Source organism: Thermanaeromonas toyohensis ToBE (genome assembly GCF_900176005.1).
Lineage (GTDB): Bacteria > Bacillota > DSM-521 > Neomoorellales > Neomoorellaceae > Thermanaeromonas > Thermanaeromonas toyohensis.
On sequence record NZ_LT838272.1, the window covers coordinates 1,651,779 to 1,706,436 of the forward strand.

A 54,658-nucleotide genomic window follows, 5' to 3' on the forward strand; every position below is an offset into this window, starting at 1 on the left:
GGAAGCTGCTTGCCGTAGCGTCGCTGCCGAGCCTCACCAGCGCCATTGAGCTGGAACCCTACAACGAAGACGTAAAGCCGGAGCTCCTGTACGTTGAAGAGGAGGCTGACGTTCCCGCGGAGCCTGCGGAAGTGCCGAAAGCCCAACCCGCCGTTCAGGTCCCGGCACAGGAGGAGAAACCCGAACCCGCCGTACAGCAGGCGGAGCCTGAACAGGAAGCGGTGGGGGAACCCGCAGGCATGTTTCCTGAGAAAACTGTAGAACAACCCGCAAGCCGGGAAGAAAGGAAAATAGAGAGCGGCCAGAACATGGTAGTGACCGTCCAGTCAGGCCCCAGGGAGGCGAGGACGCAGAGGGGTGTCTGGGTCTACTGTTCGGTGACCCTGGAAGACGGCAGGAACACCGAGGTGTGGGCGGTACCCGGGACGCCTGCGGTGGACGGTCTGAAGCTGGCAAAGAAGGGAGACAAACTCTTTATTACCGTCCAGCAGGCGAAGAACGGGAAGTACGCTATTACGGCAGCGGTACCGGCAACGGAAGTCGAGGGCCCTGAGACCGAAGAGGACTTTGGCTTTGAGGATATATTTAACAACGAACCCTTTTAACACGTGGGGGCGGCATCCCAAATTACGGGATGCCGCCGCCAGTACATAAAAAGTAATTCTTGGGTTTGGGGTGAAGTTGATGTACATGAAGATAACCATCCACGACTTCATACCCGGCGGCAGTGTGCTGGAGTACGTGACCCGTCCGGACCGCCCTTACACTCCGGGCCTTAAGATTGCCGACGTTGAAGGGGAATACATCGACCTGAGCCTGGAGTTGGTCGGGGAGCTGGAGGTAGAGTTCGGTGGAAGGAAATATACGGGTTACCTGCCTCCCCCGGTAGCGGACGCCGTGCGCAAGGGGGAAGTCAAGCCGCTGGCTTTTCCCCGGTTCGCGCTGAGGCTCGTGGTGGACGACGCGGTAATGGAGGAAGTGTGGGCTGGCGACACCCTCCCAAAAAGGAAGGAAAGTCTGGTGCAGTGGCTCAGGAGGAAGGCAGAAAAGAGCTATGACCCGTTCGAGGGCCCTTACAAACTTTGAATCTAAGGATCCTGCCGGAACGTTCTAGGCCTGGAAGGGGGGAATCGGTTTGTCAGGCTTGTCCTGGAGGGTCCGCTTATTGGTGGGTTTACCGGAAGAGGTTGAGCGGCAGGCCAACGAGTGGCTGGCAGGGCTGGAGGGGGCCGAGCAGGTTTGGGTGAAGCACTGGGGCGCCAACCCGGTGTCGTTGCTGTTGCTGGTGAGACTGAAGGTGGCCGACACAAAAACGGCAGGGTTAGAGGTTCGGAGACAGCCTGCAGAGGAAGATGACGAAATAGCGAAGTTGTTTCCTTTCTGATGGGTCGCCTTCGACGAATTATTCAGAGGGCACCAGTCTAACGAACGCTGACCCGGCGAAATTTGGAACAGGGGGGTTGGGGAGGAGCTACCATGGTAGCCCCTCCCCGGACAAATGGAAAACCGTTTGCTAGGGCTTACAGTATGGGCGAAGGACTGCCGGGAAGCGGAGGACATCCGCTGCTTTCTGTCTGAAAAAACGTTAGGGGACTATACCTGGAGGGGAGGAGTTAAAGTCAGAGCGTATTTTGGTGACCGGGAGGGCTTGGAGGAAGCCGTGAGGCTTCTCAAGTGCGCTTTTCCGGGCTTGAAATCATACCCTGGGACAACGGATGGAGAGGACATTTTTTTGACTTACGATGATTAGGGAACAAGATTAGATTGGCTGGTCTGCGTGAACGAAGTCTGGGGTAGTCTGAGCAGGAGGGCAGGACGGCCCTCCCCGGGTGTTCCAGGAGAAGTATGGAGTACCGGGGGAAGGTCGTCAATCCGCGTGCGCCTGGCGGCATGACCGCTGGAGTGCTGACAAAGCTCTTACAGCCCTACCGTCGAGCAGGGGTGCTAAAAATATCAAACGAAAGGGGTGATGAATTTTATTTGCCGGGTGGGGTCGTTGGGTGCATCCTACCAACCGGGAAGGAGGGGTTGGAGAAGCGGGTTGTAGCGGCCCGCTTTTCTGTTAGACATGTTTGAGATGGTATCGGCGGTGTCGGCCGCGGCGGTTGATCTGGTACTGGAGGAGCTGCGCAGGATGTTGCAACCCCCTAGACTGGAGACAATCGCAGACGTGGCCGACTACCTGGACAGGGCAGCCAACGGCGGATGCCGGACAGTTGGGGAGCTTAAGAGGGTCATCCGGACGGCACGGGACGCCCTGCGCACGATTGCAGAGCAAGGTAGAGAGCGAAAGTGAAGGACAGCCGGGCCTTCCTGCAGGCCCGCGAAATTTCCAATGATACAATGGAAGGGGTGATTTTGGAAAGCGGGCCCTCAGCGGGCCGCTTTCTCATAAGTATGGGTTGGACGTTTGTCCACAAGCCCCACAACGTTACCACAAAAGACTTTCTTAAGAAGGAGTTCACGTGGGAGAGGGAGGACGGCCTTTACTGCCGCGTCCTCGACTGCGCGATAGTCCGCCTCTGCGAGGCGTACTTGGCTGTCGAGAGTGGCGACGCCTCCGGTCCGAAAGAAGTGTTCGCGGTGGTCTGCCTTCTGCAGTACCGCCCGAACGACTACTACAACTTCGGGTATAAGGACATGAGCGAAGATATGCACCCATACTATTACAGCTGTCCGGAACGCATCCTCAGGCTCCTCACTCCGACCGACAACGCGTCGGCGAGAGAGTGGAGGGAAAGGTGCTGGGAGCAGCTCCGGGAGAGGAAGGAAAGGCCCCGCCTGCAGAAGGGGAAGGTCATCCAGTTTGAAGAGCCGATCACCTTCTCCAGCGGGCTAAGGGAGAGCACCTTCCGCATAGACGACCCCCGGCGGCTCTGGGTGTCGGACCGCCACGGGTGGCGGTACAAGTTGAGCCGCTGGGTGATTGAAAGGATTCCGTACCGGATCTTGGAGAACTTTCCGGCTTAAGTTAAGGCATGGGCCATCCGGTAGGCCCAGAAAACCCAATTCCAAACTGGGAGGAGGGTTGGGGAAAGCGGGCCGCCGGGGGCCCGCGAGTACCCGGACAAAGATGGGTCAGTACCACATTGTGGTGAACTTAGACAAGAAAGAGTTTATCAGCCCGCATAAACTCGGGGACGGCCTTAAACTTCTGGAGCAGATGAACAGCCACGGCGGGACGATGGCCGCTCTCTGGGTGCTGCTGGCGTGCTCAAACGGCCGCGGTGGGGGAGATATTCCTGATGGCGTAGATTACAAGTTTGACGAAAGGAAGAACAAAGTAGTTGAGGTAGTTCCGGACCGGGAGTACCGGCGTTTGGCGAAGGAATACATTGGCCGGTGGGCCGGCGACCGGATAGCGATTATTGGAGACTATGCAGACGATAGCGACTTACCTGCGGAATTTGCTGCTAGCACGATATACCGAGACTGCATGGAAGGCAAAAACGGGTGGCGTGATATATCAGACGGAGTCGTCCCCATTGTTGAGGTTGCATGCGGGGTTAGGATAGAGCGTACGGAAGGCTGGCGGGAGAAGCATTTGATTGGAGAGGAGAAAAGGGCTGTGTACCTGTGTCCGGACTTTGTAATCGGCATACAAAGGAGTTAGTGCGATAAGGCAGGACTGGCGTAGCGGGCCATTAGACCTGCTACGCTGTTGGGCAAATGGTGTTGCCCATCACTGGCCTCACGGCTGAGGGGGCTGGTAGAAAAACATTTTGACTAAACGGGTCCAGAGAAATTCATGAAGAGAAGGAGGTGATTGGGGCGGGCTCTGATGGCCCGTCCCCATTTAGATGCCGAGCAAGTACCGCAGGATAGCTAAAAAAGCTGTAGAGCAGTATATGCGTGAGAACCGCCGCCAGGCGGTATTTTCGCTTTACGAGCTTTCGCTGGTGGCGGACAGGGCGGCATTTGAAGCAGGAAAGAAGTACGAACTTTTTCCCGACCTCGATTCGTATGCAACACTTTTGCCTCCTGGCGCACGGGTATTCTGGAACGCGCAGAACGGACTTCTTTCCGTGGCTAACCCGTATTGTCCCGGCGCCCAGAAACAGATACGGGAGGCAGAGCGTGTTCCGGGTCCCTTTGACGCTGCCGTCGATATGGGGCCGGACGCCTGGTCCGCGGCAGGGCGGAGGGGCGCCGTGTAACATGGTATCATCAGGAGGGTACTTGAAATGTATTGGACCAGGCCCCAGATGACGCGGTGGTTCGAAGCTCTGGCAGCCGGATTGATAGACGGCGACCAGCGGCTTGCGAGAAGCGACGGCCGTCCAAGAAAGCTGCCGGTCAGTGCTGTTTGGGAATACCTGGACAGTGCTGGCCTTGTGAGTAACGATGAATTCGATGCGTTTGCGGGTTCTCCGGCTGCCAGGGCGGGCATTGTCTGCCTGTGGCATTCGGCCAGTGAGGAGTACGAGTGCTGGCTCAGTGGGAGCCCGCTGGTGGTAGAAGTTGAAACACCCTTCGGCCCTGGGGTGCTCTCTTTGCACGACTTTCGCCCCGGGGCCGACGTTTACGACTACTACGAAGAGGGGTCTGAAAAGAGCGATGTCTGGGGAACCGATATTGTTGCAGTGTTTGAGCTCCCGGAGGCCAGTTTCCGCTATGAGGTTGCCGGCGGGTTCCGGGTTGAATGGCGTGGTAAGATTTATGAAAACGAACTCATCCCGCGGCCTCTGGTGCGGCTCCTCAAACAGAGCAAGGTGAAACCGGTGCTGAATCCGTGGTTTGCCCTTCGCTTAGAAAAGGACAATTATGCTGACGATGTATTCGTTAGCCATACTCTTCCAGAGTCTTACTATGGTCTCAAGCGACTGTTTTTGGATGCTGCGGAAGAAGTACTGGGCAGGCAGGGAAGGCCTGTTGCCATCTAGGGCCGGAGAACGTCTGCCGGGGTGGCGCTCATGGAGTACCGGAATGCTGAGCGGTGCAGCGCCTGCGGCGGCAGGTGCTGCGCTATCTACCTTCCTGTGGAGGATGGCGGCATGTTTCCCGCCGGATGGTACGGATTTGACGAGTGGGCCGAGGGCTGGTTCGACTACTTCGAGGAGTCCGGGGCACTCAACTGTGGTGTCCAGCTCCTTCATGACCCACTCGTTCTGCATATGGCCGACCATTGTCAGCGACCCCACGGCTAAAGCCGGGCGCTTGTCGGTAATAACCTGGCAGCTTCCGCTTTAAGCGTGGGGTGGGATGGCGGTACTCCCAGCAACAGCTGACTAGACGGCGCCTCCATCTTAGGGGGCGCAGCCGCGCCGGGGAACTGAGAAGCGGTCCGGGGTATTTCGCAAGCCTCGGGGTGCCGCGGCAGAACCGCCTAATGCCTGAAACGTTACCCTGCGGCAGGAAACCGCAGGGGAGTTCTCCGGGCAGCGTCGATGCGACCGCAACCCTTTGGGGGCCGCAATCGGCACCCCGGAAGGGGGGAAAACGAAATGGAGTACGGAGTGTCAAGGAACGAAATAAGCAAAGCCTGTGCCTTGTATTTTTCGGAACGCATTCCGGTGGTGTCGAAGGACGGCAGGCCGCTGATGCCGTGCCGTCCGGCCAAGGCACGGAAATTGCTTTCTTCCGGGAAGGCAGAGCCCCGCTGGTCCAAGTTGGGGCTGTTTTACATTCAGCTCAGAATAGACGTCAAATCAGAGTACAATGGCGGCGGCCAGAGCTTCGTACTGGCACACGACCCTGGTTCCAGGTTCGACGGGATGGCCCTGGGGTGCAAGTTCGTCCAGCTGCGGTTTATGGTCATCCTGCCGCAAAAGGTACCGGGTAAGATGAAGAACCGCCGGGAGCTGCGGCGGGGGAGGAGGTACCGCAACTGCCGCAGGCGTCCCTACCGGCCGAGGAGCCCCGGACCGTACTGGATAGGTCCTACGCAGCTGGCTAAGGTCCTCTTCCGGTTGGCGGTAGTAAGGGAACTGTGCTGCCTGTTTCCAATCTCTCATTTTATCGTGGAGGACGTACGGTTCAACCACTTCCGGTTCCGGCACGGGAAGCATTTTTCCACAGCAGAAATTGGTAAGACGCGGTATTATTCAGAACTCCGCGGGCTGGGGGTTTTGGTCCGGGTGGAAGGTTGGCAGACAAAGTTGTGGCGTGAGGGTGTCGGGTTGGAGAAGGTTACCCGGAAGGATGCGTTAATTCTCGGTTCTCATGCGAACGACGCCGTGGCCATGCTCTGGGGGCTGGCTGGCTGCGGGGTGAACGAGGGTGCTCCGTTTTACGTGCTGCGCCGGCCGGAATTCGCAAGGCGGAGCCTTCACCGGCAGAACTTCCAGAAAGGCGGCGTGCGACCCCTGTTTGGTGGGACGAGCAACGGTGATTTTCTGAGGAAGGGGGACTACGTAGAAGTGGAGAGAGCGGGAAAAGTTAACCGCGGTTGGGTGTGCGGGCTACCCACGGAGACGACCCCGCTTGTGGGGGTCATGGACGCCAGGGGTGTACGTATTGGCCAGTTTGCGCCTAGGAAGGTGCGCCTGCTGCAACGGGGGCACAACATTCTTTGGGAGAGGGTAATTTAAGTGTGGCACTTTTTTCCCACAGCTGAAGCCAGGGGACTCCGGTGCCGAAGTTTTGTTGAACGGGCGGGGCGCGTACCCTGCCCAGACCGCAGGTGGAACGCATCTGCGGTGCGGGGAGGGTACGATGCCCGGGTGTCCGACCACGCGATGGGCGGGCACAAAAAAATAGTTATGGTAGAAGGGGGTAACACCAAATGAAATGCGAAACCATGGAGGAACTAATGTGTTGGGCAAGGGAATGCGGCATAAAGCCGGAGGACCTTGATGAACTAGTGCATGAGTTCAAGGCTGCGGAGGCGGCGGAAATAAACAACGGAGGGCTTGAGGCCCAGCTTGAATATCTGGTGCAGTGCTGCGGGAGCGTCCGGGACCTTCAGGAGGCGCTGGAGAGGGAACTTGGCATTTGATCGGAACGTTGTGGGAAGGGGATAACCTTGCGCATAGGCACTAAAAGGTTTTCCATCTGGATTGTCCTTCACAGGGGGAAAACCCGCTGGCACAGCGGGAAGTACACGGTCGTACTTGCGAAAGGGCATTACGTTGAAGGTGCAGGCTGGGGATGGACCAGATGGAGGTTCATTCCTCTGGGCCGCAGAGCCGCAGTTTCCCAGGAATAAAGAATTAACGGAGGGATATTTGATGCCGTACAAAGAAATATGGATGCCGCCTGAGGTATTTTTGAAACACAAAGGAGTGAAGGCGTACCACGTGTACAAGAACGACGACCTGGATCAAGGGGTAAGACTTTTTTGGTACGGTCTATCTCCCCAGTGTTCGGACACTGAAAATTCGTTCGACGTACGAGATGTTGCTAGCGCTCTCGGGATGCCGCAGCCCAGTAGTCTCGAAAACATAGCAGCTGTTATCCGGGCTGCTATTGACCGGGCACTGGAAGGGCGACCAGAGGAGTGCGGTTCGGACTTTGCGAGGTGTTGGGAGGGCAGGAATGAAGATCCCGGCCCTGAAACTGTTGATATTCTGGCGGAACTGATTACTCCCGAGGTCCGCAGTGCTCTGGTAGGAGTATTGGAGTTCTGCAATTTCGCAAAGGACTTTGGATTTGCCGGGGAGATTCTGGATGAAATGGACCTAAGCGACGATGCGTTCGAGGAAATACTGTCCTTGCTGGAGCGCCTGGTTAACTAGCGGGCCAGGAGGGAACGAATATGTACCGCAAGAAGAAGAAAAAGCTGGACCCAGTACCACTGCTGCACGTTTACGGCCAGCGCTACTGGCATGATGAAGCAGTTATTCTGGGCAACAAGGAGGCACTGGAAGCTCTGGCCAGAGCTGTAGAAAAAGCGATAAAGAGCGGCCACGGGGAGGCGGAGCTGTACACTGCCGACGGAGAGGGCTATACGATAGTGGTCCTGCGAAAGGGCGAACCGTGGCCGGAGGGCTGGGAGCATTTGGCCCTTCCCTATACGGACGACTGTGCTCGCGAGCGGCGGGAGGACGCTGTCTGGCCGTGGGAACTGCCAGGCTTCCGAAAATAACATGAAGGGGGTGGAGAAGGTGCGGGCGGGATATTAACCCGCCCGGCCTGATATTTATGGACAAAAGGCTTGCGGAATTATGTCGGCTTCTTATGAAAGCGGGAGCGAGCATTGAAGAAGACTTTATGCACGTGTACATTACAATCGACGGCAACGGGATAAGACTAACCAAAAACCTGTTTAGCCCACGTCTAGTAGTGGATGAAAGCAATCGACTTAAGTATAGAATTGACAGCAACGGTTTTCTAGGAGCCGACGTTCTCATTGGCGGGCACACTAGCATAAGCTTTGATTTCTACTATGACTTTTCGAAAGATCGTGAGACCAATCCGCTGTTTTGGGACCGTGCTTTCGATATGGCTTGCAGAGTACGAGACAAGATACTGTTGAGCCCCGAATGGCCGCTCGTGTTCACAGCCCAAAGCTTACAAAAGGCACTAGAAGAGCATGCCAAAAGGCCGCGGCGGGAAACGTACCTCTTAATCCGCAGTATCGAATCTATTTACAATCAGGAGCACGAGCGGTGGCGACAACTGCGCAGAGAAAAAAGGAGGGCACGGCAGGAAATAGTAGACCGACTGATGCGGCTCATATATAATGCCCCGCATTCCCTCAACTTTCTAAGAAGGCTGGGCAGGACTATAGTAACCAAGGTCAATTGCAATTACTGGCGCGTGGAGGTAAAAGTCAAAGGCAGAACGCTAGCCGCCCGGGGACCGTGTCCGGTGGCAGCGGCTTCGGGGCTGGTATGGGTGTACAAAAACGAACTGCGGCGGTTAGCCGCTTAGCTTACTTAATTAAGTTTGCGAGGCCGGGAAATAACGCCCGGCCTTAGCGTTTAAACATAGATTGGCTTCCCGAGGAGGGATGACAGCAGTGGCTGACCGGATAAAGCCTATAGAAATTTACAAATATGAACCCGACCCGGAGAACCCGCCATACCTGCGCTATCTGGGCAACCGCACTGTGGGCGAAGTCTACCGGGAACTGGTGGAGCGGCTGGAGGCAGACGGTTTGCTGCCCGAGGAGTATTTTGATGTCGTGTACGAAAGCCCCGTGAGGCCCAGGCTGGACGCGGAGTTTCCCCGGTACCTCGTGCTGGCCTGTTATCCGGTCACCGGTAGGTCCGAAGGTCACTACGTCCACGTAGATGCATTTGTCGAAGGCGATTCCGGTGTAATCAGACCGGTGCCAGTATTTCTGGGCAAGACCTTCCGGGGTTTTGAATTCGCGGCGGCGGCCGCGAACGCCTGTGCCAGGCATCTCGGGGCTTAAAGTATTCGATCGAAGAAGGGGGGAGGGGAGCGGCTTTAAAAGCCGCTCCAGCGCTTATGACTATAGCGGCGCTGCACACAAAACGCATAGAATGCATTCCCACGGAGGAGCGGTACCCGGTGAGCGTCTATGGCGGTAGTAGTTAACTGCGATGGGTTATGCGAACCAACCAATCCGGGAGGAACAGCCTGCTACGGGTGGGTCGCCTACCGGGGCAGAGAGAAGATAGGAGAGGGCTATGGTGTTGTCTGCTCAGGTCCTGAGGCGACCAACAACGTGGCGGAATACACGGCAGTAATCAGAGCGCTGGAATGGCTGTTGGAGAACGGCTTTGCCGGGGAAGAAATAGAAGTCCGCTCCGACAGCCAGCTGTGCATGTATCAGCTGCAGGGCTTTTATGCTGTCCGTTCGCCGCGGATACTGCCGCTGTACGAAAGAGCGGTCTCCCTGGTGCTGAAGTTTAAGAAAGTGAGGTTCCGGTGGGTGCCGCGGGAGCTGAACGAGGAAGCGGACGCACTTTCGCGCAGGGCGTATGCCCTGGCGGCGCCGCCTGACCCTGCAAGGCTGGAGCGGGCGCGGGAACTCGTGCCGCTGGTGAAGCATACTGGTGGGAGTATATACAGTGTGCCCTCCCAGAGCGGAGAGGGTGAGTACACAGTGGACATTCTAGCGGGGACGTGCACCTGCGCTGACCATGCGGTGCGCGGGAACCGCTGCAAGCACATCCTTGCGGCGGAAATGGCCGCCGAGAGAATAAGAGAGGGAGGGGAGAAACATGAGTTTTGATTTTTGGCCAATACTTGGCTATGGCCTTGTGGTTGAGCCAGAACTTCTTGACCTTAAGAAAGCAGCCCATCTGCTGCGCAGTTACGATTTAGAGCCTGACGAAACAGGAATATACGAGTTCATGCAAATTTTGTTTGATGATGTGGTTCCCGGACTCCCTCCAGGGCCCGTGCACTACCTCATGTACACCAGCCAGGGCGAAATGGACGACGAAGTCTACCTTTACCTGCCGCCTTACTTGCCGTGGGAGGTGTCAGAAGAGTATGTGCGCCTCACGCCGGAAGCGGTGGCTCAGGCAATCGCTGGCCTGCTTGAACCCTACCTGGCGGACGGCGTAAGGAAGGAGGACATTGTTGCCAGGGTAGGTGAGATAGCTTCTGTAGGCGGGGCATAGACAACTACGCCGGAGAACAGGGAAAAGAAAGGCGGGCTTTGAGAAGCCCGCCTTTCTGATCAACTTTCTGTAACTCCCGCAAAGGCCTGTCAAAACCTTATCGGCTCTATAGAGGAAATTAAGGTTTCGATTGGGGAGGAGATAACATTATGACGCATGCAATGGTAAAGAAGCTGGCGGATGAGATAGCAAAAATAACCAGACTGTTGCCGGGGTGGGAGGTGGTGCACAGTGGCGGCGGAATCATCATGGCTGTGAGGGATTTCGAACTGAGTTGCGACGGTCAGAAGTGCCTGGCCGGGGTTAGCGTGGACGATGATGCTGCTGTAGCGTACAGGGCGGGCAGCACCTGGCTCAGGGCCGGCGACATTATCCCGTCTTTGGGCTGCCTGGGGGAAGACGTAGATGAAGTGGTGCTGGTGGCGAGCAACGGGAAGAGGCGCCAGTATCCCGGGGCTGACCTGCTGTCTTTTGGTGACGTCCTGGAAATAGAGAAGGCGATGGACGTCCTTGGCGGCGTCAGTTTTAACGGTGCAAAACTGGAGACCCGGTGCCCCGCATGCGGGGTGGAGGGTGTGAGAGTGCTGTTGGTCGATGGGTACCTTGAGGGGTATAACGGCAATGTATATTTCTGCTGTCCTGGCGAAGGGCGGTCGGTACCGCTGTTTGATGCGGGGCTCGACGTACGCGTTCCCGGCCGCTGCGGCAGCTGCGGGCACCAGGGGAACATAGGAGACTTCGTAATCATAGTGCGGGAAAGGGAACGGGAAGAGGAAACGGCGTAATGGTGGGGCGGCACGCCCCGCCCGGAGCCCCTCTATGAGGGGGGGGCTGCGGGGAGGGTGTGAAAGCCTGAGTACTGGGACCGCATGACGGCCCCAGTATAAGCAAAGAGCGGGCTCCCGGCAGGGAGCCAAAATTTTTGCCAAAAGGGGGTTGGGAGCATGGCGTGCTCCCCTGCAGCATTTAAGGTACTAAAGGCGATACCCGTGCTTGAAAAGGAACACCCTGCCGAGCGACTCGGGGAGTTCTACCGCAAGCTCGGGTGGGACGGGAAGAAGGTGGTAGACCCAACGAAGGTTAAGATGCACCGGGACGATTTTACCCGGCTCGTGCAGGCGGAGATGGAGCGGGCGTACCACTACTGGCCGCAGGTTCCCCGGTCGAGGATAGCGCTGGAAGTGGGGTTCCTGTGGATGAACCAGGGACCTTCCAGCGACGGGGAAGTGCCGGGAATGGTTGAACTGCTGCCGGGGTGGCTGCAGAAGGACCTGAAATAAATCCACGAAGGAGCGGGTTTTATGAATGAAGGGCTTTTGCTGAAGGCTTTCGTGGAATACCTGCGCTCCGACAGGAACTATGAGGAGGAGGCCAGGAGGGCCGGCGTATCTCTGGGGTTCCTGGCTGCGGTGATGGCAGCCAACATAGACGAGTACATCGCGGAAATGGTAGACTGGGCCGCCCAATGCCGTGAGTTTTACTGTCCTGAGTGCAATGACGGGGAATACTACAACGCAAACAACGTGCCCAGGGATGAGAACGGCTTTCTGTGCTCGAAATGCGGCAGACCGCTCAGCAGCAGCTGCTGTGCCGGGTGCGGGCGCAACATAGCCGATGTTGGCGGCACGCAGGTGCACGGGGGTTGGGCATACTGCAGTGGGTGTTCTCCCGGTTAAAGGAGTGCGGGGTACTGGTGGGGCAGAAGGCAGCCCCCACCAGTACTGGACATAGCGGAAGGAGGGGCGTTTATGGGTACGGTAAACATCTATGCCAACCGCTTTATGGTCTTCAATGAAACATCCGATTTTGTCATCAAGTTTGGGGTGGCGTTCCCGGAGAACAAGGAAGTGGCGTGGAACGCCATTGTTTATCTGTCTCCGTCCACGGCAAAGGAGCTGGCTATTGTGCTCAGCCAGGCGGTGGCCGAATACGAAAAGGAACTGCAGACTGATATACCCGTTTCCTCTTCCACCGATTCCGGAGCAGACGACAATGTGCTCCAGTAGGGGGTGGTTCCCGTGCGAGTGCTGCTGATCGGGAAGGCGGGCGCCGGGAAGGATACGGTAGCGGAGTATCTGGTGAAGCGCCACGGCTTCAGGCGGTACGCGTTTGCCGATAAGATAAAGCAGATAGCGATGGAACTGTGGCCTGAGGAGTTCAGGTACAGGAAGCCGCGGTGGCTCCTCCAGCAGGTGGGTTCGAAGCTGAGGGAGATCGACCCGCTGGTGTGGGTCCACTACGTCTTCCGGCAGATAGAGCAGGAACGGCCGGAGCGGGTGGTGATAACCGACGGCCGCCTGGAGGAGGAATACAGCGTCTGCCGGAGTGCGGGGTTCGCGGTAGTTGAGGTGAGGTGTCCGGATCCTTTGCGGCTGGACCGGCTTTATGTACGCGACGGCGTAGCCCCCACGCTCCGGGAAGCCGCACATGAGACGGAGGCGTGGTCCTGCCCGAAGCCGGACTTTGTCCTGGACAACAGCAGGACGCTGGCCGACCTGTACGGGCAGGTGGACCGCCTGGTGGGAATTCTCAAGAACAGGCAGGCCCAGGCAGTCTAGCCAGTCTGCCGGGAGTACCCTTATGGAAGAGGGGGTGAAGGTGTTGGATGCCGATGTTCTGATGGGGCTGGACCTCAGGCCTGCGGGGAGAGACGAGAGGCGCGGCAACTGCCCGGCCTGCGGCGACACCAAGGGGCACCTGTACCTGAACCTCAGGAAGGGTGTCTACTACTGCCACAGGTGCGGTTTCTCGGGCAAGATAAGGGACGGGTTTTTGGGCTGTGACTGGCAGGGGATGCCGCCCCTGCCCGAGGAAAACGTCGCCCCAGTAGAAGTGCTCGACCGCGTCTACAGGCTGCTCTTCCAGCACCTTCCCCTGTCCCGGGAGCACCGGGAGCAGCTACTGAGGAGGGGCCTGCCGGAGGAGAAGCACCGGCAGTACGCGACGCTTCCCGCGGAGGGCAGGCGTGACGCGGTTCGTGCGGTGATAGAGGTTACAGACCCTTCGGGTGTGCCGGGCTTCTGCGTTGGTGACCGGGGGTGGTACCTGAGCGGCCCGCCTGGGCTGCTCATACCGGTCAAAAACTTTGAGGGGAAGATATGGGGCGTCCAGGTGCGCGTGGACGATCCCGGAGACGGCGGCAAGTACCGGTGGCTCTCTTCGAGGAAGGGGAGGGGGCCTAAAGCGAAGGTGCGGTACCACGTGGCGGCGGCCGGGGACATGCGCCGCGTGTGGGTCACGGAGGGGCCGCTGAAGGCCGACGTCGCGGCCCACTTTTTGGGTGAGACGGTCATTGCGGTTCCCGGCGTGAACACGTGGGCGAGCACCGGGCTGGTGGACGCTTTTAGAGGTAAGGAGGTTAAGGAAGCAATCATTGCGTATGATATGGACCTTCAGGCCAACGTCCACGTGGCGAAGGCCTCCCTGGCGCTGGGAAAAGAAATTTTTCGGGCGGGCCTTAAGGTCCGTTATGCCTGGTGGAACCCGCAATACAAAGGGCTGGATGACCTGCTCAATGCAGGCGGGTCGCCGGAGGTCATAAGCGTCAGGGAGTACAAGGACCGCTTGAGGGAATTATCCATGCGGGGAGGCCAGCAGGGCATGGTCTGGACGCACGGAGTTGGCTGGGTTGCTGCAAAGCCCGTACTCCAGCGGAGGACGAACAAGAAAACGGGCCAGACGCACGACATGGCTTATGTAGTAGTCTGGGTGCTAAATAAAGACAAAGAGAAGCTGGAAGCTATAACGCTAACCGCGTGGGGAAAGATGGCCCACGAGGCGGTGGCCCTGGAGAAGGGGCAGTTTATTACCTTTGAGGGAGTATGGCACCAGATATCGGCATACGATGCCGCAGGGAACGTAATTCCTGCTGCCCAGTGCTTCTTGACGAAGATCGTAAGACTGCCAGAGGTCCCGGAGGTGGGAGGTAATGGAAACTTTAGGTGAACAGATGCTGAGGGAGCGCCTAGACCCGAGGCCAGACCTGAAAAAGGACTCGTGGCTGTGGGAAGTGCTTCTGCACTATGTTTATGGTACGGGGCTATACTGGGTGCTGCACGGCTTCCGGTGTGCCGGCACGCTGCTGGTAGTCAAAGACGACGGTAGCGTAGTGATGCGGCCGCACATCGGTCCAGATGGCTGGGAAAACCTGGAACAGTATATGGACTTCCGGGAGCAACACCTGGTACCCCGGAAGGAGGAGCTTGAGAGAGTGCTGAGGGATTTGGCCACAGCACTGGCGGAGTACAGGAAGGAAAAGTTGAGGAATACTGTGCCTAAGGAATACTAAAGCCTCCCGTATTGGGTGGCTTTTATATTTTACCAAAAATTTAGGGAGGGAATAACTAATGCAAATAGTTTGTAAGACTCGTGAGCTCAGAGAGGCAGTGGGCTTCGCCAAAAAGATGCTGCCCAAAGCTACAACCCTGCCGGTGCTGGAAGGCATTATGCTGGAAGCGCAGGGCGGGGAGTTCAGAATAATGGCGCATGATTTGGAGTGCGGCGTGATTTTAAAAGTCAGCGGTGCCAGAGTAGAAAAAGAGGGCCGGGCACTTGTCCCCGGCAAAGCTTTTTCCCTTCTGGTGGAAAAGTTTACTGCAGAGGAGACCGCGATAGACGCCTCGGACGGGAACGTAACTATACAGTGCGGGAGCAGCAGGGCCGAACTGACAGGAATGGACCCGGACCTGTACCCCGAACTTCCTTCCCAGCAGGAGTACAGAGAGGTCGTTGTTGTTTTAGAAGAGCTCCTGCCCGCCCTGCGGGAGACTTTCAGCTTTACGAACCCCTCGGGGTGGGAAGCCTACGTGCGCTCCGTGCTGTGGGAGGTAGAAGAAGAGGACGTGCTGAACCTGGTCGCCACGGATACACACCGGTTGGTCGTGAGGAGGGTGCCGGGAGTGAAAACGGGAGGGACGCGCGGAGCCTGGCTGCTTCCCGTAGCTGGTCTGGCGAGGATGGCGGGCGTGCTCAGCGGTTCTACCGGGCATGCGGCCGTAAGGTTTTCCGAGAACTTTGCCCGGATTATCACCGCTGGTGGGGCGTTCTACATGAGGCTGCTGTCAGGCTCCTACCCTCCGTACCGCCAGGTAATTCCACGAGAAGACGCCCCGGTTTCTGTAGTGGTCGATGCTGGCGTCCTGCGCTCAGCCCTGGAGCGTGCAAGAGTTCTTAAGCAGGGCAGCAAGGACGACCCGGTGGTGATGATCGCGCCGGTAGCAGGGGCTGACGTGTTGACGGTCAAGACCGTCAGGTGCGAGTACGGTGCGCTGGAGGAGGTGCTGGAAGCTGAAGTCCGGGGCGGAAGCGGGTTCCCGGTATATCTCAACAGCAAGTACCTCCTCAGCGCCCTGAGGGGTGCCAGCGACAGGGTGGTGCTTGACATTTATGCACCGCTGAAGCCGGTCGTGGTGAGGCGTGCCGGCAGTGAGGACTACCTTGCCCTGGTGCTGCCCGTGAGGGTCCCGGAAACGGAGGCTGCTGAGAAATGCGCGTAGGTGTGGACTTGTGCAATACGGTTGCGGACGTAAACGCCTGCATAAAGGCTGCCCTGGGGCTCCCGGAGGGTTATACCTTCCGGGAGTACAGCATGCGGGCAGTAGGTGTACGCGATAAGGTCGGGTGGTTCAGGAAACACCCTGAAGTATTTGTGGAGGCACTCCCACTGCCAGGAGCTGTGGAAACACTGGAAAAACTGGCGGCATGCGGGGTCGAGATATGGTATGTTACTTCAAGGCCCGTGTGGGCCAGGGAAATAACCCGAGACTGGCTAAAGAAATGGAGTTTCCCCAAAGGGGAACTCATAATGGAAGCCGACAAGGCCCGGGTGTACGAAAACCTGGGCCTTGACCTTTTCTTTGAGGACGCACCGGGAGAAATAGAGCGGCTGGAGCGGGCGGGTGCCAGGGTTGTCGCCGTGGCACAGCCGTACAACAGGGGTGCCTTCCGGTGGGATGACACAGGGAGAGGGGGAGACCTTCTTGGTGTACTCTTACACTGCGCTGGAATGCTTTCAGGCGTGCCCCAGGCGGTTTTACTACCGGTACGTTGAACGGATACCGGAGCCACCTTCTGAGGCAGTAGAGTTCGGCAGCGCGGTTCACGCAGCCGTGGCGGCTGGGCTGAGCGGCCGTGACCCCGAAGAAGCGGTGAGGCAGATGCCGCTGAAGGTTGTTATCGGGGAAAAGCTGGAAGAGGCAATAGACCTTGCGATGCGGTTCCTCAGGAGGTATTCGCCCCGCGGGGTGTACCTGGTGGAAGAGAAAGTAAAAGGGGTCATAGCCGGTGAGGAGTTCGTCGGCCGGCTGGACCTGGTGGAGACCGGTGACACCACGGGGATTATCACCATCACCGATTTTAAGACCGACTGGGACAAGTACATGCCCACCGAAAAGATGCAGCTGCCGCTGTACGCGTACCTTTTTTTGTCGATGATGAACGAGAAGCCCAGGCCGGTGCAGGCCAGGCTGTGGTTCCTGAGGCACGCGAGGGAACCCGTGGCGGAAGAAACGCTCACTCCGGAGCACATGTCCAGAGCGGTCCAATGGGCTGAAGGAATAATAAAAGAGATCAGGGACGCCCTGGAGCTTCCCGGGTGGATGGGTTTTGACCCGGTTCCGGGGTCGTGGTGCAAGACCTGCGGCTATTCCTTCAACTGCCTGGACATTGCCGAGCCGCAGGACATAGTGGAGGCGGGGGCCCTGGCCCTGAGGCTGGAACGCGCGCTGGACGTGCTGAAGACCCGGCTTAAGGAGCACGTAAGCGAGCACGGACCGCTGCAGGTGAGCGACCAGTACTGGGGGGACTATTCTTACAGCATCTGGAAGTTCCCCGACATCCAGGCGTTCATGGAGCTGCTCGCCGGAGCGGGGGAAGACCCCTGGGACTACATTGAAGTGAACGGTTCCAAGCTCAAGAAGCTGCTGAAGGGCCCGCTGGGCGAGCGGATAAGGCAGATCGGGGAGGAGAAGCCCCGGCACTATTTCACCCACCGGGAGAAGCCCCCTGGGAGCAGGGAAGAGGCATAAGCCTGGCAGTGGAGCGGACAGTGCAGGGGTTTTACGCCCTGCCTCCGGTCCCTGCTGTACGGGGACTGCGGCAGGGCGCAAGGCCTGCAGGTGCGTGGCAGGGAGGGACCTGGCGTGGCCAGCAAGACCGGAAAGAGGCGCCGCAAGAAAGACAAGAAGAAGGGTGTGGATGCCAGAACATCCCTTTTGGAGCCGGCATGGCTGCCCGACGGCAGGTACGTGTGCCCCAAATGTATGAAGCGAGAAACGCTCTGTATTATTGATTACGGCCTGGCCAAGAACCGCTCGAGGGGGATGTTCTGGTTTCTGGTGCAGTGCCAGGAATGCGACGTAAAATTTAGGGTTCAGAAGGACGTGTAGGGCAGGGAGGTCTCCAGTGCCCTGCCCGGGGCCCTTAAGCGGAAAGAAGGGCTGCGGGGAGGGCGCGAAAACCGGCGTGCTGTACGCGATACAGTCACGCCTGCAAAAACTGTCGCACCCGGAAAGTTAAAACCTGATGGGAGGAGGGGTTTTCATGGCTGTCCTTTGGGTGTCGCGGAAATTTAACGAGCCCGACCCGCTCAAAGCGACACTCGAGTCGCTGAAGCAGGCCTTTGTAGAGACCCGAGCCCGAAAGCTCGGGTTAAAAACAGAATACACCGTTGTAGGGGATTGCATCGAGCTCGCTGTGGAAGGGAACAGTGGTGCAATCTCTGCACTGCTCAAAGAGATTTATGAGGAGACAGGGATGTGTGGCTTTGTAGTAGACGTTGAAGCGCAAGAAGAGCGCAAGGAGCTGGACAAAGTGGTGAGTACGCCTATCATTTTGGCCGAAGTGGTGGATATATAGTTGTGCTGGCTGAGTATCAGGAGACAGCTGTTCTGAAGGAGGGAGGGGGCGGCCTGCAACGGCTCACTGTGATGAAATGGCTGCTTTTAAAGCCGGTATAATAGATTTTGACCTTGGATTGAGAGCTAGTTACATCATTGAAGCCCCTGATCCTGGGGTAGCGGAGAGCGCCCTGGAAAGGTGGCTTGAGGGGAAAACATGGAAGCTTTCTTTCCTGAAAAGAGTGGGCGGGGCCGGATTTTGCCCTGATCTGATAGTGGAAGAGGTGACACGGGTGTGCCCCATGTGCAGCAGCAGCTTTGTCATACGCATACCCCTGCATATCGGAGACGGCCCCCGGACTATTTGTCTGGGATGCGGTAGGAATTTCGGTGCTGTTTTCACCGGACCGGGGCAGTCGCATTGCGCCCTTGGCCGAGGTTCTTGAACGGAGCGGCACTGTTGCTGGCGGTAGCGCTTTAAGCAAGCCACATTTGTCGTTGCACGGTGTTTGACCTGTTTCCATCGCCAGTTGGTATGGTTATGGCCGAAGATGAAACGCAGGCCGCGCGGGAATGCGACGTTCCGGTGCGTGGCCTTTTAGCCCCCTAAAGATAGTTTTTGGAAGGGAGGTGCGGGAGCGGACGTATTAACGTTCGCTCCGTACAATGCGCAAGCTGAGCGCAAAAGAATGGTGGGAAGAGCTGCAGGGAATTTCGTATGTTCCCACGCAGCAAATTTGTGCGGCTTTGTCGCTGGCTCAGGTACTCGAGAAGCCGATACTGGTCGAGGGGCCGCCCGGGGCGGGCAAGACAAGCCTGGCAAAGGCCGCAGCCAGAGTGCTGGGGGCCAAGCTGGTGCGGCTCCAGTGTTATGAAGGGATAGACGCGTCTAGGGCTTTGTACGAATACAACTATGGTAAGCAGCTGCTCTACCTGAACGCCCTGCGGGACCGGGTGTCGCAGGTCCTTAACGGCACAAAGAGCTTGGCAGAAGCTGTAGACGTGCTTGACCGCGAGGCCCCTTTCTGGGGAGAGGAGTTTCTTGTGCGGCGGCCTGTTCTGGAAGCACTGGCACCGGTGGACGGCAAGCCCCGTGTGCTGCTCGTGGACGAAGTTGACCGGTCAGACAGGGAGTTCGAAGCCCTGCTGCTGGAAGCTCTGTCCGACTGGGCAGTATCGATACCCGAGTTTGGAACGATTGTTGCCCGTGAAAAACCCCTGGTGCTGCTAACGTCTAACAGGACCCGGGACCTGTCGGATGCGTTGCGCCGCAGGTGCCTCTATCTTTGGCTCGATCTTCCTGACAGAGAGAGGGAAACGAAAATTATTAGGGCACAAGTGCCGGGGGCCAGCGAGCGCTTTGCCCGGAAAGTAGCTGAATTCCTGGCGGAATACAGGAAGGCTTCCCCGAAGCACGTGCCCTCTGTAGCTGAGGCTATAGAGCTCGCCGCCGCCCTTCTGGCCACGTCGGGCGAAGAATTCGGTGCCAGTGAGATAGAAGCCGCGCTGGCGGTGTTTGCTAAGAACAAAGACGATGTGCGGCTGGGTGTCCGTGCCGCCGAGAAGCTGTTTAAGGACAGCGGCGAAAGAGAAGAAAGGGGTGCGGAGAGTGCTTAAAAACGATACCCTGTTGCGGTCGATTATAGGTTTTGGCGAGTATGCCAGGAAAAAGGGGCTTAGGGTGAGTACTGCTGAGGTAAGTGATGCTGTAGCCGGTCTGGCTGCCTTAGGGCCGATGTCTCTTACGGGGTTGCGAGAGGCTCTCCAGCTCTGCATGGTAAAGAGTGTCGGGGACTTTGAGAAGTTTAACGAGGCATTTGACGAGTATTTTCTGGGGCTCAGACCTGACGTAGTCGCCACTGTTGCCGTTATGTCCTTGGAAGGGCAAGGGAGGCGTGCGGGCGGGCGGCGGAAGGAACCGCCGCCGGGCCGCACGGAACAGAAAGCGGTTGAGGAGGATGGCGCCAGCAATAAAAGTTTTGAGGCCGTGGGTACGCCTGTCGGGGCGGTTCCGGCGTGGGCATCAGCGCTAGCGTCGGGTAAAGGTGGCTCCATTCCGGAATCGCTCAAGCTTTACCTTGCGGGCCAGGTGTTTTCGGCCGCATCTGAGCTGGTGCGTGACCCGTTAAGCGATGCAGATCGCAGGGATATTGTGGTAGCCGTAAGCAGGTTGGCTGTAGAGAAGCTGTTGTGCGAAAGTGACCTCCCGGCGGTAGAGGACGCCCTACGGGGGTTTATAAAGCTGGCCTCGGCGGTAGAAAAGGCGCGGTGTAAGTATAAGACCCGCAAGAACAGCTGGTCGGATTTTAGTGCATTGGGCCGAACTCCTTTTAATGGTTTGGCTACCGAACTGGTGGGCATCCCACCTGACCTGCTTGATGCGCGGTTGGAGCGGCTTGATAGGGCACGGCTTGCCCTGCTAACGGAGGAGATTAGCCGAGCTGCCGCCGCCCTCAAGCCGCTCATCGGCGGGCTGCCCGGGCCGGCGAACCGGAGGCGGGTACTGGATTACAGGAAGACACTGCGTGCTAGCCTGGCTACGTTTGGCGAGCCTTTCAGGCTCTGCCGTTCGGCTAGACGCCGGCGGCTGCGAAGGCTGGTGACGGTCTGCGACGTGTCCGGGTCGGTCAAAGAAGTCACCGGGCTTTTTCTGGCATTTATGTATGGCCTTCACCAGGCGTTCGGTGGGCGGGTGAGGCACTTCGTGTTCGTGTCTGAGGTCGACGAAGTGACCGGATATTTTTCTCTGCCCACCTACGGGGAGTGCTTTGACAGGGTTGTCAGTGCAGCCGCCGTAGACTACAGGGGCTACTCCAACTACGGGAAGATGCTGAAATCTCTGTGGGGGAGGTACCGGGACGCGTTCGACCACGAGACGGTAGTGCTGTTTCTTGGGGACGCGCGGACGAACAGGTACGACCCGGAGGTCGGCATTCTGGAGGAGATTTCTGCTGTGGTCAAGAGGACCTTCTTTCTCAACCCCGAAGACCCGAGAGAGTGGTATACAGGAGATTCGGCGGTTGCCGTGTACAGGGCTGCGGCTGAGTTTGTGGACATCAGCAGGTTCCGGAAGCTCCTGGAATTTATCAGCAGACTACCGGGGGTGGTGGTGGCGTGCTGACCAAGGGCGACAGCCCGGCGGTCAGGGAGGCCTTTCGGCTCGCCCTCGAAAGGGCCGGATTCGGTCCGGCAAGGCCGGAAAGCCTGAGCCGCATCCGGGTGAGCAGCCAGAAAAACATCGTGCTGGACGACAAGCTGCTGGTGGGGCGTGAACTGCTGGAACGCTGTGGCGTTGGATCCGCAGAAGGACTGCGGGAACTGCTTTCGCGCCTCGCCCCCACTGCGGCGGCATGGTTGAAGCGGGTTCTGGATGGTGCGCCGGGGCAGGTTGCAGTAATGCCGTTGACTGAGCTGGACTTTCTGGGGTACGAAGCTTCAGGAGAGGAGAGACCTCTGGGGGCGTTTGTGGAGGCATTTAAAAAGCACCACGAATGGTATTCGTCCGAGCTGCGCTGCCTGCTGGAGGCACGGTTTGCCGGCATTGTTCCTGAAAGAAGTTCCGGGGCCGTTTCCAGGGCGCTCTGCGAGGTGTCTCGGGAGGAGTATGTGGCTGTGCGTACCGTGGGGGGAGCATGGGTTTTCCGGTGTCCATGCGGTGTGTCAGCCGTTGTTTCCTCTCAGGGGCACGTCCAGGTTGACAAGCGCGGCGTAGCCCAGTTGGAACAGGACAAGGCCACTATAGTAAACCTCGCTAAGTCCGTATGGGCAGAAAAGCTCAGCAGGGATGGCATTGTAGACAGCGCACAGAGGTGTTTAGAAAGAGTTCGGGAAAGCTTAGCAGGTTACTTTTATCCGGCAGCTGTTGCGAAGAAGGTGTCTGAGCTGGAGGCGCTGGTCCGGAACCTGAGAGCGGGCAACTTAGTTGTACGGGGTGAAGTTCTTGCTGTTCCCGGGCCTCAGCCGCCTGTGCGTGTATATGAAGTGAAAGATTACCTTTGTTCGACTCTGGAAGAGATACTGAATGCGCCCAAAGTTCCCGCTGGTGAAATACAAGGGGTTCTGCGTCAGGCGTGGGAAAACTCAGGAAAGGAGTTATGGGAGGAGGTGCGTTCCAGGTGGGAAGCCCTCCCGGAGCTCTGCAAAATTATGCCTCTGGTGAAGAACGCGTACGGGGAGGCTGCGGCTTTCGCGGAGCAGTGGGAGAAAGGAAACCTTGCGCTCCAAGACGGGGCGGTCTTAATGGGCGGCAGGCGGATCGCGCCGCCTTACGGAGACAATGCTCTGGCGGAACTGAAGCAGTTGAAGCAGCGGTTTGAATTCCAGGCTTCACAGGCTGTATCACCACAGGCCTCGGATATAATAGAAGCAGCCCTCAGGTTTTTTATGCGGCACCCGAACCAGGTTGGCGCTACCACTGCAGCTGCCATACTCACGGGCAGCAGGGCGCAAAAGATAGTCAAGGAGGGCTACACTAAGCTGCCGGAATATGGCCTGTTAAAAAGCAGGTGTTCCCAGCGGAAGGTTGTGGAGGTAATTTCGTGGCTTACGCGGCAGGGGCTTCTTCAGGTTACTTATAAGGGCTACTATGGGCTTCCCGTGCTGAAGGTGTCGGGGCCGGTAGCCGAACTGCTTAAGGAAAGCGGTGCGGTACTTACCACGACATATGTGGAGGAAGATGCGGTTCCTAAGGCTGCGTCAAGGAAGGACTGGGAGGTACTGGCGGAAATGGCTGGGCAGGGTGTGTTTGCGGCCCGCGCAGCACTGGCAACTGCGGCGGCCTTGTGGCCGTCAGGAAAGGCTGCGAGGCTGTGGAAGGAAGCTTCAGCGGAGTAGCGGTGGTTGGCCCCGGGCCGTTTGTGCCCGGGGCCTTTTTAATTTTAGCCTTGGGCGAAAATTTGCGCGGTGTGTTCCTACCAGATGCCAGTTTGTGGCAACAAGGGAAACCTGCAGACTATTTGTTATCAAGGAGGGGGAAGAAGATATGTCCCGCGACGGCACCAGTAAGGAAGACGCATCCTTATACTGGCTGGCGCTCCTGTCTGTTGTGTTAGGGCTCATTTTGGTATATTCGGCCTTTTTGAAGCTGGCGGGGGCGCCGGGAGACGTGATAACTGCCGGCCAGTCGTTCCTTTTGGCGCGGCTTGAAGGCCGGCCGTGGGCGCCCTACGAAATCAGGGCTGCAGTATACTTTGGTATGCTGATGCTCGTAGTGATGGCGGTCGTTACTGCGGTGGGCCCGCGCGTGCTGGCATTTTGGAAGCAGCAGAAAAGGCAGTCGCTACTCTTGAAACGCTACGCATCCCACCAGGGCTCCGCGGAATGGGGCAGCCTGGGAGAAGTGAAAAAGTTGCTGGGTAACGACGGTGTGATAATCGGGGGGCAGAAGGGGCTGGGCGGCTGGAAAGCAGTGCGCCTTTCTGCACGGTATTCGTTCGAGCACGTAGCGGTGATCGGTCCTACAGGTTGCGGTAAGAGTACGTGCTTCTTCATACCCAACCTTCTGGAACTGGCGCCGGGCGCATCAGCTGTGGTGACGGACCCGAAAGGAGAGTTGGAAGAGGTAACGGCTCCAGTCCTGCGAAAGAGGGGCTGGGATGTGTATACGTTTGCTCCCACGGAACCGGCTATCTCGTTGGGTTACGACCCGCTGCGCTGCGCCAGGGATGAAGTCGAAATCAGCGACATTGCTGATATTATACTGAGGAACGGTTACGATCCGGAGGGACGCGGTACTGATACCCAATGGATAAACTTTAGCGCTCCGCTGTTCGAGGCAGTACTGTATGCCGCAAGGGAACTATTGGGCATCCGTGCTACGGTCAGGGAAGCCGTTACCATAGTGAGCGAGATGGACGAGGAGAAGCGTGCAGAGATTTTCAAGCAGGTGGGAGGCAGGGCTCTCAGCCGCTACTTAGCGTACCTGCAGAGCATCCAGTCTCCGGAGACCGCGGGTTCCATACGAACCATCCTCACTGCTTCGGTGCGGGTGTTCGACCGGCCGGATGTCGCTGAAGTGGCGTGTAAAAGCAGCATCCTTGACTTCACGGTTCTCAGGGAAAAGCCTTCTGTCCTTTTTGTGCGGATACCGGAGCGCAGGGCGCACCTGTTGAAGCCGCTGACGGCGACCTTTTTCTGGCAGCTGCTCGAACACATTGCGGACGCACCGGGGAGGCCTGTATACTTCTTCTTAGACGAATTCCCAAACATCGGAAAGATACCGGGCTTTGCGAACATGGCGGCCACGCTGAGGTCCCGGGGAATAAGCCTGTGCATCGGGCTTCAGGGGGTTGAGCAGCTGGCCCGGGAGTATTCCGAGCAGGAACAGAAGGACATTTTGAACAACCTTAAGACCAAGATATACTTTCCCGGGGCATCGGGGGAGACGGGCCAGTATGCGAGCACGCTTGCGGGATATGCTACCGCCAGGGACAGGTACGGCGATACTGGCCAGAGGGTGGAACTTTTCAGCGCAGCCGAACTCCGGACGATACCAGAAGGGAAGATACTGGTGATGTCCCGCAACTTCCAGCCACTGCTCCTTGACGCCCTTCACTACTCGAGGCTGGGAGCAGTGAAAACGGGGGTGAGGGCGCCTTTGCGCTTCCGGTAGGGCGGGGGCGAGAGCAGGAGGAACCCCATAGGTACCAGTCTGGTAGGCTGGTTACGAAGCGGGCCGCGTTTACCGGCACCAGCGGCTCCAGAGGCGTCCAGTTTTTCGACAAATTTCCCCTTGAGTTTTGGCTTGAGCTGCGGTTAAGCTAGAAAATGTCGAAAAAATAGCGGAAAGGAAGGGCGAGGATGAGCATTGGTAAAACCCTCGTACAGATAGAAAGGATGCGGAGGAAGCTCATGGCGGTGGACCTAGCGGACACGGAGACGCTGCTGGCCATAAGCCAGAAGTTGGACGGGCTGGTTGTGCAGTATTACCGGGAAAAGCTACTGCACGCGAAGGAGTCGGCCAGCGTTGGCCCCACAGACAGGTGAGGCCACGGTGCGGCCAGGAAAGGAGATGAGGGCTGGTGCGTGAAGTACCGCGTCCGTTAACCGAGGAAGAAAGGGAGTGGTTGCGGCAGGCCCTGTCACTGCTCTCTACGGGAGAATATCTTGGCGGCGGCCGCTGGGTGGACGCTGAGACGGGGCAGGTCCTGCCCCTAGACCCTCCCATCGACCCGGAGCCCTATTTGGCACAGATTGAGCGGCTGCAGGTGGTAGACATGTGCCGCTGTGGCGACCCGGGCTGCCACACGGTGCGCTTTCAGCACTACCGGCCGGGGAAAAGCGTTGCCCTGGTTCACACAAATACGTTGGATGGGCGCCAGCTTATAGTATTTGTGGACGAAGAGACTGAGCTGCTGACAGAACTGGAAGTCATTTAACGTATGTTGAAGAGGGGTGCCGCCGCGTATTATTCTGATTTTTGGTTGGGAATTGGATGTGGAAATTCCACCACGTGAAGGGGGGAATAGCAAGTGAAGAAATGGTGGGGGAAGGCAGGACTTTTCGGAGTTACTCAGGTAGCAGTGTTACTCTTGTTGGTGGCACTATTTGCTCCGCCAGCGTCAGCAGGTTACGACCCGTGGTCGGACTGGCAGCAGGCCAGGGAGATTGAGGCCGGCGATCCGGCTGCTGCGGAAGCCCTTTACCGGCGGGCCGCTGCTTATTTCGAAGAGCAGGGCGACCTTATTAATGCCGGGCTGGCCTGGCAGAAAATATTTTACCTTTGTGAGCGCCAGGGGAAGCTCATTGAAGCGGGAGAAGCTTACGCTAGAGAGGCCACCCTTTTTGAGCGGGCGGGCAGGCCTGACTGGGCCTGGGGGGAGACGGCCCGGGGAGAAGCGCTGCGGCCAGTGGTGCGTCTCTTCTACCAGACAGAGACAGGGAACGTTCCTCCCTTGGCCAAGTTTGAGCCGCCCAGGGGTGCCTATTTAGGGCTTTACGAAGAGCGTGGGCAGGCCAGGCACGACTACAACCGGGTGAAAGATCTCTACGGTAGGCAGCACGCCCTTTTCTTAAGCTACGCGCATATCTATGGCCCGGGTGATGTATACCTACCCTGGGATACCATACATAAGGTGCGGGAGGTCCCGGGAGCCGGGCTGGTGCTTGCGCTGGAACCGAACTGCGGGCTGGACGGGTTGCGGGAAGAAGATATACTGGATATTGCTTGGCGCCTGGGAGAGTTAAACATACCGGTGTTCCTTCGCTTTGCCTCGGAAATGAACATGGAGGGGACCAACCAGTGGCACGGCGATCCCCAGAAATATGTTTTCTGGTTCAGGAAGGTCGCTTCCATTATGCGGGAGTTTGCTCCTAATGTAGCCATGGTCTGGAATCCCTTTGATATAGTCCAGCCGGAAGGGGTCAAGGCCAGCGCCCTTTCCTATTATCCGGGAGATGCTTACGTGGACTGGGTGGGCGTGAACTTTTACAGCGACTACTATTTGAGCGGTAGGGCAGACGAGCCCGGCGCAGGGATAGACCCGCTGCAGCGTCTGGACTACTGGTACCGCGTGTTTGCCGGCCGCAAGCCCCTTATGGTGGGAGAGTTCGGGATTGCCCATACCGCCCTCAAACCCTATCAGGAGGATGTAACGCGGTGGGCGGCCAACTATATCCGTAAGTTTTATAATACCTTGCCCCTGCTTTATCCCCGCGTTAAGGCGGTTGTGTATTTTGACCTTGATGAAAGTGACCCTCTCTACACCCAGGCTAAAGTGAGCGATTACCGGCTCAGCGACAAAGAAGAAGTGCTGAAGGCCTACCGGGAAGCCATAGCCAGCCCTTATTACTTAGAGCAGGTTGGCCAGAGCAGCACGGCTTCTTCTTACCGTGAGCTCAATGAAGGGGAGAAGCTGAACGGTGAAGTTATCCTTGGCGCTTATGCCAAGATTTACGACCCCTTTATCAGCAGCGTTGAATACTATCTTGACGGCAGGCTTATAGCCCGGACCAGCACCCCTCCCTACCTGGCCAGGTTTGATTTTAGCCGGGCCTATGGGCCAGTGTCTCTTGAAGTTAAGGTTTTTGACAGCCAGGGGAGGGAAGCCTTCAGCCGGGCCTACCTGGTAGAAGGTGGGGGTATCCCGGCGGCAGTTTTCACTTTGGGCGAGAAACAGTACATTTCGCGGGGTGAAACAAAAGAGATGGACGTGGCTCCCTTTACGCAGGAAGGCCGCACCTTTGTGCCCTTACGGTTTTTGGCGCAAGCGCTGGGAGTGCCTGGCGAAGGTATTTTTTGGGATGAGAAAGAGCGTCTCGTAAAGATTTCTTCCCAAGGCCACACCATAGTGCTACAGGTGGGCAGGAAGGAAATAGAAGTTGACGGGCGGGTAGAACCCATGGACGTGGCGCCCGTGGAGAGGCAGGGGCGCGTTTTCCTGCCGGCCCGTTATGTGGCGGAGGCTTTGGGATATGATGTAGGCTGGGTGGAGAAGAGGCAGCAGGTCGTAGTCAAGCTTACACAGTAACGACTCAAGGGGGTGGGCCTCTACGAGATGAGCGCCAAGAAAAATACCCTTCTCACCGGCCCGCCGGGTTGTGGCAAAACAACGGTCGTGCGGCGCCTGCTCGAGCTGCTGCCAGCAGGGGTCACGGCCGGGTTTTACACAGAGGAGATCAGGGAAGGCGGAAAGCGTACCGGGTTTGCGGCCCAGATCCTGGGAGGCCCAAGGATCATCCTTGCCCGCGCGTCTGGCACTGGCCGCTACCGTGTTGGCCGCTACACCGTGGAGGTTGCGGCTTTCGAAGAGATGGTCCTGCGGCCGCTCGCGGCGGCCCTGAAGGACCCGTCCAAGCGCTTCCTGGTAATCGACGAGATAGGCAAGATGGAGCTCCTCGCTCCTTCCTTTGCGGAGTTGGTCTTGGCCTGCCTGGACGGTCCACGGCCCCTCGTGGCTACGGTAATGCTCGCGCCGCACCCGTTTGTCGACCGGATCAAGGCCAGGCCGGATGTGGAGGTGATTGCGGTCGGCGTGGACAACCGTGACCAGTTGCCGATAGAACTGGCCGGCAAGCTGGTGGGGTTTGCGAGGTGTTGAATGGATTTGTCCGAATTTGGCCGGATAGCCAGCTAGCTGCCCCGGACGGTCCGGGTCCTCTCACTCAGGAGCCTTTTTATGACCGGCCTGATTCCAGGGCGTAGAATGGAGAGTGGAAGGGCGTGAGCGAAATGGGGATAATCGGCCACGTTCCGGGGGCTCTGCGCGAGAAGCTGGGCGAGGAGGCGACCCAAGAGCTCGTCGCCTTCCTGGACCAGACGGTGAAGGGGCTGCGGAAAAATATCAGTGAAACGAGCGCGGAGAGGATTGAGTGGCGGATAGCCGAGATCAAAGCGGAAATAGCCGAAGCCAAGACACAGATAATCAAACAGGTCGCCGCGGCGCAATCATGCCTGATGAGGGAGGTGTTGGCGCTCCTCGCTGGGGAGGCCGCCGTGGTGTACCCGCTCCTGAAAGCCTTGGCGAAGTGAACGCATTTCTCCCTGCGGCCCCACCTTCGGGCCGATTTTGATTTTTTCCGTAGGAAGTAAAAAAGCATGGTAAAAGCGGGTACCAGAGGTTATACTGGTTTTGAGGCCAAACAGAGGCGCACTGTGAGGTGGTCTGAGTGACAGAGGTGGTCCTGCGCATACCGGACGAAATACGGGAGGCCCTGGGGCCCCGCCGCGATCCGGCCAGGGAAATAATGAAGAGGCTCGCGGTCTCCCTCTACGCCGAGAGGAAGATATCCCTGGGCAAAGCGGTGGAGCTTTCGGGCACCAGTTATTCTTCCTTCCTGGAAGCCCTTGCCGACTTTGGGGTGGAGCTGGACTACGACGAGGAGGACCTGGTGAGCGACTTAGAAACCCTGGAGGGGTTGAGGTCCGTTGGTGGTGAGTGACGCTCCCGTTCTCATCGGCCTCAGCCGGATAGGATTCTTGTGGCTACTGAAAAGGCTGTGGGGTACGGTGGCGATACCGGAAGCCGTTTACCAGGAAGTGATGACGGGCTCCCCGGGGAGCGAGGAAGTGGTCAGGGCGGTCGAAGCGGGCTGGTTCCGGGTCGCAAAGATCCGGAAGGCAGCGTTAGAATTAATTCGGCTCATCGAAAGGGCCGGGAGTGAGCAAGAAGCGGCGTGATAGAGGCGCGAAGGCTAGGTCCGGCCCTTAAATATTGATCCAAAATGCTGGAAAAGATCAATGCTTTCAGGATATAATAGTGGCGGGAGGGATAGTGGTGGCTACGGTTGAGAGAATCCTTCACGAGATCAGGCGTCTCAGCAAGGAGGAGAAGGAAATACTGCTGAATGCTTTAGAGCGCGAAAGGGCGGAAGACGAAGCTGTCGAGAAATTCGAAAAGGCTGCTGGTTCCTGGGCTGACTTTGACGCCGATAGCTTTGTGGCTGAAGTCTATGCGCGGCGGCACGGAGAGGGAAGGGCGGTACCCGGGTGGTAGTCCATGCAAAATACCTAGTGGACACCGACTGGGCAGTATACTATCTCCGCGGCAGAGAACCTTATGTAACCAGGTTGAAGGTCTACCGTGAAGAACGGCTGAGCGTCAGCGTAGTTTCCCTGGCCGAGCTCTATGAAGGCGTGTTCCGGGCACCAGACCAGCAGGACAAAGAGAAAACGCTGAACGACTTTCTGGCGGGGTTGGTTGTGGTTGACGTAACCCGAGACGTAGCCCGCACCTTCGGGCGGCTCCGGGCAGAACTGCGAAGTAAGGGAATAACAGTAGCCGACATGGACCTTTTGATCGGGAGTACAGCAGTTTAATATGGGCTGGTCATCCTGACGGACAACCGCCAGCATTATGAGAAAATACCAGGGATCCGGCTGGTCGAAGTAGTGGGGGAATAAAAGTCTTTTAGGTCAGTAAAGACAATATCGGGGTTGGTCCCTTTAGCCGCAAAGTTGAGCGATAAGGCACGGGAAAGGGGCCGACCTTTTTGTTTGGTCGGTCTATACTTCCCTTATCGCTCCGCTCGGGCACGTATCAACGGCTTCCCTGACGCAATCCTCCAAGTCCTCGGGCACCTCATCTACAATCACACGAGAGGAGCCCTCATCGTCCCAGTCAAAAACTTCGGGGCACAGGTCTATGCAGGCCCCGCAGCCGGTGCAGAGGTCCTGGTCTACGTAGACTCTCACGGAAAAGTCCCTCCTCTAAGGGTCAAGCTCAGTAAGGATCGCCAATGGTAGCAGCCTATTGGCATGCTTAAGACATGGTAAGTTATAGCCTCATGAGATATTATACCGTCTGGAGAATGCGTTATAAATGCAAACTGCTGCAAACCCGCCCAATATGGTGCCAAAGAACTGGGAGGCAAGGAAACTCTGGGCACGCCGGGCGGTCAGGACGGCAGCATATTTGAGCAGTATCATAAGGAGTACGCATTTACACGCTGAGGCCACGGGGATACTGAGCCAAATATTCTGGTCCGTAAGCAGGCCGAAAGTCGCTACCAGGACTGTGTTGGCCGGTATCATAAGAGGCATTACGGCCCGGGCATCTAGCGATAAGGCTCCTTTTAGGAGTAGAAAGGGCTCCCTTTAGGAGTAGAAACCCGGGCCCCAGCGTCCCTGCAACAAGCCCGCCTGCGATACCCATGACCAAGGTGGCAAGAAGAAGTATAGTACTAAGCAGTGTGCTAGTGGCGAGTGGCGGTAACCCTAGCATAGGGACTTCAACACACGTTATCGCAAATAAGATAGTTAGCCCCAAAGCCTTAACAGTTCTACGCATATTTCTCAACCCTTCTGGCAGGTTCCCTTTTTATGGCAGAAATTAACCCTTTACGTACTAATATCCAAATACCTTACCAACCTGCTCAATACACATTCACGGCCCGCACACCTTGCACGGCCTGTACCTGGCGTTCAGGGCCTCCTCCCTGCTACCGAACTCCACCCGGTTGTGCGGCGCTATCTTCTGCGCCCAATCGCAGGTGGGAAGGTGGAAGATTTTCGACCTGGCATTGCCTATGTAGTGGCTGCCGCTGCCCTGCTTCCCGGCCCCGCCGCCCGGCGTCGGGACGGGTGCCGCTCCCCACAGCCCCTTGCCCTGCTCCCTGGCCTCCCGCTGGAACTTGACGAACATATCGGCGTACTTCACGTTGGGGGAGACGGTCATGACCTGGGCGTAGCCGTCCAGGAGGAGCCGGGCGTTGAACATCTTGGTCCGCACCTCTTCCTCGGAACCGGAGGAGGGCTGTTCCAGCCACACGTAGGCCAGCAGGCGGCCGTAGTTGTCCCTCTCCTGGACGTCGAGTTCAAGCCAGACCTTCTTCCCCGTGAGCTGCCTTTCGGTGTAGGCCTTCGCCTCCCTGCCATAGGGCTCCTCCTTTATGCCCAGGTCGGGGTGGCTTATCTCCGGGCAGTTGACGCCGAACATCCGCACCCGCTCGTCGCGGCCGTTGAGGTTCACGTGGACGGTGTCGCCGTCGGAGACGGAGGTGACGGTGGCTTGAACTGTGCGCACGGCGGCCGGGGCCGATGTGGGTAGCGCTTGCTGCGTCTGGGTGGGGGCTTGGGCGGCAGGTTGCTCTTGGAGCGCCTGCGCCTTGTCGGGGGCGGCTTGGGGCAGTACTCCCGACGCACAGCCTGAGAGCGCCCCCAGCGCGAGGACCATCAGGGCGACGGCAAGGTGGGTGAACCTTAACGGGGTCAGTCGGCTACGCAGGTTTACTCACTCCCCCGTGCTACCAGATAGGCCCGCAATAAGACTCGGAATGGCGGACCCGAGTTTGGAGCTCGAGATGTAACGAACCAATAATGGGTAACTCTTTCTAGGATACTCTTTGGATCGTCGAGCCAGTATAACCTATACCCTCCACGTAGCCGGAGCAGGCTATCAGGGTAGCCAAGAAACGGTAGATCGCTACGTGCACCTCTGGTGCCACTCTCAGCCCCCAATATTTTTACTTGTGAATTTCGGTCTGAACAGTCGGGCGCAAGGTAACTAGTTTGGGGCTTTGGTAGAGGTGCGGTGTACCCAGACCTTGTCAGAGACGCGTTTCCACTCAGAAGAGCGCTGGTCCAGAAAGCTCCCAATTTCTCCTCCCAGCACTGTATCGGCACCCGGGTGTGTCGGGCGTGCCCCGGTCTCCCTGACAATGTCGCGGAGGGCTTCCGGCACATCGATTACCGGGCAAGGGCGGAGGTAGTTCTCGGAGAAAGGTTGCCTCTTCTGGTAGGCCATGAACAACGGAGAACTTAAAACTTCCTTAAGGGACTTTTCTCTGATGTTGTCCACCGCGAAATGCACGAAGGCACACGGTTCTACATCCCCGCGAGCATTAATGTGGAAGTAGCTCTTGCCTCCGGCTATGCACCCGCAGGTGAGTTCCCCGTCGTTCCAGAAGTCGATAATCTGAATGGGCTTGTGGGTACGTAGGTACCTGAAGCGCTTATAGAGCCAAGCGCGCTGTTCCGGAGTGATCATCAAGCTCACGTCAGGGTCGCGGCCAATGGGGATGTAGTGGAAAGACCACAGGTACTTAACTCCTTTGGTGATGAGAAACTCGATAAAGGCTTCGCTTGCTACCTCTTCGATGTTGTCCTTGGTCACCGTTACTGAAGCACCGAATAGGACCCCGCGCTCTTGCAGGCGATCCATAGCGGCACATATCTTTCCAAAGACGCCCTTTCCGCGCCGGGCATCGGTAAGTTCTTCGAATCCCTCAAGGCTGATGGCTGGAGAGATATTTCCAAGTTCCTGCAGGCGTTCGGCAACTTCGTCCGTGATCCGCGTCCCGTTGGTGTACATCATAAAGGCAACGTCATTGTGCTTTTCAGCAAGTTCGAAGAGGTGGGGGTAAAGGAGGGGTTCACCCCCCGAAAGGACGAAGGTGTAAATCCCGAGCTCTTTAGCTTCGCGAATGATCCGGTCAAAAAGTTCGGGCTCAAGCTGGTCGTGCTTGGCATATTCTCCGGCCCAGCACCCAGTGCACTTCAGGTTGCAGGCACTTGTGGGGTCGATAAGGATGGTAAAAGGAATGTGTATGCCTTCCTTTTCCTTGACCTGTTGTCGCCGCGCGGCCCCGACAAGCAGGCTGTTGACCACCACGTTGCACACCATCTTATGGCGCATTCCCCGGTCAATCTCGGAAAACATCTTGTTGAGGTACTCGTGGACAACTGCGTCGTTTTCGTAGACCTCCTTTAGTTTCCTGATTTGCTCCTTGTAGTTTGGGTCGCGCGTAAGGAGCTCGAGAACCTGAAGAAAGCGGGGAATGTTCGCTTTGGGGTCACCTTCGAGATAGTTTAAGACTTGCTCGAGAAGCTTCTCCCCCACAAACCTCTTGGCGAACTCCAAATTAAGGCGCAGAGGCATATTTTTAACCCCCTTCCTTAATTTAATGGTTTAAAATAGGCTTCAGGGTTGACCGTTAGCTTGGCTCCATACCAGAGACGTCGCCAATGACTTAAAGAAATTTTTCCAAGTAGAAGCTGTTTTAGTGCCCACCAAACCGTAAATAGGACATTAGAGGGTTTTAGATAGGCTGAACGATATAAATTGACCAGTTCCTGGTAGAACCGGGGTAGGGGGAGTTTGGTAGGCAGTACAGCGTGTAAGAGATCGTATAGCTCATAGTTGAAAGTTGTTATGTGTTCCTTTACTTTTTCGAAGAGCTCGGTACCGGGTAAAGGGGTTAACACACTAAAGTAAGGTTGGCTTATGCGTAAGCGCTTGACATATTCAGCGAGTTTTTTAAAGTCGGTTTCATTAAACTGTGGGTCTACAATAAAAGAGGCATACACCCCAATGTTAAGGGATTGCAATACCTTCAGGGCCCGTTCATTGTTTTCTACGGTGTTTCGCTTTCCTACATTTTCTAAGTCTTGATTTTCTGTTTTTTCGAATCCTATAAAAACCTGGTCTAGACCTACCTCTTTTAGCTTAGCAATTAAGTCCGCATGGGCGACGATAGTATCGCTTCGGGCCTGGATAATGAAACGCCTCCGGGGGAGCCGTTTTTGTTTAATAAGGGCTATAATACGCAGTACCCGGGGAATATCTGCCAGAAAATTATCATCGGTGAAGAGGACATCTCCAGGAGGAAGCTGGGCTAGCTCTTCTACCACTCGCTCTGGTGACATGGTTCTGAACCTTCCACGGTTAAAACGCCAAACGCTACAGAAATTACACCGGTAAGGGCAACCCCTAGAGGTCTCTACTGTAATTACCGGGCGCCGGAAACCTAAAAAATAGTGCGGACGATAGGGGGCTGTGAGATCACGGCGGGGGAAGGGTACTTGGTCCAAATTTGTCAACAATGGCCTGATACCGGTAAAGACCTGGCCGTCAGGATAGTTTAATACCAAGCCGCGCACCTGGGACAAATCTTGCCCGCCCTCTAGGGCAGAGATCAGTTCTGGTGTAGTGGTTTCGCCTTCTCCTATTACTAACGCATCTATTGCAGGGTGGAAGAAAGCCTCGGGAGTAAGGGAAGCATGGTGTCCCCCTACGAAAATGAAAAACTTTGGATTGATCTGGCGCAGCGCTTGGGCTAAATTTAGCACACGGTATGTATCTACGGCGAAGGAACAGCTTATCCCTATAGCCTGGGGGTTGAATTCTTTTACTGCGTTAACCGGCAATTCTCCTTCGAGCAAGTCTAAAAGTTTGACCTGGTGATGGGCACTTGTTAAGGCACCTGCTACAATTTCCAGTCCTAAGGGTTCAACGCAGATGGTGCTTTGGAATCCCAGACCTCCCTTGGGGCGAGGTTGTAGCAACAGCACGCGCATGATAGTTTCCCCTTTCCACTATTTTAAAAAGAAGGGCCCCGATGGTAGGCCCTTCTTTTTAACACACTTTATTCCCTGTTGCTCGCCGTTTTGGGCTCTCCCGTAGGGGTAAAATATTTGCGCGAAAAGGCCAGAGCCACATTGACCAGGCCGATCATTACCGGTACCTCAATTAAGGGGCCGATTACCGCGGCAAAGGCCTGGCCGGAGTTGATGCCGAAGACGGCCACGGCTACGGCTATGGCCAGCTCAAAGTTGTTGCTGGCTGCTGTAAAGGAGAGGGTAGTGGTCTGGGCATAATTTATTCCTAACCGCATGCTCAAGAAAAAGGATATCAAGAACATCACTACAAAGTAGGCGATAAGGGGTATGGCTACCCGCACGACATCCATGGGAAGGCTAACAATATAATTGCCCTTCAAGGAGAACATGACCACAATAGTGAAGAGCAAAGCTATTAGAGCCAAGGGGCTTACTTTAGGCACAAAAACTTTTTCGTACCACTCTTTGCCCTTAGCAGGTAAAAGTATCCTCCGGGTAAGAAAGCCGGCCACAAAGGGGATGCCAAGATAAATAGCTACACTGGTGGCTACTTCTCCAATGGACACCTGCACCCGCATACCCTTAAGCCCTATGAGGGTAGGCAATACGGTAATGAAGATATAAGCATATATAGAGTAAAACACGACCTGGAAGATGGAATTGAGGGCCACCAGGGCGGCCGCATATTCACTGTCGCCATTGGCTAGGCTGTTCCATACAATGACCATGGCGATGCAGCGGGCAAGGCCTATAAGAATAAGCCCTACCATATACTCAGGATAGTTCCGGAGAAAGATTATGGCCAGGATGAACATCAGAATAGGGCCGATTACCCAGTTTTGGATGAGGGAGAGGGCTAACACCTTGGAGTTCTTAAAAACTTTGCCCATCTCCTCATATTTTACTTTGGCTAAGGGAGGGTACATCATAACAATCAGGCCTATGGCTATGGGGATGGAAGTGGTTCCAATAGAAAGCTTATCCAGGGCCGTAGCCACCCCTGGCACAAAATAACCCAAGCCTACACCGAAAGCCATGGCCAGGAAAATCCATAGAGTAAGGAAGCGGTCCAGCAAGGAAAGGCGTGCTGCAGCTTGGCCGTTGGGCATAACCAGTTTTGACCTCCCTTTCTAGGTTACTATTTTGGCTGCTGGTGCTTTTCTAGATAGCACGCTGCTTTTCATATATTGCTTTTTCACTCGGATTACAGTTAGTTTTTTATTCTTGTCTTCTTACCGGCCGGCAATTAACTTTGGGGTTTTGCTTTAGCTTTTCAACTTGGAGCTTTTCCTGTTCCAACCCCTTTTTGTCCTGTAAAGGAGAAAACAGATAGGAGGAAAAATCTTGCAGAAACCTCTCCAGGAACTCCCTTCTCAAGGAATAAAATACCCACTGGCCTATCTTTTCTTCCTCTACCAGGCCAGCCTCTTTAAGAACACGCAGATGCTGGGAGATAGCTGGCTGAGAAACATTGAAGATTTCCTCCAGCTCGCATACACAGAACTCCTGCTCGGCCAAAAGGGCGACGATTTTTAAGCGCAGGCTTTGGCCCAGGGCCTTAAATATTTTTTCAGCTTCTTTTATTTCCAAGCATTGCTTCACCTCCTGAACATTTGGTCCTATTTGCAGTTGGTTGCGCATAATCATTTGCTTATATATTATTTTACCTTTGAATTTCTGTCAAGGAATTGTTGGGGATGGTTACAAAAAGGTTGACACCCGAGGGTGTTTGTTTTAAAATTTAAATTGCAATATAGCAATATAGTAATATAAAGAGCCAATTCTATTGCGTTACCGTGTATTTCACCGTATTTCAAATTACACCGCTTAAGGAGAGTGAAGGCGTGGAACGGCTAATCGAATATCTCAAAGTCCTGGCAGATCCCACGCGCATGAAAATAATTAAATTCCTTTTAGAGCGCGACATGTACGTTTGTGAATTGGTGGCGGTGATGGATATCGCCCAACCCACTGTATCCCAGCATCTAAGGAGATTAAAAGCGGTGGGACTGGCGGAGGAAAAGAAAGAAGGCCAGCGCGTCCGTTACCGGGTGAATAAGGAGGTGTTGGCTGAATGCCAGAGGGAACTAGAGATATTTTTGGCTACTCCCATCAAAGATATCCCCCAAATGAAAGAAGAGTGGGAGCGCTTTGAAGCCCTCGTAGCCAGCGGGAAAGTATTGAGTTCTTGTCCACCGCCTATAGAAGATACCCATAACGACTTAGCTTAGTTCAAATTTGGTACAGCTTTTTTAAAGCTAATTTAAAAGGAGATGTTCTTCCTATGAGCAAGCAAATTAAGCTGCTCTTAATTTTAGCCGTATTTCTAGCAGCCTACTTTCTCCCCTTCCACCATCCCAGGATGCAGAGCGCCATCCTAGAAGCTTTTTACATGCTACAGGAATATGCTAGGGAGCACGTGCTCTTCTGCCTGGTACCTGCCCTCTTTATCGCGGGGGCTATGAGCAACTTCCTTTCTTCCCAGGCCGTAATGAAGTATCTGGGCCCAGACAGCCCCAAGGTGACGGCCTACGGAGTAGGAGCGGTTTCCGGGGCCATACTGGCTGTCTGTTCCTGCACTGTACTGCCTCTATTTATGGGTATTTACAAGCGGGGAGCGGGCTTAGGACCAGCCATAGCTTTCCTTTACTCCGGCCCAGCCATCAATGTACTGGCCATTATCCTTTCGGCCCGGGTTCTGGGCTGGCAAATAGGGCTGGCCAGGGCCCTGGGAGCGGTCCTGTTTTCGGTAGTTATAGGCCTTATTATGGCCCTTCTCTTTAGAGGAGAAGAGCAGGAGAGGACCAAAGGATTGCTCATGCCTGAAGGTGAAGGCGAACCAAGGCGGACTTTAGGCCAGACTACGCTGTACTTCCTGGTCCTGGTGTTGATACTCGTCTTTGCCGCTTGGGGTAAGCCTGCGGAGAAGGTAGGTTTCTGGTATGCCGTGTACAGCGTAAAGTGGTATCTGGTGATCGGCCTGCTCATAGCCCTGGCCCTGATATTGCGGGCCTGGTTTACGCGGGAAGAATTAGCCGCCTGGGTGGATTCCACCTGGGATTTCAGCATTAAGATTTTACCCCTTCTCTTTGGAGGGGTACTGGTGGCCGGATTTCTCATGGGCAGACCCGGCGTGGATACAGGGATAATCCCGGCCAAGTATATTTCCATGGTGGTGGGGGGCAACGGGCTTTTAGCCAACTTTACTGCCTCCCTTGTAGGAGCGTTTATGTACTTTGCCACTCTAACGGAAGTACCCATTGTACAGGGGCTTCTGGGCTCTGGCATGGGCCAGGGGCCTGCTCTAGCCCTGCTTCTTGCAGGGCCGGCTTTAAGTTTGCCCAATATGCTGGTTATCAACAGCGTCCTGGGCTTTAAGAAAACCTTCGCTTATGTTTCTCTGGTAGTCATAATGGCCACCCTAACGGGCATGGTATTTGGAGCGCTGGTCGGCTAAAGGAGTAAAAAATTTGCTTGGGGGAGGTCAGAGGATTTATGTCCGTGTCCTTGAGGGAATTAGCGCAAAAGATGGTGGACATTTTGGGATTAAAAACTCAACCTGTAGCGGTTAAGTTTTGTGAAAGGACGTATGGGGATCATTTAGAGCAGAGGAAGATGCGCTACTGCCAGGCTTTGATGCTGGCCAGGCACGGAGAAGAGGTTGTTTTGACGGCGGAAAACATCGCCTGTCCGGCAGCCGCGGCAGCCTTCGGCTTCAAACCTTTGCCGGAAAAGATTGCCGAAGGTGACATGCTAGCTAACCTGGGACTGTTCGCCCAGCCCGCTGCAGCCAAGTATACCATGTCCCTTATGCCGAGACTAGAGAGGGGCAAATATCAGGCTGTGCGCCTGCTCCCCCTTTCCCAGGCAGAAGGTGTGGTGCCGGATGTAGTGGTGGTAGAAGGGCTACCGGAACAGCTTATGTGGATTATCCTGGCTTCTGTCTTTAATACTGGTGGCAGGCTAAACTTTGAAACCGGGGTCTTCCAGGCCACCTGTGTTGACGCCACGGTAGTTCCCTTTATGAAACAAAAGGTGAATGCCTGTTTTGGCTGCTATGGGTGCCGGGAGGCGAGCGACATTGACCTATCAGAAACCGTTATGGGGTTTCCTGGGGGTATACTCGAGGAGGTGGTAGATTCTTTAAGCAGACTGGCGGCCAAAGCTCTGCCTAGAGCCAGAGGTAAGTCCGTGTATAAGGGTTTCGTAGGGCAACAATAGTAAAATAGTAAAAATGATACAGGGAAGGGAGCGTTACTTATGGGTCCCGGTGAAATGAATCTCGAACAGGTATTGCAGAAGATGCAGGAGAAATTGGGCGGCGATCCCTATCCTATGCGCTTGCTCAGCCAGCTGGTACCTCAGGGAGTAATGGACCAGGCCAGGTCAAGCCAATTTGTTGAAACCTTGCCTGCTATTCCCATAAAGTATAAAATGTTGATGTACGTAACTGCTGCGGCAGCCTTGGGTTCGGAGTATTGCACTAAGGTTTATGCCCAGCGGGCCATGAGGGAAGGGGCTACCGTCCAGGAGATTATGGAGGCTGTCTTGATTGCTCGCTTTGTCAGCGCTTCTACCGTATTTGCTACCGCCATTCCTACCATGGAAATGCTTTTAAATTCAACTCCCAAAGAAGGAGGGGACGTTAAATAATGGAAATCAAGGTCTTAGGTCCGGGTTGCGCCCGGTGTAAGGCGCTGGAACAAAATGTTATAAACGCTCTGGCCGAAATGGGTGTTGCGGCTGACGTGGAAAAGGTAACTGACATCAACAAGATCACTGATTATGGGGTCATGATGACACCCGGGCTGGTCATCAACGGCAAAGTTAAAGTCTTCGGCCGGGTGCCTGACAAAGAGGAGATTAAGAAGTGGGTCCAGGAGGAAATGAGCTAAAGGAGTGGGGTGTATGGCGGAAAAGTGCACCTGCGACCCGGCAGAAATTATGATTTTCCCTTGCGCCGGAGGGTCGAATGTAGGGCAGCTGGCCAACCAGGCGGCGGTAAAGCTGGACCAAGAAGGAGTAGGCAAGCTTTTTTGCTTGGCCGGCCTCGGGGGTCATGTGCAGAGCATTGTGGAATCCACCAAAGTGGCCAAAAGGATCGTAGTTATTGACGGCTGTCCCATAGCTTGTGCTAAAGCTACAGTAGAACATGCTGGCTTTCCGGTGACCGACTATGTTATGGTGACCAAATTGGGAGTTAAAAAACACCACGATTTTGTCTGGACGGATGAAGAAATTGAGCGCGTGGTAAAAGCGGTGAAGGAATCCCTGGGGTATTAGTTTTAAGGCCACGGGTAGGAGATATTTGCCCGTGGCCTTCTTAAAAAGAGGAGAAGGGGTTTATTTATGGGTATCTATCTGGATAATGCCGCCACTTCTTTCCCTAAGCCTGAGAGAGTATATAAGGCCATAGATGATTATTTGCGCCATACAGGGGTCAGTGCTGGGAGAGGAGCCTATAAGCTTGCTTTGGAGGCTGATAGAATTGTATATGAGGCCCGCTCTCATTTAGGCCGCCTGTTCAACATAAAAGATGTAAGCCGCATAGTGTTTACCTTTAACGTTACTGAAGCCTTAAACCTGGCCATAAAGGGATTGCTTAAAGAGGGGGATCACGTTATAACTACTTCGATGGAGCATAATGCCGTCTGGCGGCCTTTAAAAAGGCTTGAGCGGGAAAGAGGAATTAAAATAACTGCCCTCCCTTGTCCTCAAGGAGGCTCTTTTCGTTTGCGCGATTTACAGGAATCTATCCGGCCAGAGACCAAAATGATAGTCATGCTCCATGCTTCCAATGTTACCGGCGCTTTGATGCCGGTGGAGGAAGTAGGGAAAATAGCGCGCAAGAAGGGTATACCTTTTCTGGTGGATGCTGCCCAGACAGCAGGGGCCTACCCCATTGATGTGGAGGCCATGAATATCGATCTTTTAGCCTTTACTGGTCACAAAGGGTTAATGGGACCTCAAGGGACAGGCGGTTTATATATCAGGGAAGGCTTTGAGCCGGAGCCCCTTATCGAGGGAGGGACAGGAAGCGAGTCTATCTTAGAAGAGCAGCCCCGGGTTTTGCCTGACAGATATGAGGCAGGTACGCAGAATGTGGCGGGGCTAGCGGGCCTGAAAGCGGCGGTGAAATTTTTGCTGGAGACTGGCGTGGAAAACATCCGGAAAAAAGAGCTAGAGCTTCTCGGTTATCTGCAGGAAGGCTTAAAAAGAATACCCGGCTTAGAAATTTATGGCCCTCCTGATGTTACCTCCAAGGTTGGTGTAGTGTCTTTTAATTTAACTTCTGTGAGTGCTGGTGAAGTAGCTTATGTGCTAGACGAGGTTTATGGGATCATGGTAAGATCTGGGCTGCACTGCGCACCTTGCGCTCACCGCAGTATAGGCACTTTAGAACGGGGGGCAGTCCGGGTAAGCCTGGGTTATTTTAACACCCGGGACGATATTGATACCCTTCTAGCGGCCCTGCGAGATATTTCTGGACGTTTAAGAGGGTGATAGTTTAATGAGCAAAGTATTTATAGTGTTGGATGAAGAGGAGCAAGTGAAACTTGAGAGGATATGCCTGGATAAAGATAGGGAAGAGGCCTTAGAGTTTATTTTAAAGCACGTGGCTCAAAAGCTTAAGAAGCCGATGCCCTGTCTGGCGGGGCAGCTGATGCGGCCCGAGAGGTGAAACTATGTACTTACAAGATATACGTATAATCTACATGGAGCCCTGCCTGGCTGACCCGGAGAAGATACGCCTAAAGGCCCGCTTCTCCCGCGATATCCGCGAATTAATGCCCTATCTTAACGCGGTTATTCCCCACGCTGTTTATAATCCTGAAATCCATACATTAACCTTTACTAAGGAATTTCGCCTGCTGACAGTCTATCCCCAAGAGATGACTATAGCTAAAGCGCTTAATACTACCGATGCGTTTAAGACTCTGGATTGGTTTAAAGATTTAGTTAACGACACTTATGCCCGCCGGGACCAAATTGAACCCCTTTACACCCGGCGCCGGCGACCCACAGCCTTGGAGATATACAAATATCTCCCGGGTAAAAATTGCAAACAATGCGGTGAGCCCACTTGCCTGGCTTTTGCGGGTAAGATATTTATGGGGTACCGGTCCTTAGACGAATGTGGGCTTTTAGCCCGTGAAGAATATACTGTGTTGCGGGAGGCTTTAAGGCAATTAGTTGCGGGGGGTTAAGAACGTTGACATACTATCCCTAAGGGTCAGGGTTCGGCGCACTTCTTATTAGGATAGTTATCCCCAAATATCCCGTTATCTCTCCAGTTTTGCCCCCAATTTTTCGTCAGGCATGTATTCAAGTATTAAGCCTGACCCAATAGAGCTGCCTCTAAATTTTCGATTTCCCTCCAGTTCAAAAACCCTCTGTTGTGACAATAATAGCCATGAATGTTCCTTCTTTGCTTGGTGTAACTTAATAGATTCGCTCTAAAGAAGGGGGCTTTTCATTTTGGGGCGATTTCTTATGCCATTGACAGGAAGAATATATAGGGGTATAATGCATTGATGGAAGATACATTTTTCTGTCATCAAAGGGGGTGGGCGGTACGAAATACGACTCCGTAGAATACTGGACTAGCTTAATTAGGATGTGCCTTTCACGCTTCTTCATCCTCCACGCTTTGCACATGCGTCCCTTACACGGGTACGAAATAACCAAGCAGGTAGCCGCCTTGACCAGAGGATGCTGTGCCCCTACGGAAGGGAGCCTATATCCACTTTTGAGGGAATTTGTGGAGGCAGGAGTGGTGACTGTAGAGACGCAGGTAGTATCGGGACGCGAACGGAAAGTATATACCTTAACTCCCTTGGGAGAACGTGCCTATAGTGTGGCGGCTCGGGCGTGGGCGGAGGTGGCGTGCTATATATTAGAAGCAGTTAAAGCCCAAAGTTCAGAAATATGTGCTACAGGTAGCACGGGGAAACAAGAGGTGGGGGAAGAACGGCAGGTAGCATTATGACTTCCTGGAGGTGTTGTAGTATTGAGCGAACAGGTCAACAACCTGGTTACAGCATTGAGGTTCTTCATTCAGATTTCCCTTGAACTTGTAGTACTTTTTATTGGGATTACTTTCCTTGTCAGCCTCATCCTGCAGTACGTTTCTCCGGAAAGGGTACAGAGCGCTCTTAAGGGGAAACGGCTTGGCTTAGGGAACATCGTAGCCGCGGTATTTGGGGGAGTCACACCTTTTTGCTCCTGCTCTGCGGTTCCCATGCTGATGGGGCTACTTGAACTGGGTGTACCTTTCGGAGTGGCCATGTCGTTTTTAATAGCTTCTCCGCTGGGGGTCTTCAATCCGGTTGTACTCTCTCTCTTCGGTACTTTGCTGGGGCGGCGCGTCCTTGTGCTTTATATAGTTACCACCTTTATTGCGGCCGTTTTAGCGGGTATTATCCTGGATGCACTGGGCCTAGCGAAGTACGTAAAAGATGTGCGTATTATTGGTGCTCTGCAAAATTCTGAGAAGGGCGGACCTGTCACGTTGAAGGAGCGGATCAAAACGGCGGCGCAGAACGCTGTGGGGCTCTTTCGCCAGATGGTACCTTACCTGCTGGTAGGTGTGGCCATCGGTTCCTTTATCTACGGCTTCGTACCGGCGAGTTTTTTGGTCCGCATTGCTGGACCGCATAACCCATTTGCCATCCCAGTAGCTGCGGCAATAGGGGTTCCCTTATATGTCCGGACAGAAACCATGATTCCGGTGGGCTTTGCTATGATCCAGAAGGGCGTCAGTGTAGGTGCCATTATGGCCCTAACCATCGGAGGTGCGGGTGCCAGCATTCCCGAGCTGTCTATGCTGGCGGGAGTCTTTAAAAGAAGACTCTGGATCGCTTATATCATCACTATGTTCCTCATTGCCACAATAATTGGCTATCTCTTTAACTTCCTTGTTTCGGCGGGGTGAGGGTATGCCTTTATTTGAATTCCGGTGCAACGAGTGTCAGCATCAGTTTACGCTGCTTGTATCCAACGCTGAAAAAAGCAGTGCTGTATGTCCGAAGTGCGGGTCCGGAAACCTAAAGCAGCTTATAACACCATTTTCTACCGGAAAAGGGTTTCTAGGCCGCTTACTTGGAGGCAGTCGCGGATCAGGATGTTGCGGTTAACATTTACGCTGGAGGATTGTTGAAATAAACCAAAGTGGGGGGTGTTTTCCATGGCAGAAAAGAAAAAGGAAGGGAAGAGCAAGAGAGGCTTTTTAGGCGGATTGTTGGGAGGTGGCTGTTGCTGCAACATTAAAATAGTGCCCAAAGATGAAGTAAACAATCAGGATAAATCTGATGAGGCACAGAAAAAGTAGCCTCCCCAATGGAGGGCCCTAGCAAATCGGAGTTGTTCGTATGATTGCCCTACCATTTTAATCTATACTATAGCTTGCAGGTGCACTTTTCCGCTAAATGGTCGGGTTAAAATATTAGCCCGGCCTATTTTTTAGATTTTTAGAGTTATACAATACTTCCTTATACCTCACTCCCTCTTATTTTATATAGGTGTCTATCTTTTCTCTCCTGATAACCTGATAAGGTGAAAAGCTTGAGCATAGAAAACACAGGGTAACGCCTCAAGGTAATATCGCTTGCCTTGATAAAAGGAAACCTGAAAAGGCGGGGAAAGGTCTGCGTGATGCCTGCTAAGACTGTAGAAAGTCCTCAAGGCAACACGAGAGGTCCCTAGCAACCACCTCGGCGGGGCCGGTGTCGCAAGCCTGAAGTCCTACCTTTTTAAGGGAAGGGAAGAAGTTACTCTTCTGTCGAGCCCACAGTAATATCTGTATAAAATCCTTGCATAACACAACACATGTATGATACAATTATTCTGGGTGAGAGAATATGCAAGATGAATTACCAGTAGTCCGTCTGCACCAGTTACTAGCTGAACTAGCCCGAGCTATGCAGTTGCTGGAAAAAAGCGAAGTAGGTTGCTGCGGGATAACCCTTTCGCAGTGCCACCTGCTGCTGGAAGTCTCCCGCCGAAAGGAAGGGGAAACCTCCTTGAGCGAGCTGGCCGCAGCACTGGGGCTAGATTTAAGCACCGTCAGCCGGGTGGCCGACGGTTTGGTGCGCAGAGGGCTTTTAAAACGAGAAGCCGATCCCGGGGACCGCCGCCGGTTAGCATTGTTTTTAACGGACACCGGCCGGGAACTGGTGGAGGTTATCAACCGAGGCATGAACGAGTACGTCCATAGGATTTTAAGGCAGATACCCGCGGAAAAACGGCAGGTAGTCCTCGAGGGTTTAGACCTCCTTGTGGCAGCCGTAAAAAAACTAGAAGGGGGCTGTTGCCAGTGAGTGATTCTTTAAAAAAGACCGTAAAAGAAAGATATGCTGCGGCGGCCAGGATGGTACAAGCAGGCGAGATGGGAAGCTGCTGCACCGCGGGAGGATGCTTCGGGAGCTGTGACTATACCCCGGAGGAAACAAAAGGCCTGCCCCGCGAGTTGCTCAATGCCTCCCTTGGCTGCGGTAACCCCGTCGCTCTGGCAGATTTAAATGAGGGTGAAGTGGTCTTGGACCTCGGTAGCGGGGCCGGGCTGGATGTCCTGCTGAGTGCACGGCGGGTGGGACCGAAGGGGAAGGTATACGGCCTGGACATGACTGAGGAAATGTTAGCCCTGGCCGAAGAATACCGGCGCCGGAGCGGGCTGACCAACGTGGAGTTCTTAAAAGGCGATATAGAAAACATCCCCTTGCCGGACAATCACGTAGATGTAATCATCTCCAACTGTGTTATCAATCTGGCTGCGGATAAACCTAAAGTGTTTAAGGAAGCCTTCCGTGTTCTTAAACCCGGTGGGCGCTTTGCCGTTTTCGATATGGTCTGGAAGAAAGAGGTACCTACCCGTCTTAGGCAAAATGTTGAGCCTTCCCGTCTTGGGGAAAACGTTGACCTTTGGGCTGGCTGCATTGCCGGCGCCCTGACGGAGACGGAATACCGTCGCCTGCTGGAAGAAGCCGGTTTTATCAATGTAGAACTGCAAATAATCCGTGTCTTTGGCCGGTCTGATCTACCCAAAGGATTTCTAAGTTGTGAAATGGAAGAAGAGGTGGCATCCTATATTGACTCTCTAGCAAGCGCCTTTATTCGGGCACGTAAACCCGAGGGTAATCGGTTAACAGTTGGTGGTTGAGGCAATTCCAAGAACAATGACAGAAGGCGCCTGTCATTTGGTACATTATAGCCCTTTCAATTACTTTTACTAGTTGTCATGATTAGTTGTGCCTACCAGGCATGACCGGTTATGAGGAGTAAGAAACTTTTACAGGGGGAGGTTTTTTCTTAAATGAAGGATAAACTTATGGAGCCTAAATCTACAGGTACAATTTGTTGTTCGCCGCGAATCTCCAGCGGTTTTACGCCAGGGGCTTCCTGCTGTAGCCCTGCACAGGCTTCCTGTTGTAACCCATCACCCGAACAGGGCTCAGAGCATGAGAGGGAAGCGGTAAGTTTCGGGAAAAAAGTAAATATCCAATTTCTGTATCTAGACCTCAGTAAGTGCACCCGCTGTCAGGGAACAGAAAAAGTTTTGGAAGAAGCTGTGTCTGACGTCGCCCGAGTATTGGAAGCTGCCGGAGTAGATGTCAAGGTCGAAAAGATCCAGGTAGAAGATGAAAACCAGGCCTTAGAGCTAGGTTTCGTGAGCTCTCCCACTATCCGCATAAACGGCCGGGATATACAGCTGGAAGTAATCGAAAGTCCTTGCGAACCCTGTAGCGACCTATCCGGGGAGAACGTGAACTGCCGGGTGTGGTTGTGGGAGGGTAAAGAATACTCTGTACCGCCTAAGGCCATGATCATCGATGCTATCTTGCGTGAAGTTTACGGACCTCAGCCTCATACTCTCGAGGAAAGGAAACCCGTATCCGAGGTTCCGGAAAATCTAAAGCGCTTCTTCAGGAGTCGCGGAGTATCCCCTAAATGTTGCTAAAAGGTTTTTTCGGCCAGGCGTGTGCGAGCTAAGGAGGGTGTAGGGCCTGTATAGGAAGCAAACTAAAGCTTTAAGTTTGCGACATATCACCCGGCTCTTCCTCCTTACTCGTGCTTAAGACGCAATACTCTAGTTTTGTGCAAGGCCGGAATATGCGTAGCCGGGGTATTTCATACTTGACATTGGAGTAAAGAAACTGTTAAATTGTTGGCAGTAATAGTAACGGACTCCATCGTAATTACCTGTAGGGGTTGGATAATCCTACCTTGGAACCTTTCCAGGGTAGGAGCTTTTTGTTTGGGGAAGCTCCCAAGATAAGTATGTACTAGCCAACCGGGTCTTATGATGTTCTGAAGAGCATCTTAGAACAAGCCTTGGAATGCCTTAAACTCTGCGTTCCTATGCATACATCTAATACATTTCAACGCGAGCTTAAAGAGCTTATGGCTCAAAAACTTTGTCGTCAGAAACCCCATCCCTGGCGGAAGGAAAATTGGTTCTTGGTTTCACAAGCCAGTTGCCTTTCAAGTGTAGTAAAAAAGGACAAGAAAATACATAGTAACCCCGTCTTTTCTCAATCTCTCCAACTGTCGTTTGGTGCAAGGTAGGTACTTTCCCTGGGGAGGTTACTACAGTACCTCTTTGGCTTCTGCACCGTTTTTGGCGCCATTTATACGGCAAAGCGGGTAGCGTCTCGCGTCGCCTTCCCAAGAAAGCGCGTCATAGGAAAAAGAGAGTAACAGAGGAACAACAGCATCCAGCGTCGAATCTGAAGAATATCCGTGCACATCGGTGCCCCACCCGATCCCGCTACCCGCGAAGACAGGTACGGCACCGGGACGATAACCGCAAAAAGGTGAAAGGAAATATCGCGTTCTCCATCAAAAACCGTACTCTTGGTAGAGGGATCGACCCTCGCCAGGCTGACCACCAGGGCCGCGCTGGAGGAGAGGGGCTATACCGTGGATGAGGCCGGCACGGGCCGCGAGGCCCTGGCAAAAGCCGTCTCCGCGGTGTACGCCGCCGTGGTGCTGAACCTCCGCCTCCGGGAAATGAGCGGCCTGGGCCTGCTGGAGACCATCAGGGCCCTCCCCGGTTACCGGACGGTGCCGATCGTCGTCCTGGCCGGGGGAGGCGACGCCGCCTTGGGCAGGTGGGCCGCGGAGAGGGAGAACGCGAGCTGCCTGCTCGAACCCTTCGGGGCTGAAGACTTGGTACTCTTGGTGGACAGGCTTATCCGCTACGGCCCAGAACGATAAAGCACGATTGAGGAGATAAATAGTGGCACTGGAAAGGATCCAGGTTGTAGACTGGCTGCGCGTGGCCTGCAAGGCCAGCAAGCTCGTTATCTATTTAGCTTCCATGATCTGGCTGGCTTGGTTCTCCCGAAGGCCGAGGCCCGGCTGCCAAGGAACAATGCTCGCAGGCATGATGGCCGGTCTTGCACTCGCCCTGACCGGGCTGTCGGTAGACCTCCTGGGCGAATTTTTCGCAATCCCCTACATTGTAAAGAGAGTGGTCGGAGAGCTTATACTGTTCAATTTGGGCACCCTCCTCATCGCGTGGTCGGCGGCCGCGATGCTCACGGAGCTGGCCCGGGCCTCGTGCAGGTACCAGCACGAGGCCGAGCGGGACCCGCTCACAGGGCTCTACAACAGGAGGGCCTTCTTTGATGCGGCGGAGCGCGCGCTGGAGAAGGCCCGGTCGTCGGGCCGCACATTCGCGGTGGCGGTCCTCGACCTGGACGGGATGAAAGCCATAAACGACACCTACGGCCACCAGTGCGGCGACGAGGCCCTGAGGCAGGCCGCCGGGGCCGTCCTGAAGAGCGTCAGGGACGGCGACGTGGTGGCCCGCTACGGCGGCGACGAGTTCGTCGTCCTCTTCCCCGGTAAGGGGCCCCGGGAGGAGACCCTGCGGGCCAGGCTGGACAAACACCTGAAGGCGGTGTGCTTCTCGGGCGAAGAGATACCCTTGAGCCTCTCGGTGGGGCTGGCGCGGTTCCCGGCAGACGGGAAGGACGTAGATACATTGCTCGCAGTGGCCGACGCCAGGATGTACGCGGACAAGGAGGCAAAGCGTGACTGCAAAAGGAGCGGCATTTAACCCTCTTGCGGGACTGCCGGTAGGGCAAGTAAGCCTTTTCTGGCGAGCACTGCCAGCAGGAGGTATGCGGTTCCTTCATGGAAAGAGGGAAATTGATGCAATACTACGAAGCGCTGAAGCAGATCGGCTTACAAAGACTGCAAGACAGCATGAGCCACGCCCTGGGTCTCTCAGCTTCGGTCACCTACCCGGATGGACAACTCCTTACCCACACTTCCAACCTGTGCTCTTTCTGCGCCCTCCTCAATGCTAATCCGGAAGGAAGGGCCAGGTGTGCAGCTTCACGTGTAGTCTCTGCCAGGGCTGCCGTGGACGCGGGGAGGTTGGTCCTCCACACCTGCCATGCCGGGCTGGTGCACCTGGCAGTACCCCTTCGGGTGGCAGGAGAAACAGTAGCGGTACTGCTAGGCGGTAATGTATCGCTTAAGGTCCTCACAGAAGAGGAAGTGGCTGAGCTAGCCCGGCAAACAGGGATTGACCGTGAAGAGCTTTGGGCAGCGGCCCAAGGGGTACCCGTATGGTCCGAAGAGCAGCTCCGGACTGCGACCGAGATGATGCGGGCAGTAACGGAAACCGTGGCCCAGCTACTGTACGCTAGACAGGAACTTCAGAAAAAAGTAGACGAACTCACAGCCCTTTTTGAATTCAGCAAAACAGTTTCCAGTAGCCTTCAGGTGGCCGAAGCCGCCCGGAAGGCGCTCCGGGCGGTGCTGGAACTGACGGGTGCCACCAGCGGGTCGGTGGTGATGCTTAGCGAAGAGGAGTTAGGGGCGGCGGCTCCCGAAGTGGCGGCTACCATAGAGCCCTCGAGCGAGTTAAAGGTTGTTCCAGCAGGGGAAATAATAGCCGCCGTTGGGCGGGAAGCTATCGCCGCACACTTTGACAGCCGTCCCGGTGAGAGCACCCCCGAAGGAAGGCGGCCGGCAGTTGCGGTGCCGCTTACAGTTGGGGGTAAAGTAACTGGGGTACTCACCCTAGCGGGCAAGCCAGGGGGGCAGCGCTTCACCGAAGAAGAAGCTATCTTCCTGACCACCTTGGGTGCCGTTTTGGGGCTGGCGTTAGAAAATGCCCGGCTTTTCCGGAAAGTGCAGGAAAGGGCAGCGATGCTCGAACGGCTAATCGAAATAGGACAGGCGATAGCGGGCAGCTTGGACGTGGATATGATAATTGAAAGAGCCCTGGCGAGCCTGAAGGAACTCTTTGGGGCGCCGTGGTGCGCGCTGCGGCTCTACGAAGAAAGGGCCGGGGAGGTAGTGCTTAAGGCGGGCGAAGGGCTGAGAGAAGGGGTATGTTACGAAGTACGTCTCCGGCCGGCGGAGAAAGCCACCTGTCCATTGATCGACCGGGTGGTACGGACGAAAGAGCCCGCAGTGGTAGAAGACATAAGCGCAGCCGGTTTGGACTTGCCGTGCAGGGCTCAGGGGTTGCAGGTGGGAGCCATAGCCATGGTGCCTGTGCTCGCTGCCGGAAAGCTCCTGGGGACGCTGGCAGTTCATTCCTCGGTCCCGCGGCGCTGGAGTGACGAGGAAATTGGCTACTTAGTGACCATCGCAAGCCAGACCGGGCTGGCCCTGGAGAACGCCCGCCTTTACTCCTCGCTGCGAGAATACTACCTAACTACCGTGCGGTCCCTGGCGGCGGCCCTGGAGGCCAAGGACGTATACACGAGAGGGCACTCCGTCCGGGTAGCTAAATGGGCACGCTCCTGCGCCCGTATACTGGGACTTAGCGAGGAAGAAGAGGAACAGGTCTACCTGGCCGGGCTTTTGCACGACCTGGGCAAAATTGGTGTACAAGAAGACATCCTTCTCAAACCTGGCCCCCTCACTCCGGAAGAAAGAAAAGAGATGCAGGGGCACCCAGAAATAGGGGCGAGGATTTTAGAACCGGCCCGGTTCCCTGCGGAGGTCATTCTAGCCGTGCGGCACCATCATGAAGACTACGGGGGCGGGGGTTATCCGGCCGGCCTTCAGGGAGAGGAAATCCCCCTTCTCGCACGCATAATTCGTGTGGCCGATGCTTACGACGCCATGACCTCCGCCAGGCCTTACAGGCAGGCCTTTACCCCGGAGGAGGCGAGGGAGGAACTGAAGCGGTGTGCGGGCCGGCAATTTGACCCCCAGGTGGTGGAGGCATTTCTGCGAATACCGCAGGCGGAAATGGAAGATATTGCTATACCGGGGGGGGGGGGTACCCTAATGGCCCTGCTTGGCGAAATACTTTTCCTGCTTAGGCGGCCGCGCTGACTTACCCTCGAAAACAGACTTAAGTTTTTGGCGTACCCTGCCGAATTAGTCTGCTGCAGGAGGCTGCGAGGTCATCGGATAATGAGTGTAGAACGGGCTAAGGATTTGTCTGAGTTCTGTAAAATCGTGATATATCTTCTGTCCGCCCTGGGTATGGGAATTTGCCTTTACAGAGGGCGTAACCGGAAAGGACGCTGGCCTGAAAAACTGCTCTTTCTAGGGTTATTAACCATGGGTGTTGGTACTTTTTTAAATGCGTATTACATGAAACTTGGACTTTCCGAAAGCTGGGGAAAGGTTCTGGGCGACCTGGTACTGGTGAACGCCGGCACAGCGGTCACTGTAGTAGCCATGTACCTACTGACTATAAAATTCCACCTGGTAGCCCTGGCACTCAAGAGAGAAGCAGATACCGACCCTCTAACAGGTCTTTACAACCGCAGGACGTTCTTCCGGGAACTGGACCGCAGGTTAGAAAGAGGCGGGAGCTTTACAGTGGCCGTCCTGGACCTGGACAACATGAAGGAGATAAATGACACCTTTGGGCACCAAGTGGGGGACGCGGTTTTGGAAGCGGCCGGGAGGGCAATAAGGAAGAGCACGCGGGCGGAAGACATAGCCGCCCGGTACGGGGGAGACGAGTTTGCGGTTCTGTTTGCCGGGCGGGGCCCACGACCTGAAAAATTCAAGGCCAGGCTTAAAGAGAACCTGCTGGCAGAACTGCCTTATACTAGGGATATAAAAGTTGGCATTTCGGCCGGGCTGGCCTCCTACCCCGAAGATGGTAGGGACGCCCGTTCTCTTCTCCTGGCTGCTGACGCGCGCATGTACGCCGAAAAAGAAGGAAAGAAGCACTACCCGAATGCTTTTAGGCTCTTGGGGGAAAACAGCAACCCGCCGGAATGGGGAACAACCCGGAAAAGAGTTTTTACGGTTGTGGAGGGGAAAGGAAGTTAGTGTGGCGGAGGTAGCAGTTACCTGCTGGTGATGTTGACGCCGAGGTCACTCCGGTGCGCCTGAGGGGGAAGGGGATGGGTTTTCTTGGGCAAAAAAGAGTTCTTAGGTTTTGCTCTTGGTGGGGCTCTGGGCACAGGGATAGTCTGGCTGGTGTTTAAGGAAGGCCCTCTGTGGGCTCTGTCAGCCTCTGGGATATGGCTTTTGGGCTCCGCAATAATGTGGCTGTTGGTTAGAAAGAGAGGGTAGCTCAAGCCAGCGGACGTTTCGGGGTCCGCTGGCCCTTTTACGTGCAAAAAGGCTGTACAACTCAGCAAGGACATAACGGCAGTGACGGGGTCTGTTTCCAGAAAAAAAGAAAAATAATCCCAAAAAAGATGCGCGAAGGAGACGGTGGAGCGCATGAATCCAAGCCAGCAGAAAGAAGATCTGTACCACCTGGTGGACGCTCTACCGGAGGAGAAAACCGGGACGGCGAGGAGGCTTCTGGAACTCCTCCTGAGTGATAGCACCGGAATTCCGCCAGAAGGCTTAGTGGAGAGGCTTCATCTTCTCGAAAGAATCCTCGACTGCCTCCCGGATGCCACCCTTGCCGTTGACCGCGACGGAAGGGTGCTAGTGTGGAACCGGGCCATTGAGGAAATGACAGGCGTTAAAAAAGAAGAAATCCTGGGCAGGGGGGAATACGCCTACGCCGTCCCCTTTTACGGGACTCAGAGGCCCATCCTTGTGGATATTTTGCTCGGTAATGGTAAGGAATGGGAACAAGAATATGAAAAGGTGGAGAGGAAGGGCCAGATTCTTATTGGTGAAGGTTTTGCCCCGTGTGCCTATGGCGGAAAAGGGCTTCACTTCTGGACGCTTGTAGCCCCAATTCACGACGACAAGGGGAACCTTTTAGGTGCGGTACAGTGCATCCGCGATATTGGCGACCGCAAGAAGATGGAGGAGGAACTAAGGCGGTGGAGCACGCGGGATGCCCTCACCGGCCTTTACAACCGGGCCTTCTTCGAGGAAGAACTGCAGCGGCTGGAAAGGGGCCGCTCTTTTCCTGTAAGCCTCATTGTTTGCGATCTCGATGGCTTAAAAATAGTCAATGACATGCTGGGGCACGAGCGGGGCGACGAGCTTTTGCGTCGTGCGGCAAAGGTGGTCACAAGCTGTGTCCGGAGTTCTGATGTAGTGGCCCGGGTTGGTGGAGACGAGTTTGCCATAATCCTTCCCGAAACAGGGCGGAAGACGGCTGAAGAAGTGGCCAGGCGTATAATTGAAGCTGCAGAAAGGGATAGTGCGGAGCACCCAGACCTTCCTTTAAGCATCTCTGTGGGTGCAGCAACAGCGGAAGATAATTCCCGGCCCCTCCGTGAAGTCTACAAAGAGGCAGACGATGCGATGTATATGAACAAGCTGGCCAGTGGGAGAGACCCGCGGGCGGCGGTAATCCGCGCCTTTAAAGCAGCCCTGGCGGAGAAGGACTTCCACAACACGGAACGCATGAAAGAGGTTGCCTGCCTGCTGGGAGAAGCGGTGGGGCTTACGCGCGAAGAGATAGATAACCTCAGGCTTTTGGTGGACGTACATGATATCGGGAAGCTCGCAATACCGGACAATATCCTGTTAAAGCCGGGTCCTCTTACAGAAGAAGAGTGGGAAGAAGTCCAGCGGCATCCTGAGGTGGGGTACCGCATTGCCCTCTCTTCCGGGGAGCTGGCTAGAGTAGCTCCTTATATTCTCCAGCACCACGAGCGTTGGGATGGGCAGGGTTACCCCCAGGGCTTGCAGGGAGAGCAGATTCACCTTTTGAGCCGCATCCTGGCTATAGCCGACGCCTATGATGCCATGACGACGGACAAGCCCTACCGCCCTGCCGTGACGCATGAGGAAGCTCTTGAGGAACTGAAGAGGTGCGCAGGGAGCCAGTTTGACCCCCATCTGGTGGAGGTTTTAGTGGGTTTGCTGACGGAGCGACAGCGTACGCGCATAACGGACAGGGATAAGAATTCTAATTCCGGCGGATAAGCATTAGAAAAAGGCTTGAAGAGTGTTACGGGCGACCGGCCCGGAGACCTCAGAAGAGGACGTACCGTTGTGTGTGTTCGGATTACAAGTGCTTCCGTGTGAGCATAGGTCAGGCTGTGTGGCAGCTACGCTTAACCCAAATATCCGGGAAATTAAACGCCTGGGTGCACATAATGAGGAGGTGCGGGTCAAATTGGCTTCAGAAACCTTTTATACAGCTTACAAGAATTACCTGGAACGGTACGTCTGCGAGGGTGGTACGGAAGCAGTACTGCTGGAAGCTTACC

General features: G+C 55.3%; 73 protein-coding genes (2 of these 73 only partly in view). 66 read left to right on the forward strand and 7 right to left on the reverse strand.

From position 1 onward, the window contains the following. From B9A14_RS08475 to B9A14_RS08695, 44 genes are all read left to right on the forward strand, one after another. Positions 1-605, forward strand: partial view of a recombination directionality factor gene (locus B9A14_RS08475; protein WP_084665282.1) — the 3' portion only. Its footprint begins 724 nt before the window's first position; only the last 605 of its 1,329 coding nucleotides appear in the window; the start codon falls outside the window, past its left edge; its stop codon occupies positions 603-605. Positions 606-684: 79 nt separating this feature from the next. Continuing rightward, a complete protein-coding gene (locus B9A14_RS08480) occupies positions 685-1,086 on the forward strand; it encodes a hypothetical protein (protein ID WP_084665283.1) in 402 nt (133 codons plus the stop codon). A 49-nt stretch (positions 1,087-1,135) separates the two neighbouring features. After that, positions 1,136-1,384, forward strand: coding sequence for a hypothetical protein (locus B9A14_RS08485; protein ID WP_157109879.1), 249 nt, complete (start codon positions 1,136-1,138; stop codon positions 1,382-1,384). Positions 1,385-1,498: 114 nt separating this feature from the next. Beyond that, entirely contained in the window at positions 1,499-1,750 is a 252-nt protein-coding gene (locus B9A14_RS08490) for a hypothetical protein (protein WP_084665285.1), read from the forward strand. 387 nt (positions 1,751-2,137) lie between these two features. Then, positions 2,138-2,296, forward strand: coding sequence for a hypothetical protein (locus B9A14_RS08500; protein ID WP_157109880.1), 159 nt, complete (start codon positions 2,138-2,140; stop codon positions 2,294-2,296). Between the two features lie 101 nt (positions 2,297-2,397). Continuing rightward, positions 2,398-2,970 carry a DUF6927 domain-containing protein gene (locus B9A14_RS08505; RefSeq protein ID WP_084667087.1) on the forward strand — a complete coding sequence of 191 codons (573 nt, stop codon included), beginning with the start codon at positions 2,398-2,400 and terminating at the stop codon, positions 2,968-2,970. Next, positions 2,927-3,613: a hypothetical protein gene (locus B9A14_RS08510; RefSeq protein ID WP_157109881.1), complete on the forward strand. Its 687-nt coding sequence runs from the start codon at positions 2,927-2,929 to the stop codon at positions 3,611-3,613. The genes B9A14_RS08505 and B9A14_RS08510 overlap by 44 nt, the downstream gene beginning before the upstream one ends. Before the next feature lie 187 nt (positions 3,614-3,800). Next, positions 3,801-4,157, forward strand: a complete 357-nt coding sequence (locus B9A14_RS08515; RefSeq protein ID WP_084665289.1) for a hypothetical protein — start codon at positions 3,801-3,803, stop codon at positions 4,155-4,157. Positions 4,158-4,184: 27 nt separating this feature from the next. After that, entirely contained in the window at positions 4,185-4,883 is a 699-nt protein-coding gene (locus B9A14_RS08520; RefSeq protein WP_084665290.1) for a hypothetical protein, read from the forward strand. Positions 4,884-5,387: 504 nt separating this feature from the next. Then, positions 5,388-6,530 (forward strand): RRXRR domain-containing protein, encoded by a 1,143-nt coding sequence (locus B9A14_RS08525; protein ID WP_197686591.1) that lies wholly within the window; start codon positions 5,388-5,390, stop codon positions 6,528-6,530. Continuing rightward, complete coding sequence (locus tag B9A14_RS08530; protein ID WP_084665292.1) at positions 6,531-6,728, forward strand: hypothetical protein; 198 nt, start codon at positions 6,531-6,533, stop codon at positions 6,726-6,728. It abuts the gene before it with no gap. After that, complete coding sequence (locus B9A14_RS08535) at positions 6,725-6,937, forward strand: hypothetical protein (protein ID WP_084665293.1); 213 nt, start codon at positions 6,725-6,727, stop codon at positions 6,935-6,937. The genes B9A14_RS08530 and B9A14_RS08535 overlap by 4 nt, the downstream gene beginning before the upstream one ends. 301 nt (positions 6,938-7,238) lie before the next feature. Then, the gene (locus tag B9A14_RS08540; RefSeq protein ID WP_157109882.1) at positions 7,239-7,676 is read left to right on the forward strand and encodes a hypothetical protein; all 438 of its coding nucleotides are present in this window, start codon (positions 7,239-7,241) and stop codon (positions 7,674-7,676) included. A gap of 20 nt (positions 7,677-7,696) precedes the next feature. Next, positions 7,697-8,026, forward strand: a complete 330-nt coding sequence (locus B9A14_RS08545) for a hypothetical protein (RefSeq protein WP_084665295.1) — start codon at positions 7,697-7,699, stop codon at positions 8,024-8,026. Between the two features lie 56 nt (positions 8,027-8,082). After that, entirely contained in the window at positions 8,083-8,814 is a 732-nt protein-coding gene (locus B9A14_RS08550) for a hypothetical protein (protein WP_084665296.1), read from the forward strand. 88 nt (positions 8,815-8,902) lie between these two features. Further along, the gene (locus B9A14_RS08555) at positions 8,903-9,301 is read left to right on the forward strand and encodes a hypothetical protein (protein ID WP_084665297.1); all 399 of its coding nucleotides are present in this window, start codon (positions 8,903-8,905) and stop codon (positions 9,299-9,301) included. A gap of 129 nt (positions 9,302-9,430) precedes the next feature. Beyond that, the gene (gene rnhA / locus B9A14_RS17435; RefSeq protein WP_084665298.1) at positions 9,431-10,087 is read left to right on the forward strand and encodes a ribonuclease HI; all 657 of its coding nucleotides are present in this window, start codon (positions 9,431-9,433) and stop codon (positions 10,085-10,087) included. Then, positions 10,077-10,481: a hypothetical protein gene (locus B9A14_RS08565; protein ID WP_084665299.1), complete on the forward strand. Its 405-nt coding sequence runs from the start codon at positions 10,077-10,079 to the stop codon at positions 10,479-10,481. The genes rnhA and B9A14_RS08565 overlap by 11 nt, the downstream gene beginning before the upstream one ends. Positions 10,482-10,642: 161 nt before the next feature. Continuing rightward, positions 10,643-11,266, forward strand: coding sequence for a hypothetical protein (locus B9A14_RS08570; RefSeq protein ID WP_172839108.1), 624 nt, complete (start codon positions 10,643-10,645; stop codon positions 11,264-11,266). A 159-nt stretch (positions 11,267-11,425) separates the two neighbouring features. After that, positions 11,426-11,761, forward strand: coding sequence for a hypothetical protein (locus B9A14_RS08575; protein WP_084665301.1), 336 nt, complete (start codon positions 11,426-11,428; stop codon positions 11,759-11,761). Positions 11,762-11,782: 21 nt separating this feature from the next. Beyond that, positions 11,783-12,157: a hypothetical protein gene (locus tag B9A14_RS08580; RefSeq protein ID WP_084665302.1), complete on the forward strand. Its 375-nt coding sequence runs from the start codon at positions 11,783-11,785 to the stop codon at positions 12,155-12,157. 72 nt (positions 12,158-12,229) lie between these two features. Further along, on the forward strand, positions 12,230-12,487 hold the full coding sequence (locus B9A14_RS08585) for a DUF3467 domain-containing protein (RefSeq protein WP_084665303.1): 258 nt from the start codon (positions 12,230-12,232) through the stop codon (positions 12,485-12,487). An 18-nt stretch (positions 12,488-12,505) separates the two neighbouring features. After that, on the forward strand, positions 12,506-13,039 hold the full coding sequence (locus B9A14_RS08590; protein WP_172839109.1) for a dephospho-CoA kinase: 534 nt from the start codon (positions 12,506-12,508) through the stop codon (positions 13,037-13,039). A 22-nt stretch (positions 13,040-13,061) separates the two neighbouring features. Then, a complete protein-coding gene (locus B9A14_RS08595) occupies positions 13,062-14,426 on the forward strand; it encodes a DUF3854 domain-containing protein (RefSeq protein WP_172839110.1) in 1,365 nt (454 codons plus the stop codon). Continuing rightward, entirely contained in the window at positions 14,410-14,769 is a 360-nt protein-coding gene (locus B9A14_RS08600; RefSeq protein ID WP_084665306.1) for a hypothetical protein, read from the forward strand. Before B9A14_RS08595 ends, B9A14_RS08600 begins: the two co-directional genes overlap by 17 nt. Positions 14,770-14,827: 58 nt before the next feature. Beyond that, a complete protein-coding gene (dnaN, locus tag B9A14_RS08605) occupies positions 14,828-15,976 on the forward strand; it encodes a DNA polymerase III subunit beta (protein ID WP_084665307.1) in 1,149 nt (382 codons plus the stop codon). Next, positions 15,967-16,530, forward strand: a complete 564-nt coding sequence (locus B9A14_RS08610; protein ID WP_084665308.1) for a 5' nucleotidase, NT5C type — start codon at positions 15,967-15,969, stop codon at positions 16,528-16,530. Before dnaN ends, B9A14_RS08610 begins: the two co-directional genes overlap by 10 nt. Beyond that, positions 16,463-17,506, forward strand: coding sequence for a PD-(D/E)XK nuclease family protein (locus B9A14_RS08615; RefSeq protein ID WP_231968013.1), 1,044 nt, complete (start codon positions 16,463-16,465; stop codon positions 17,504-17,506). The genes B9A14_RS08610 and B9A14_RS08615 overlap by 68 nt, the downstream gene beginning before the upstream one ends. 8 nt (positions 17,507-17,514) lie before the next feature. Next, a complete protein-coding gene (locus B9A14_RS17145; RefSeq protein WP_157109884.1) occupies positions 17,515-17,769 on the forward strand; it encodes a hypothetical protein in 255 nt (84 codons plus the stop codon). Between the two features lie 251 nt (positions 17,770-18,020). Next, a complete protein-coding gene (locus tag B9A14_RS08625; protein WP_084665311.1) occupies positions 18,021-18,335 on the forward strand; it encodes a hypothetical protein in 315 nt (104 codons plus the stop codon). Positions 18,336-18,453: 118 nt separating this feature from the next. After that, entirely contained in the window at positions 18,454-18,762 is a 309-nt protein-coding gene (locus B9A14_RS08630; RefSeq protein ID WP_172839112.1) for a hypothetical protein, read from the forward strand. A 220-nt stretch (positions 18,763-18,982) separates the two neighbouring features. Then, a complete protein-coding gene (locus B9A14_RS08635; RefSeq protein WP_084665313.1) occupies positions 18,983-19,933 on the forward strand; it encodes an AAA family ATPase in 951 nt (316 codons plus the stop codon). After that, positions 19,926-21,437 carry a VWA domain-containing protein gene (locus B9A14_RS08640; RefSeq protein ID WP_172839113.1) on the forward strand — a complete coding sequence of 504 codons (1,512 nt, stop codon included), beginning with the start codon at positions 19,926-19,928 and terminating at the stop codon, positions 21,435-21,437. Before B9A14_RS08635 ends, B9A14_RS08640 begins: the two co-directional genes overlap by 8 nt. Continuing rightward, positions 21,431-23,149, forward strand: coding sequence for an RQC domain-containing protein (locus B9A14_RS08645; RefSeq protein WP_084665315.1), 1,719 nt, complete (start codon positions 21,431-21,433; stop codon positions 23,147-23,149). The genes B9A14_RS08640 and B9A14_RS08645 overlap by 7 nt, the downstream gene beginning before the upstream one ends. Next, positions 23,061-24,926 carry a type IV secretory system conjugative DNA transfer family protein gene (locus B9A14_RS08650; RefSeq protein WP_172839114.1) on the forward strand — a complete coding sequence of 622 codons (1,866 nt, stop codon included), beginning with the start codon at positions 23,061-23,063 and terminating at the stop codon, positions 24,924-24,926. Before B9A14_RS08645 ends, B9A14_RS08650 begins: the two co-directional genes overlap by 89 nt. A 188-nt stretch (positions 24,927-25,114) precedes the next feature. Further along, positions 25,115-25,300, forward strand: a complete 186-nt coding sequence (locus tag B9A14_RS08655) for an aspartyl-phosphate phosphatase Spo0E family protein (RefSeq protein WP_084665317.1) — start codon at positions 25,115-25,117, stop codon at positions 25,298-25,300. Positions 25,301-25,335: 35 nt separating this feature from the next. Further along, positions 25,336-25,692: a hypothetical protein gene (locus B9A14_RS08660; RefSeq protein WP_084665318.1), complete on the forward strand. Its 357-nt coding sequence runs from the start codon at positions 25,336-25,338 to the stop codon at positions 25,690-25,692. Between the two features lie 93 nt (positions 25,693-25,785). After that, the gene (locus tag B9A14_RS08665) at positions 25,786-27,783 is read left to right on the forward strand and encodes a stalk domain-containing protein (protein WP_084665319.1); all 1,998 of its coding nucleotides are present in this window, start codon (positions 25,786-25,788) and stop codon (positions 27,781-27,783) included. Positions 27,784-27,810: 27 nt separating this feature from the next. Next, positions 27,811-28,353 (forward strand): nucleoside-triphosphatase, encoded by a 543-nt coding sequence (locus B9A14_RS08670; RefSeq protein WP_084665320.1) that lies wholly within the window; start codon positions 27,811-27,813, stop codon positions 28,351-28,353. A 131-nt stretch (positions 28,354-28,484) separates the two neighbouring features. Continuing rightward, the gene (locus B9A14_RS08675) at positions 28,485-28,784 is read left to right on the forward strand and encodes an LA_3696 family protein (RefSeq protein WP_422938473.1); all 300 of its coding nucleotides are present in this window, start codon (positions 28,485-28,487) and stop codon (positions 28,782-28,784) included. A 137-nt stretch (positions 28,785-28,921) separates the two neighbouring features. After that, complete coding sequence (locus B9A14_RS08680) at positions 28,922-29,194, forward strand: UPF0175 family protein (RefSeq protein ID WP_084665322.1); 273 nt, start codon at positions 28,922-28,924, stop codon at positions 29,192-29,194. Then, a complete protein-coding gene (locus tag B9A14_RS08685; RefSeq protein WP_487251164.1) occupies positions 29,184-29,432 on the forward strand; it encodes a PIN domain-containing protein in 249 nt (82 codons plus the stop codon). Before B9A14_RS08680 ends, B9A14_RS08685 begins: the two co-directional genes overlap by 11 nt. Positions 29,433-29,529: 97 nt before the next feature. After that, the gene (locus B9A14_RS08690) at positions 29,530-29,748 is read left to right on the forward strand and encodes a hypothetical protein (RefSeq protein WP_172839115.1); all 219 of its coding nucleotides are present in this window, start codon (positions 29,530-29,532) and stop codon (positions 29,746-29,748) included. Next, complete coding sequence (locus B9A14_RS08695; RefSeq protein WP_084665325.1) at positions 29,742-30,071, forward strand: type II toxin-antitoxin system VapC family toxin; 330 nt, start codon at positions 29,742-29,744, stop codon at positions 30,069-30,071. Before B9A14_RS08690 ends, B9A14_RS08695 begins: the two co-directional genes overlap by 7 nt. Positions 30,072-30,257: 186 nt before the next feature. Here the strand turns inward: B9A14_RS08695 and B9A14_RS08700 are convergent, their stop codons facing one another. The 7 genes from B9A14_RS08700 to B9A14_RS08730 all read right to left on the reverse strand — a co-directional run bounded on the left by B9A14_RS08700 (position 30,258) and on the right by B9A14_RS08730 (position 36,680). Then, the gene (locus tag B9A14_RS08700; protein WP_084665326.1) at positions 30,258-30,446 is read right to left on the reverse strand and encodes a ferredoxin; all 189 of its coding nucleotides are present in this window, start codon (positions 30,444-30,446) and stop codon (positions 30,258-30,260) included. A 247-nt stretch (positions 30,447-30,693) separates the two neighbouring features. Then, positions 30,694-31,041 carry a hypothetical protein gene (locus tag B9A14_RS08705; protein WP_084665327.1) on the reverse strand — a complete coding sequence of 116 codons (348 nt, stop codon included), beginning with the start codon at positions 31,039-31,041 and terminating at the stop codon, positions 30,694-30,696. 96 nt (positions 31,042-31,137) lie between these two features. Next, complete coding sequence (locus tag B9A14_RS17735; protein WP_231967664.1) at positions 31,138-31,776, reverse strand: thermonuclease family protein; 639 nt, start codon at positions 31,774-31,776, stop codon at positions 31,138-31,140. 480 nt (positions 31,777-32,256) lie between these two features. Next, positions 32,257-33,630: a radical SAM protein gene (locus tag B9A14_RS08715; RefSeq protein WP_084665329.1), complete on the reverse strand. Its 1,374-nt coding sequence runs from the start codon at positions 33,628-33,630 to the stop codon at positions 32,257-32,259. 17 nt (positions 33,631-33,647) lie between these two features. Continuing rightward, positions 33,648-35,048 (reverse strand): B12-binding domain-containing radical SAM protein, encoded by a 1,401-nt coding sequence (locus tag B9A14_RS08720; RefSeq protein WP_084665330.1) that lies wholly within the window; start codon positions 35,046-35,048, stop codon positions 33,648-33,650. A 68-nt stretch (positions 35,049-35,116) separates the two neighbouring features. After that, complete coding sequence (gene arsB, locus B9A14_RS08725; RefSeq protein ID WP_084665331.1) at positions 35,117-36,199, reverse strand: ACR3 family arsenite efflux transporter; 1,083 nt, start codon at positions 36,197-36,199, stop codon at positions 35,117-35,119. 109 nt (positions 36,200-36,308) lie between these two features. Further along, the gene (locus B9A14_RS08730; RefSeq protein WP_197686495.1) at positions 36,309-36,680 is read right to left on the reverse strand and encodes an ArsR/SmtB family transcription factor; all 372 of its coding nucleotides are present in this window, start codon (positions 36,678-36,680) and stop codon (positions 36,309-36,311) included. Between the two features lie 254 nt (positions 36,681-36,934). On the opposite strand from B9A14_RS08730, the gene B9A14_RS08735 reads away from it, so the two are divergent. The 22 genes from B9A14_RS08735 to B9A14_RS08830 form a co-directional block, all read left to right on the forward strand. Beyond that, positions 36,935-37,321, forward strand: coding sequence for an ArsR/SmtB family transcription factor (locus tag B9A14_RS08735; protein WP_084665332.1), 387 nt, complete (start codon positions 36,935-36,937; stop codon positions 37,319-37,321). 53 nt (positions 37,322-37,374) lie between these two features. Further along, the gene (locus tag B9A14_RS08740; protein ID WP_084665333.1) at positions 37,375-38,547 is read left to right on the forward strand and encodes a permease; all 1,173 of its coding nucleotides are present in this window, start codon (positions 37,375-37,377) and stop codon (positions 38,545-38,547) included. Positions 38,548-38,585: 38 nt separating this feature from the next. Beyond that, positions 38,586-39,311: a DUF169 domain-containing protein gene (locus B9A14_RS08745; RefSeq protein WP_084665334.1), complete on the forward strand. Its 726-nt coding sequence runs from the start codon at positions 38,586-38,588 to the stop codon at positions 39,309-39,311. A gap of 54 nt (positions 39,312-39,365) precedes the next feature. Continuing rightward, positions 39,366-39,743, forward strand: a complete 378-nt coding sequence (locus tag B9A14_RS08750; RefSeq protein ID WP_172839116.1) for a carboxymuconolactone decarboxylase family protein — start codon at positions 39,366-39,368, stop codon at positions 39,741-39,743. Next, complete coding sequence (locus B9A14_RS08755) at positions 39,743-39,985, forward strand: thioredoxin family protein (RefSeq protein ID WP_084665336.1); 243 nt, start codon at positions 39,743-39,745, stop codon at positions 39,983-39,985. The genes B9A14_RS08750 and B9A14_RS08755 overlap by 1 nt, the downstream gene beginning before the upstream one ends. Positions 39,986-39,998: 13 nt before the next feature. Then, entirely contained in the window at positions 39,999-40,373 is a 375-nt protein-coding gene (locus B9A14_RS08760) for a putative zinc-binding protein (protein ID WP_084665337.1), read from the forward strand. Between the two features lie 66 nt (positions 40,374-40,439). Further along, positions 40,440-41,594 carry an aminotransferase class V-fold PLP-dependent enzyme gene (locus B9A14_RS08765; protein WP_084665338.1) on the forward strand — a complete coding sequence of 385 codons (1,155 nt, stop codon included), beginning with the start codon at positions 40,440-40,442 and terminating at the stop codon, positions 41,592-41,594. 7 nt (positions 41,595-41,601) lie between these two features. Further along, on the forward strand, positions 41,602-41,772 hold the full coding sequence (locus B9A14_RS17150) for a hypothetical protein (RefSeq protein WP_157109886.1): 171 nt from the start codon (positions 41,602-41,604) through the stop codon (positions 41,770-41,772). A 4-nt stretch (positions 41,773-41,776) separates the two neighbouring features. Continuing rightward, positions 41,777-42,298 carry a (Fe-S)-binding protein gene (locus B9A14_RS08770; protein ID WP_084665339.1) on the forward strand — a complete coding sequence of 174 codons (522 nt, stop codon included), beginning with the start codon at positions 41,777-41,779 and terminating at the stop codon, positions 42,296-42,298. Between the two features lie 359 nt (positions 42,299-42,657). Continuing rightward, on the forward strand, positions 42,658-43,080 hold the full coding sequence (locus B9A14_RS08775; RefSeq protein WP_197686496.1) for a PadR family transcriptional regulator: 423 nt from the start codon (positions 42,658-42,660) through the stop codon (positions 43,078-43,080). 21 nt (positions 43,081-43,101) lie between these two features. Beyond that, positions 43,102-44,025 carry a permease gene (locus tag B9A14_RS08780; RefSeq protein WP_084665340.1) on the forward strand — a complete coding sequence of 308 codons (924 nt, stop codon included), beginning with the start codon at positions 43,102-43,104 and terminating at the stop codon, positions 44,023-44,025. Between the two features lie 4 nt (positions 44,026-44,029). After that, positions 44,030-44,227 carry an FmdB family zinc ribbon protein gene (locus B9A14_RS18275; protein WP_084665341.1) on the forward strand — a complete coding sequence of 66 codons (198 nt, stop codon included), beginning with the start codon at positions 44,030-44,032 and terminating at the stop codon, positions 44,225-44,227. 50 nt (positions 44,228-44,277) lie between these two features. Further along, on the forward strand, positions 44,278-44,421 hold the full coding sequence (locus B9A14_RS17155) for a hypothetical protein (protein WP_157109887.1): 144 nt from the start codon (positions 44,278-44,280) through the stop codon (positions 44,419-44,421). A 529-nt stretch (positions 44,422-44,950) separates the two neighbouring features. Then, a complete protein-coding gene (locus tag B9A14_RS08790) occupies positions 44,951-45,409 on the forward strand; it encodes a MarR family winged helix-turn-helix transcriptional regulator (protein WP_084665342.1) in 459 nt (152 codons plus the stop codon). Next, complete coding sequence (gene arsM / locus B9A14_RS08795; protein WP_084665343.1) at positions 45,406-46,248, forward strand: arsenite methyltransferase; 843 nt, start codon at positions 45,406-45,408, stop codon at positions 46,246-46,248. The genes B9A14_RS08790 and arsM overlap by 4 nt, the downstream gene beginning before the upstream one ends. A 153-nt stretch (positions 46,249-46,401) precedes the next feature. Further along, a complete protein-coding gene (locus tag B9A14_RS08800) occupies positions 46,402-47,046 on the forward strand; it encodes a DUF2703 domain-containing protein (protein WP_197686497.1) in 645 nt (214 codons plus the stop codon). Between the two features lie 896 nt (positions 47,047-47,942). After that, a complete protein-coding gene (locus tag B9A14_RS08805; RefSeq protein WP_172839117.1) occupies positions 47,943-48,305 on the forward strand; it encodes a response regulator in 363 nt (120 codons plus the stop codon). A 22-nt stretch (positions 48,306-48,327) separates the two neighbouring features. Then, positions 48,328-49,152: a GGDEF domain-containing protein gene (locus tag B9A14_RS08810; RefSeq protein WP_084665345.1), complete on the forward strand. Its 825-nt coding sequence runs from the start codon at positions 48,328-48,330 to the stop codon at positions 49,150-49,152. A gap of 77 nt (positions 49,153-49,229) precedes the next feature. Continuing rightward, positions 49,230-51,398 carry a PocR ligand-binding domain-containing protein gene (locus B9A14_RS08815; RefSeq protein ID WP_157109888.1) on the forward strand — a complete coding sequence of 723 codons (2,169 nt, stop codon included), beginning with the start codon at positions 49,230-49,232 and terminating at the stop codon, positions 51,396-51,398. Between the two features lie 81 nt (positions 51,399-51,479). Beyond that, positions 51,480-52,355 carry a GGDEF domain-containing protein gene (locus B9A14_RS08820; RefSeq protein ID WP_084665346.1) on the forward strand — a complete coding sequence of 292 codons (876 nt, stop codon included), beginning with the start codon at positions 51,480-51,482 and terminating at the stop codon, positions 52,353-52,355. A 399-nt stretch (positions 52,356-52,754) separates the two neighbouring features. Continuing rightward, the gene (locus B9A14_RS08825) at positions 52,755-54,371 is read left to right on the forward strand and encodes a diguanylate cyclase domain-containing protein (RefSeq protein ID WP_084665347.1); all 1,617 of its coding nucleotides are present in this window, start codon (positions 52,755-52,757) and stop codon (positions 54,369-54,371) included. 22 nt (positions 54,372-54,393) lie between these two features. Then, positions 54,394-54,658: the beginning of a GGDEF domain-containing protein gene (locus tag B9A14_RS08830; protein WP_231967666.1), read on the forward strand. Its footprint extends 701 nt past the window's final position; 265 of the gene's 966 nt are visible here — the first part of the coding sequence; its start codon is at positions 54,394-54,396; the stop codon falls past the right edge of the window.

Excerpts from the sequence above, each read along its gene's own strand:
- B9A14_RS08480 (WP_084665283.1), top strand. The coding sequence starts at position 685 with ATGTACATGAAGATAACCATCCACGACTTCATACCCGGCGGCAGTGTG.
- B9A14_RS08675 (WP_422938473.1), top strand. The coding sequence starts at position 28,485 with ATGGGGATAATCGGCCACGTTCCGGGGGCTCTGCGCGAGAAGCTGGGC.
- B9A14_RS08715 (WP_084665329.1), bottom strand. The coding sequence starts at position 33,630 with ATGCCTCTGCGCCTTAATTTGGAGTTCGCCAAGAGGTTTGTGGGGGAG.
- B9A14_RS08750 (WP_172839116.1), top strand. The coding sequence starts at position 39,366 with ATGAATCTCGAACAGGTATTGCAGAAGATGCAGGAGAAATTGGGCGGC.
- arsB (WP_084665331.1), bottom strand. The coding sequence starts at position 36,199 with ATGCCCAACGGCCAAGCTGCAGCACGCCTTTCCTTGCTGGACCGCTTC.
- B9A14_RS08520 (WP_084665290.1), top strand. The coding sequence starts at position 4,185 with ATGTATTGGACCAGGCCCCAGATGACGCGGTGGTTCGAAGCTCTGGCA.
- B9A14_RS08655 (WP_084665317.1), top strand. The coding sequence starts at position 25,115 with ATGAGCATTGGTAAAACCCTCGTACAGATAGAAAGGATGCGGAGGAAG.
- B9A14_RS08575 (WP_084665301.1), top strand. The coding sequence starts at position 11,426 with ATGGCGTGCTCCCCTGCAGCATTTAAGGTACTAAAGGCGATACCCGTG.
- B9A14_RS08595 (WP_172839110.1), top strand. The coding sequence starts at position 13,062 with ATGGAAGAGGGGGTGAAGGTGTTGGATGCCGATGTTCTGATGGGGCTG.
- B9A14_RS08545 (WP_084665295.1), top strand. The coding sequence starts at position 7,697 with ATGTACCGCAAGAAGAAGAAAAAGCTGGACCCAGTACCACTGCTGCAC.
- B9A14_RS08705 (WP_084665327.1), bottom strand. The coding sequence starts at position 31,041 with ATGCGTAGAACTGTTAAGGCTTTGGGGCTAACTATCTTATTTGCGATA.
- B9A14_RS08610 (WP_084665308.1), top strand. The coding sequence starts at position 15,967 with ATGCGCGTAGGTGTGGACTTGTGCAATACGGTTGCGGACGTAAACGCC.
- B9A14_RS08740 (WP_084665333.1), top strand. The coding sequence starts at position 37,375 with ATGAGCAAGCAAATTAAGCTGCTCTTAATTTTAGCCGTATTTCTAGCA.
- B9A14_RS08760 (WP_084665337.1), top strand. The coding sequence starts at position 39,999 with ATGGCGGAAAAGTGCACCTGCGACCCGGCAGAAATTATGATTTTCCCT.
- B9A14_RS08755 (WP_084665336.1), top strand. The coding sequence starts at position 39,743 with ATGGAAATCAAGGTCTTAGGTCCGGGTTGCGCCCGGTGTAAGGCGCTG.
- B9A14_RS08625 (WP_084665311.1), top strand. The coding sequence starts at position 18,021 with ATGGCTGTCCTTTGGGTGTCGCGGAAATTTAACGAGCCCGACCCGCTC.
- B9A14_RS08550 (WP_084665296.1), top strand. The coding sequence starts at position 8,083 with ATGGACAAAAGGCTTGCGGAATTATGTCGGCTTCTTATGAAAGCGGGA.
- B9A14_RS08825 (WP_084665347.1), top strand. The coding sequence starts at position 52,755 with ATGAATCCAAGCCAGCAGAAAGAAGATCTGTACCACCTGGTGGACGCT.
- B9A14_RS08505 (WP_084667087.1), top strand. The coding sequence starts at position 2,398 with ATGGGTTGGACGTTTGTCCACAAGCCCCACAACGTTACCACAAAAGAC.
- B9A14_RS08800 (WP_197686497.1), top strand. The coding sequence starts at position 46,402 with ATGAAGGATAAACTTATGGAGCCTAAATCTACAGGTACAATTTGTTGT.
- B9A14_RS08635 (WP_084665313.1), top strand. The coding sequence starts at position 18,983 with ATGCGCAAGCTGAGCGCAAAAGAATGGTGGGAAGAGCTGCAGGGAATT.
- B9A14_RS08570 (WP_172839108.1), top strand. The coding sequence starts at position 10,643 with ATGGTAAAGAAGCTGGCGGATGAGATAGCAAAAATAACCAGACTGTTG.
- B9A14_RS08585 (WP_084665303.1), top strand. The coding sequence starts at position 12,230 with ATGGGTACGGTAAACATCTATGCCAACCGCTTTATGGTCTTCAATGAA.
- B9A14_RS08580 (WP_084665302.1), top strand. The coding sequence starts at position 11,783 with ATGAATGAAGGGCTTTTGCTGAAGGCTTTCGTGGAATACCTGCGCTCC.
- B9A14_RS08720 (WP_084665330.1), bottom strand. The coding sequence starts at position 35,048 with ATGCGCGTGCTGTTGCTACAACCTCGCCCCAAGGGAGGTCTGGGATTC.
- B9A14_RS08815 (WP_157109888.1), top strand. The coding sequence starts at position 49,230 with ATGGAAAGAGGGAAATTGATGCAATACTACGAAGCGCTGAAGCAGATC.
- B9A14_RS08790 (WP_084665342.1), top strand. The coding sequence starts at position 44,951 with ATGCAAGATGAATTACCAGTAGTCCGTCTGCACCAGTTACTAGCTGAA.
- B9A14_RS08565 (WP_084665299.1), top strand. The coding sequence starts at position 10,077 with ATGAGTTTTGATTTTTGGCCAATACTTGGCTATGGCCTTGTGGTTGAG.
- B9A14_RS08745 (WP_084665334.1), top strand. The coding sequence starts at position 38,586 with ATGTCCGTGTCCTTGAGGGAATTAGCGCAAAAGATGGTGGACATTTTG.
- rnhA (WP_084665298.1), top strand. The coding sequence starts at position 9,431 with ATGGCGGTAGTAGTTAACTGCGATGGGTTATGCGAACCAACCAATCCG.
- B9A14_RS08600 (WP_084665306.1), top strand. The coding sequence starts at position 14,410 with ATGGAAACTTTAGGTGAACAGATGCTGAGGGAGCGCCTAGACCCGAGG.
- B9A14_RS08820 (WP_084665346.1), top strand. The coding sequence starts at position 51,480 with ATGAGTGTAGAACGGGCTAAGGATTTGTCTGAGTTCTGTAAAATCGTG.
- B9A14_RS17150 (WP_157109886.1), top strand. The coding sequence starts at position 41,602 with ATGAGCAAAGTATTTATAGTGTTGGATGAAGAGGAGCAAGTGAAACTT.
- B9A14_RS08525 (WP_197686591.1), top strand. The coding sequence starts at position 5,388 with ATGCGACCGCAACCCTTTGGGGGCCGCAATCGGCACCCCGGAAGGGGG.
- B9A14_RS08670 (WP_084665320.1), top strand. The coding sequence starts at position 27,811 with ATGAGCGCCAAGAAAAATACCCTTCTCACCGGCCCGCCGGGTTGTGGC.
- B9A14_RS18275 (WP_084665341.1), top strand. The coding sequence starts at position 44,030 with ATGCCTTTATTTGAATTCCGGTGCAACGAGTGTCAGCATCAGTTTACG.
- B9A14_RS08535 (WP_084665293.1), top strand. The coding sequence starts at position 6,725 with ATGAAATGCGAAACCATGGAGGAACTAATGTGTTGGGCAAGGGAATGC.
- B9A14_RS08770 (WP_084665339.1), top strand. The coding sequence starts at position 41,777 with ATGTACTTACAAGATATACGTATAATCTACATGGAGCCCTGCCTGGCT.
- B9A14_RS08490 (WP_084665285.1), top strand. The coding sequence starts at position 1,499 with ATGGAAAACCGTTTGCTAGGGCTTACAGTATGGGCGAAGGACTGCCGG.
- B9A14_RS08765 (WP_084665338.1), top strand. The coding sequence starts at position 40,440 with ATGGGTATCTATCTGGATAATGCCGCCACTTCTTTCCCTAAGCCTGAG.
- dnaN (WP_084665307.1), top strand. The coding sequence starts at position 14,828 with ATGCAAATAGTTTGTAAGACTCGTGAGCTCAGAGAGGCAGTGGGCTTC.
- B9A14_RS08515 (WP_084665289.1), top strand. The coding sequence starts at position 3,801 with ATGCCGAGCAAGTACCGCAGGATAGCTAAAAAAGCTGTAGAGCAGTAT.
- B9A14_RS17155 (WP_157109887.1), top strand. The coding sequence starts at position 44,278 with ATGGCAGAAAAGAAAAAGGAAGGGAAGAGCAAGAGAGGCTTTTTAGGC.